We start from the raw sequence: 47,723 nt of genomic DNA on the forward strand, positions 1-47,723 counted from the left end.
GGTGCGGGTCTGCACGCGGAGCTTGGCGTCGAGGTTGGACAGCGGCTCGTCCATCAGGAAGACCTGCGGCTTGCGCACGATCGCCCGCCCCATGGCGACCCGCTGGCGCTGACCACCGGACAGTGCCTTCGGCTTGCGGTCCAGGTAGGGCTCCAGGTCCAGCAGCCTGGCCGCCTCCTCCACCCGGGCGCGGCGCTCCTCCTTGCCCATCCCGGCGATCTTCAGCGCGAAGCCCATGTTGTCCGCGACGGTCATGTGCGGGTAGAGCGCGTAGTTCTGGAACACCATCGCGATGTCCCGGTCCTTCGGCTCGACGTCGGTGACGTCCTTGTCCCCGATCCGGATCGCGCCGCCGTCGACCTCCTCCAGGCCGGCGAGCATCCGCAGCGAGGTCGACTTGCCGCACCCGGAGGGGCCGACGAGGACCAGGAACTCGCCGTCCTCGATCTGCAGCTCGAGCTGGTCGACCGCCGGCTTGTCGCTGCCGGGGTAGAGCCGGGTCGCTCGGTCATAGGTGACGGTCGCCATCGGGCGCACTCCTGGTGGTCGGGGATGCCGGGGATCCGGGCAAGGCGGACGAGGGAGAGGAGATCGGGTGCTCGGCGGGCGGGGCCGCTGAGCAGGCGGGCCGGGGGTCAGCCAAGGGAGACCGCCGTCCAGGACACCGGGGGCAGCTCGATGGTGAGGACGCCGTCCTGCAGGTGGGCGCTCTTGTTCGTCACCGGGGCGACCCGGGTCGGCTCGGCCAGGGTGTTGACCGCGTAGGGGTCGTCGTCGTTCAGGGTGTGCGTCTCCAGGACGCGCACGTCGCCGAGGCTGCGGGCGTCGACGGTCACCGTCGTCGGCCCCTCGATCGCCCGGTTGACCAGGAAGACCGCCGTGGCGCCGGTCTCCGGGTCGTGGGTGGCGACCGCGTCGACCAGGGGGACGTCGCCGTGCTCGGTCGTGCGGTACGTCTCGCTCGACAGCTCGACGCGCAGCGCGCTGCCCCGGGCCAGGCGGGAGGTCAGCGCGAAGGGGAAGAACGTCGTCTGCCGCCAGGCCGGGCCACCGGGCTCGGTCATGATCGGCGCGATGACGTTGACCAGCTGCGCCAGGCTGGCGGAGGTGACCCGGTCGGCGTGCTTGAGCAGCGAGATGAGCAGGCTGCCGACGACGACGGCGTCGGCGACGTGGTAGGCGTCCTCGAGCAGCCGCGGTGCGTAGGGCCACTGCTCGATGTCGGTGATCTGATCCTCGGCGTGGAAGCGCTCCTGGTACCAGACGTTCCACTCGTCGAAGGCGATGTTGATCGTCTTGGCGCTGCGCAGCTCCGCCTTGACGTGGTCGGCGGTGGCGACGACGGACTCGATGAAGTGGTCCATGTCGACGGCCGAGGCGAGGAAGCCGGCCAGGTCGCCGTTGCGCTCGGCGTAGTAGGCGTGGCAGGAGATGAAGTCGACGTCCTCGTACGTGTGCTCCAGCACGGTGCGCTCCCACGCCCCGAACGTGGGCATGGCGGAGTTGGAGCTGCCGCAGACCACGAGCTCGACCGACGGGTCCAGCTGGCGCATGGCCTTGGCGGCCTGGGCGGCGATCTTCCCGTAGTCCTCCGCGCTGCGGTGCCCCAGCTGCCACGGGCCGTCCATCTCGTTGCCCAGGCACCACATCTTCACGCCGAAGGGCTCCGTGGTGCCGTCGGCGATCCGCTGGTCCGACAGGGCCGACCCGGACCGGACGTTGCTGTACTCGAGGAGGTCGAGGGCCTCCAGCACACCACGGGTGCCGAGGTTGACGGCCAGCATCAGCTCGCTGCCCGCCTTGTCGTTCCAGCGGGCGAACTCGTGCAGGCCGACCTGGTTGGTCTCCAGCGAGTGCCAGGCCAGGTCCAGGCGCTTCGGCCGGTCCTCCCGCGGCCCGACGCCGTCCTCCCACCGGTAGCCGGAGACGAAGTTGCCGCCGGGGTAGCGGATGGTCGAGACCCCGAGCTCGCGGACCAGCTCCAGCACGTCGGTCCGGAAGCCCTCCTCGTCGGCCGTCGGGTGGCCGGGCTCGTAGAGGCCGTCGTAGACGCAGCGGCCCAGGTGCTCGACGAAGGAGCCGAAGACCCGTCGGTGGACGGCTCCGATCGTGAAGCGGGGGTCGAGCGTCAGCTGTGCAGTGGGCATGGGGGTTCCTCGACGTGGGGGCGGCCGGGCCGCGCGGTGGGGTGACGGGCCTGGAACAGGTCCGTCAGAGGGAGGTGGGCGGGCAGCACGAGGCCGTGTGCCGCACCGGCCGGGGCCCGGTGGCGGGCCGCCGGGGAGCTACTTGAGGCTGCCGATGGACAGGCCGCCCTGCCAGTACCTCTGCAGACCGAGGAAGGCGGCGATCAGCGGGATGATCGACACGAGGGACCCGACGACGATCAGCGTGTAGAGCGAGACGCCGCCGCCGTTGTTGGCCCCGGCGAGCCCCTGCCAGAGGTTGATCCCGACGGTGATCGGGAAGAGCTCGGAGTCCGACAGGACGGCGAGGGGCAGGAAGTAGTTGTTCCAGGTGCCCACGACCGACAGCAGCAGCACCGTCACGATCGCCGGGCGCATGAGGGGCAGCGCGACCTGGAAGAACGTCCGGAACTCCCCCGCGCCGTCCATCCGGGCCGCGTCCAGCAGCTCGTCGGGCACGCCGTCGGCGGTGTAGACCCGCATCAGGTAGACGCCGAACGGGCTGAGCATCGACGGCAGGATCACCGCCCACGGGGTGTTGGTGAGCTCGACCTCCGACAGCATCACGAACGTGGGGATGACCAGCGCGGTCATCGGCACCATCACCGCGCCGAGCAGCAGCGCGAAGGACACCCGGCGGCCCGGGAAGTCGAACTTGGCGAACGCGTACCCGGCGAGCACGGCCAGGACGGTGGCCCCGATGCCGCCACCGAAGGCGTAGAGCAGCGAGTTGCCGAGCCACCTGAGGTAGATGCCGTCGTTGTAGGTGAACAGCGTCGAGAGGTTGTCGAAGAGGGCGAAGTCCTCCCCGAACCACAGGGCACCGTTCGGCGAGTTGAACAGCCCGCCGGGGGTCTTGGTGCTGGCCACGACGAGGAACCACAGCGGCAGCACGAAGTAGAGGACGAGGAAGGCCAGGAACAGGTGCGAGCCGGTACGACGCCGACGCGGGCGTCGGGCACGGCGCTCCCGGGGGGCGTCGACCGCGTCGTCGGCGCGGACGGGGCTGGACAGGACGCTCACTTGAGGAACCCCCCACGCTTGCGGGTCAGGAAGAGGAAGACGTAGACGCCGATGAACACCACGATGCCCAGGGCGAAGGAGATGGCCGAGGCGTAGTTGAACTGGGCGAACCGGAACGCCAGGTTGAAGGCGTAGACGTTCGGGGTGATGTCGGTGGTGATCGACCCGTTGGAGATCGGCAGCAGCACCTGTGGCTCGGTGAAGAACTGCAGGGTGCCGATGACGGCGAACACCAGGATCAGGACGAGCGCCGCGCTGATCATCGGGATCTTGATCCGGGTGGCGATCTGCCAGGCCTTCGCGCCGTCCATCCGGGCGGCCTCGTAGATGGCCGGGTCGATCCCCTGCAGCGCCGCGTAGATGATGATCATGTAGTAGCCGGCCCACTGCCAGGTCACCACGTTCGTCAGCCCGTAGAACAGGTTGTCCGGGCTCAGCAGGAACGGTGCGCTCTCCCCGAACAGCTGCTCCAGCGGCCCGAAGTTCGGGCTGTACAGGAAGCCCCACAGCACTGCGCCGATGACGGCGGGGATCGCGTAGGGCACGAAGATCATGAGCCGGGAGAACTTGGCGAAGCGGCTGGTGAGCGAGTCGAGCACCAGCGCGGCGACCAGTGCGACCAGCATCTGGGCCGGGATGACCACGATGGCGAAGCGCACGACGAACCAGACGCCGGACAGGAACGCCGGGTCGGTGAAGGCCCGGCTGTAGTTGGCCAGTCCGGCGAACTCCTCGCCCGTGGCCAGGCCGTTGGTGAAGAGGCTGAGGTAGAAGGCGTACACCAGCGGGCCGACCAGGAACAGCAGGAAGACCACGGCGAACGGGGCCAGGAACAGCCAGCCGACCATCCGGTTGCCCCGCCGCTTGCGCCGGGGTGTGCCCCGCCGTCCGGTGACCGCCGTGGCGCCTGCCGGCGGAGGCACCGGCCGTTCTGCCGTGTCCAGCGTTGCCATCACCGTCTCGCTCTCGTTCGTCCTGGGGAGGTGGGGGTGTCCGGTCCCGGAGGGGGCGCTGCGCCCCCTCCGGGACCGGACGGAGTCGTCCGGCTGGGCCGACCGCCTCAGTTGAGGGTGAAGCCCTGCTGCTCGGCGTAGGCCTCCATCTCCGCCTGCAGGTCGTCCAGCGCCTCCGAGCCGGTCTTCTCACCGGCGTTGATGGCGGCGATCTCCTCGGTGAACTGCGCGTAGAACGTGGTGCCGAAGGGGCTGTAGGTCGACCCCTCGTAGGCGTTCGCCGCCGGGATGTAGACGTCCTTGTTGGCCGTCTGGCCGTCGAAGAAGTCCGACTGGTGGTCGATGAACTCCTGCGAGTTCAGCACCGACTGGTTCAGCGGGAAGATCGTCTGCGACGTCCACCCGTCGGTCAGCGACGGCTCGTCGGCGTAGAGCTCCATCGCCACCTGCGCGGCCAGCTCCGGGTCCTCCGCCTGGCTGGTCACCGCGAGGACCGAACCACCCCAGTTGACCGAGACGGGGTTGGCCGGGTCCCACTGCGGCAGCGGGGCGACGCGCCAGGTGCCCGCGTCCGCGCCCTCACCCGCGCCGGCGCCGGTCAGGTAGCCGGGCGCCCAGGCGGCGGAGATGTAGGTGGCGTAGTCGCCGTTGATCGCACCGGAGATGTACTCGGTGGTGAACTGGTCCTGGGTGCCGATGAGCCCGTCCTCGACCAGGCCGGCCCAGTAGTCCAGCACCTCCTTGCTCTCCGGGCTGTTGAGGTCGATCTCCAGCTCGGTCGGGTTCGCCGAGTCGTAGGTCCACGGCTCCGCGCCGTTCTGCTGCATCAGCGCCACGGTGGGGGCCGGGACGTTCGCCGGGAGGTCGCCCATCAGCGGCCCACCGGCCGCCTTCAGCTCCTCCGCCGCGGCCCGGTACTCGTCCCAGGTGGTGGGCGGGGTGATGCCGTACTGGTCGAAGACGTCCTGGCGGTACATCATCGCCATCGGGCCACCGTCGATCGGGATGCCGTACACCGCATCGCCGCTGGAGACGTCGCGCCAGGCACCCTCGCCGAAGTTGCCCTCGACCTCGCTGGCGCCGTGCTCGCTCAGGTCGACCAGCGCCTCCTGCAGGGCGAAGACCGGGACGGTGTCGGTCTCGAGCATGATCACGTCCGGGGCGCCGCGGCCGGCCGAGACGGCGGTCTGGAACTTGGCGTACTCGTCGGCCCCCTGGCCGGCGTTGGTGAGGCAGACCTGCACGTCGGTGTGGGTGTCGTTGAAGTTCTCCACCACCGTCTTCATGTTCGGGTACCACGCCCACACGGAGACGACCGGCGCGTCCGCGTTGGCGATCGGCACGCTGCACGACCCACCGCCGCCGCCGCTGGCGGCGGCCTCGCCGTCCCCGCCGCCGCCACAGGCGGTGAGGCTGGTCATGACGGTCCCCGCACCGAACAGTGCGGTCATGATCTTCTTGTTCACGGGAGGTCCCTCTCGGAGTGACGGCCACGGACGCCGTCGTCGGTGGCTGGAGCCGGCTGCACGTCCGGCTCCCGGTGGAGCGAGGTGCGACGAGCTGCAGTGGGCGAGGGTGTCGCCCAGCGCCGCGCGCAGGTCCACCCGGTCGCTGGGTGGTGACCGGGAGAAGGCGCCGGAGCGCCGCACACGTTGGCGACTGTGCCGTGGAGCACCTTCTACAACGTTGTGAAGAGCAATGTGGTCCATCCCACGACCGGTGTCAAGAGGGCACTTCGCAACGCGCCGACGTGGCAGGCGGGCACGCCGCCGGACCGCCCGAGCGACCGGCTCGAGCGCTCGTCCCGGGGACGGCGCCCGGACCGGACGCCCGGCGATCCAGGCCTCAGGTCGACTCGCGCTGGACGATCGAGTAGCCCACTTCCACGTGCTGCGGGGCGATGCCCCGGTCGGCGATCCGCTGCACGACCGCCTCGACGGCCCGCTCGGCGATCTCCCGGCGCCCCGGGTCGACGGTGGTGAGCGTCGGCTGGGAGAACATGCCGTCGTCGGTGTTGTCGAAGCCGATCACCGCGACGTCGTCGGGGACCCGCCGGCCGGCCGCGATCAGGGCGTGCATGGCCCCCAGGGCGAGGGTGTCGTTGAAGGCGAACACGGCGTCGAAGTCCACCCCGGAGGTGATCAGCGCCTGCGCCGCCTCGGCACCCTCCCGGCGGTGCCACAGCTCGGCGGGGCCCAGCAGTCGCTCGTCGAACGGGATGCCCGCCGCGTCGAGCGCCGCCCGGTACCCCTGCAGCCGCAGCCCGGCCGAGCCGATCACCTCGCCGGGGTGGGACCCGACGACCGCGATGCGCCGGCGACCGCGGGCGAGGAGGTGCTCGGTGGCGGCCCGTGCGGCCGCCACGTTCTGCATGGTCACGTGGTCGACGGAGGGGTGGAAGAGGCGTTCCCCGAGCAGCACCAGCGGGGTGTCGATCTCGACCAGCGCGGCGTCCTCGGCGCTGAGCCCCAGCGGGCTGAACAGCAGCCCGTCGACCATCCGGAGCCGGGCGCTGCCGAGCAGGTCGAGCTCCCGTTTGCGGTCCCGGTTGGTCTGCTCGATGAGGACGACCAGGCCCCGGCGCTCGGCCGCCCGGATCACCTCGTCGGCGAGCTCGGCGAAGTAGGGCAGCCGCAGCTCGGGGACGGCGAGGCTGATCGCGTCGCTGCGGCCCGACCGGAGGCTGCGCGCGGATAGGTTCGGCTGGTACCCCAGCTCCGCGATGGCCTCCTGCACGCGCTGCCGGGTGCTGGGGCGGACGTGCGGGTAGTCGTTCACCACGTTCGACACCGTCTTGAAGGAGACCCCCGCAAGGCGGGCCACGTCGTGCAGTGTGGCGACCACGTGCCCGTTCCTCCCGTTGCGACCAGGCCCTCCGGCGCTGACTCGGCAGACCCGGGGGGTTCCCGGCCTCGGCGCTCTGGTCCTCCGGGAGACTGCCACAGCGCGACGTCCCCGGGGACCCCGGACGTGGCGCCGCACACCCTCGGGTGACGGCGCCGAGCCCGTCCGCCGGGCGGCGGCATAGATTCGACGACCGTGACCGCCACTGCACCGCCCGTCCGGCTGACCCAGTACGCGCACGGTGGCGGCTGCGCCTGCAAGATCCCGCCCGGCGAGCTCGAGGCGGTCGTCGCCGGGCTCACCGCCACCGGCCCGACCCACCCCGCGGCCGAGCTGGTCGTCGGCCTGGACGACGGGGACGACGCCGCCGTGGTGCGGATCGCCGGCGGCCAGGGGCTGGTGCTCACCACCGACTTCTTCACCCCGGTCGTCGACGACGCGTACACCTTCGGCCGGATCGCCGCGGCCAACGCGCTCTCCGACGTCTACGCGATGGGCGGCATCCCGGTCATGGCGGTGAACCTGCTGGGCTGGCCGCGGGACGTGCTGCCGGCCGAGCTGGCCGCGGAGGTGCTGCGCGGCGGCCTCGAGGTCGCGCACGAGGCCGGCTGTCACGTCGGCGGCGGCCACTCCATCGACGACCCCGAGCCGAAGTACGGCATGGCGGTCACCGGCCTGGTCGACCTGGACCGGCTGATCCGCAACGACGCCGCCGTCGCGGGGACGGCGCTGTCGCTGACCAAGCCGCTGGGCGTGGGCGTGCTGAACAGCCGGCACAAGAACACCGGCGAGGTGTCGGCGGAGGCGGTCGCCTCGATGACCGCGCTCAACGCCGAGGCGTCGGTGGCCGCCGTCGCCGCCGGGATCAGGGCGGGCACCGACGTCACCGGCTTCGGCCTGCTCGGCCACCTCTACAAGATGGCCCGCGCCAGCGGGGTGACCGCGGTGGTCGACGCCGCCGCCGTCCCCTACCTGGCCGGGGCCCGGCAGGCGCTGGCCGACGGCTGGGTCTCCGGCGGCACCCGGCGGAACCTGGACTGGGTGCGTCCGCACGCCGACCTGTCGGCGGTCGGCGAGGACGAGGCGCTCCTGCTGGCCGACGCGCAGACCTCCGGCGGGCTGCTGCTCGGCGGCGAGGTGCCCGGCGCCCCGGTGATCGGTGAGTTCGTCGCCCAGCAGGAGTTCGCCGTCGTCGTCCGCTGAGCTCCAGGGGGCGCCCAGCGTGTCCCCGGCGACGCGCCGGGCGACCAGTCGCTCCCGCGCCGGACGACGTCCCCGACCGGCCCCGACCACTGCCATCCTCCCGGCGGGCCCGCGGCCCGCGACGAGGCGGCCCGCTGATCGACCGGCCCGTCGAGAGGGCAGGTCATGCGGACGACGACACGATCCTGGATCTGCGGCAGCACCGGGCTGGCGCTGCTCCTGCTGGGGGCCGGCCCGGCCGCGGCAGCGCCGCCCGGCCCGGACTCCGGGAGCGGGCCGCCGGACAGTGCCATCGGCTACGCCACCGCCCTGCTGTACGGCGAGAACCGGACCGGCGAGGGCGGCGCGGAGAGCCTGTTCGAGGCCTACGCACCGGCCGGCGTGCCGGCGTTCGCCCGGGGCGAGGTGTTCATCGGGGGCTACGAGTGCCTCACCGAGGGCTCGGTGCCGGCGCAGGTGACCGGATTGGCGTCCGCACGGGCCACCGGCTGGCTCCGCTACGACTGCGGCTCCGCGGAGGGCACGGTGCGGGGGTACGCCGTCGTGCACCTGGCCTGGACCGGACAGGGCGAGGTCACCGAGCACTCCTGGACCGACGAGATGGGCTGCACCGTCACCTTGCAGGTCCGCCCGGCCCGGGTCACCGGCGGCATGCTCGCCGTGGTGCCCGGCGTCGGGTCGGCGGTGCTCACCCTCAACGCGCCGGACGACGCCGACATCCGGCAGGAACGGGTCACCTGCTGAGCGGACCACCCCCGGGGGCGGGGGTGACCCACGTCGCAGCGCCGGCGGCACTCGGTTAGCGTCCGCTCATGCTCGCTGCGTTCGTCGCCACCCCCGCCCCTGAGGACCCGCTCTCCGTGCTGGAGGTCGGTGACCGGCCGGAGCCGGAAGCCCCGGAGGGCTGGACGACGGTCCAGGTGAAGGCCGTCTCGCTGAACCACCACGACCTGTTCAGCCTCCAGGGCATCGGCCTGCCGCAGGAGCGGATGCCGATGATCCTGGGCACCGACGCGGCCGGCACCGACCCGGACGGCAACGAGGTCGTGGTGCACGGCGTCGTCGCCAGCCCGGGCTGGACCGGTGACGAGACGATGGACCCGAAGCGGTCGCTGTTCTCCGAGGTGCACCAGGGGACGATGGCCGAGCGGGTCGTCGTCCCGAAGCGGAACGTCGTCCCCAAGCCGGCCGAGCTCTCCTTCGCCGAGGCGGCCTGCCTGCCCACCGCCTGGCTGACCGCCTACCGGATGCTGTTCGTCCGCTCCGGGCTGCGCCCCGGGTCCACGGTCCTCGTGCAGGGGGCCAGCGGTGGCGTGGCCACGGCGCTGATCAAGCTCGGCAGCGCAGCCGGCTACCGGGTCTGGGTCACCGGCCGCAGCGAGGAGAAGCGGGCGGCGGCGCTCGCGCTGGGGGCGGACCAGGCGTTCGAGACCGGCGCCCGGCTGCCCCAGCGGGTGGACGGCGTGATGGAGACCGTCGGCGAGGCCACCTGGAGCCACAGCATCAAGTCGCTGAAGCCCGGCGGTGTGGTGGTGACCTGCGGGGCGACCACCGGCTTCAACCCCGGCGCCGAGCTGAACCGGGTGTTCTTCACCCAGCTGTCGGTGATCGGCTCGACGATGGGCACCCGGGACGAGTTGGACGACCTGATCCAGATGTGCCGGATCACCGGGGTACGGCCGCAGATCGACGTCGAGCTGCCATTGTCGGAGGCCCGCGACGGCTTCGCACGGATGCTCGAGGGCCGCACCGCCGGGAAGATCGTCTTCACGATCTGACCGGTCAGACCCGAACGGCGAGCCGCTTCTCGATCTTGGCGGACAGGACCGGCCGGTCCTTGTCCGCGAGGAACGGCAGGATCGGCGTCAGCTCGGGCAGCCGGGCCTTCTCGGTCATCACGATCCGGAACGCCGTCTCCACGGTGATCCCGTGGTCGGGGCGGGAGACGACGTCCACGGCGTCGCCCGCGCCCAGGTCGCCGGTCTCGAGCACGCGCAGGTAGGCGCCGGTGGCACCGTGCGCCGCGAACCGCTTCACCAGGTCGGGCACGCCCCAGAACCGGGCGAAGTTGGCGCACGGGGTGCGCCAGGCGGTCACCTGGAGGAGCGCCGTCCCGACCTGCCACTGCTCACCGATGACCGCGTTGCGCAGGTCGAGCCCGGCGGTGCGCAGGTTCTCGCCGAACCGTCCGGGCGGCAGCTCCCGGTCGAGCTCGGCCTCCCACCAGTCGGCGTCGGCCTGGGCGTAGGCGTAGACCGCCTGCCCCTCCCCGCCGTGGTGCTTCCGGTTGACCTGGACGTCGCCCTCCAGCCCCAGCGGGTGGACGGCGACCCGCCCGGCGACCGGCTTCTTGTCGATGCCGGAGCGGTTCGGGCGCTTGTCGGGCAGCGGCAGCAGGTCCGCCCCGGACACGCAGACCGCCAGCAGCCGACCGCTGACCCGCCGGGTCACTTCGGCTTGGCGGCGGTCGACTCGTTGGTGGAGAGCGCGGCCACGAAGGCCTCCTGGGGGACCTCGACGCGGCCGACCATCTTCATCCGCTTCTTGCCCTCCTTCTGCTTCTCCAGCAGCTTGCGCTTGCGGCTGATGTCACCGCCGTAGCACTTGGCCAGCACGTCCTTGCGGATGGCGCGGACGGTCTCGCGGGCGATCACCCGGGCACCGACGGCGGCCTGGATCGGCACCTCGAACTGCTGGCGCGGGATGAGCTCACGGAGCTTGCCGGCCATCAGCACGCCGTAGCTGTAGGCCTTGTCGGCGTGCACGATCGCGGAGAAGGCGTCGACGGCCTCGCCCTGCAGCAGGATGTCGACCTTCACCAGCTTCGACTCCTGCTCCCCCGCCTCCGCGTAGTCAAGGGAGGCGTAGCCGCGGGTGCGCGACTTCAGTGCGTCGAAGAAGTCGAAGATGATCTCGCCGAGCGGCAGCGTGTAGCGCAGCTCGACCCGGGACTCCGACAGGTAGTCCATGCCACCGAGCTGGCCGCGACGGCCCTGGCAGAGCTCCATGATCACGCCGGTGTAGTCGCTCGGCGCGATGATCGTCGCCTTGACGATCGGCTCGTAGATCGTGCCCAGCTTGCCGCCCGGCCAGTCACTGGGGTTGGTCACCGTGATCTCGGAGCCGTCCTCCATGACCACCCGGTACACCACGTTGGGTGCGGTGGAGATCAGGCTGATGCCCGCCTCGCGTTCCAGCCGCTCGCGGACGATCTCCAGGTGCAGCAGGCCCAGGAAGCCGACCCGGAAGCCGAAGCCCAGGGCCGCCGACGTCTCCGGCTCGTAGGTCAGCGCGGCGTCGTTGAGCAGCAGCTTGTCCAGCGCCTCCCGCAGCAGCGGGTAGTCGCTGCCGTCGATCGGGTAGAGCCCGGAGTAGACCATCGGCTTCGGATCGCGGTAGCCGCCGATCGACTCGGTCGCCGGCTTGTGCTGGAGGGTGACGGTGTCACCGACGCGGGACTGGCGGACGTCCTTCACACCGGTGATGAAGTAGCCGACCTCGCCGATGCCCAGGCTCGCGACCTGCTTGGGCTCGGGTGCGATGACGCCGATCTCCAGGAGCTCGTGCGTGGCACCCGTCGACATCATCTTGATCTTGTCCCGGGCGGAGATCCGGCCGTCGACGACGCGCACGTAGGTGATGACGCCGCGGTAGATGTCGTAGACCGAGTCGAAGATCATCGCCCGGGCGGGGCCATCGGCGTCGCCGGTCGGCGGGGGGATCTCCTGCACGATCCGGTCGAGCAGCTCCGGCACGCCCTGCCCGGTCTTGCCGCTGACCCGCAGCACGTCGTCGGGGTCGCAGCCGATGATGTGCGCGATCTCCGCGGCGTACTTCTCCGGCTGCGCCGCGGGCAGGTCGATCTTGTTGAGCACCGGGATGATCGTGAGGTCGTTCTCCAGCGCCAGGTAGAGGTTGGCCAGCGTCTGGGCCTCGATGCCCTGGGCGGCGTCGACGAGCAGGACGGCGCCCTCGCAGGCGGCCAGCGAGCGGGAGACCTCGTAGGTGAAGTCGACGTGGCCCGGGGTGTCGATCATGTCGAGCACGAACTCGGTGCCGGTGTCGTCGCCGGTGCGGGGCGTCCAGGGCAGGCGGACGTTCTGCGCCTTGATGGTGATGCCGCGCTCGCGCTCGATGTCCATCCGGTCGAGGTACTGGGCGCGCATGTTGCGCCCCTCGACGAGCCCGGTGACCTCGAGCATGCGGTCGGCCAGCGTCGACTTGCCGTGGTCGATGTGGGCGATGATGCAGAAGTTCCGGATCCGGGCGGGATCGGTGGAGGCAGGAGTCGTCACAGTGCGCCCATCGTCCCACGGACTCCGCCCCGGTAGAGCGATTGCCCGGGACGACGTCGTCCGGCGCCTCCGGAGCAGCCGCCCTGCGCCTGCCCGGTTGGGTCACCGACGGCGGGCTGGTATCTTGTGAGGCCGGTCCGCGCTGCGCTTCGTTGTGCCGTGGACGCACTGTCAGAAGTACACCTCCCTGCGACACATCCGAGGCTCACGCGTGGCGAACATCAAGTCCCAGATCAAGCGGATCAAGACCAACGAGATCGCTCGTCAGCGCAACGTCGCTGTCCGGTCCGCCCTGAAGACGCAGGTGCGGCGTTTCCGCACGGCCGCCGACGCCGGGGACAAGGCAGCGGCCGAGGCCGCCCTCGCGACCGCTTCGAAGGCGCTGGACAAGGCCGCCAGCAAGGGCGTCATCCACAAGAACCAGGCTGCGAACCGCAAGTCGGCGCTGGCCAAGAAGGTCGCCAGCCTCTGAGCTGCGCGCACCGCTCCGCGACGAGCCCCCTCCCTGCCGGGAGGGGGCTCGTCGCGTCTCTGGACCCGTCTCGTCCTCCGGGTACCCAGCTCCGACCGAGCGAGCCGTCGGCGACGACGCCGGGCCGGGGTGGACGGTCGGTGAGCCCGGGACGTCAGCGCAGCGCGCGGGCCCGACCGCCGGCCGAGGCCGCGCGGATGCCCACGATCCGGCGGACCGCCCGTTCCAGCGCGTAGTCGGCGCTGGCGGCAGCGCCCTTCACGTCGGCGTTGAGCTCGGCGACCACCCCGATCGCCTGCTGCAGCCCGTCGATGCTCCAGCCCCGCGCCTGCGCCTGCGCCTTCTTCACCTTCCACGGCGGGAGCTTGAGCTGGCGGGCCAGCTCACCGATGTTGGTGGTGTTCAGCGAGGCGACCCGGGCCGCAGTGCGCACCCCGTCGGCCAGCGCGTCGGCGACCAGCACGTGGGCCACCCCGCGGTCCAGCGCCCACCGCAGCATCTCCACCGAGCCGGCCATGTCACCGACCAGAACCCGTTCGGCGACGGTGAACCCGGTGACCTCGGCCTGGCCCCGGTGGAAGCGAGCGACGGCGTCGGCGTCGATGACCCCACCGAAGTCCGACACCAGCTGGCTGGCGGCGGCCGACAGCCCGCGGAGGTCATTGCCCACCGCCTCCAGCAACGCGGTCACCGCATCCGGGGTGATCTTGCCGCCGGCGAACCGCACCTCGTTGCGCACGAAGGCGACCCGCTCCCCCGCCGAGCTGATCTTCGGGCACTCGTCGACCGCCGCTCCGGCCGCCTTGAACGCTTTCAGCAGGGCGTCGTTGCGCTTCCCGCCGTTGTGCACGACGACCAGCGTGAGCTCCGGGTCAGGCTCCTTGGTGTAGCTCACCAGCGAGTCGGCCAGCGCCGCCGCGGACTCCTGCACCCCGGTGACGACCACCAGCCGGTGTCCACCGAACAGGGAGGGCGCGAGCACGTCGGCCAGCTGGCCGACCGCCAGCCCGGCCGCGGGGAGCTCGTGCTCCTCGCTGTCGGGGTGGCGCTCGCGGACCGCCGCGCGCACGGCGGAGACCGCCCGCGCGCGCAGCAGCTCCTCCTCGCCCACCACGACCCGGAGCCGGGACGTCGGAGCCGGAGGTGCCGCTGTTGCCACGGGGCCATGCTGCCACGCGGCGCCGACGGGTCCCGTGCGCTCCCGCGCCCGGTCGCGGCGCACCCGGCGTGCCCGCCGCGGGTGGGTCGGCCGCAGCGGTGGCGCGCAGCACGTCGTCCGGCCCCCGCACCGCCACTCCCCACTCCCCCGCCCGGCCGACCACCGCGACATCGCCGTCCCGGTCGGTCCGGTGGGTGCGCATCCCGGCGTCGGCCAGCCAGTCCAGCAGCCGCCGGGTCGGGTGGCCGTAGCTGTTGTCGGCGCCCACCGAGATCAGCGCGACGGCCGCCCCGCTGGCGGCGAGGAAGCCCGGATCGGCGTCCGCGCTGCCGTGGTGGGGCACCTTGAACACCTCGGCGCCCAGGTCGAGGCCCGCCGCCACCAGGCGCGCCTCCGCCTCCGCGCCGAGGTCCCCGGTGAGCAGCACCCGGACTCCGCGCTGGGTGGCCCGGACGACGAGGCTCAGGTCGTTGGGCTCTGCCCCGGCGACGGCCTCGGCCGGATCGGGAGCCAGCACCTCGAGGTCGGCGCTGCCGACCGTGCGCCGATCGCCCGGCACGAGGACCGCGTGGCGCGCAGCCGCCCCGGCCACCGCCCGGCCCAGCTGGGGGACCCGTTCGTCGTCGGGCGCCAGCGTCCCGGTGGCCACCTCACCGACGTCCCGCCCGGCCAGCGCGCCGGCCAGCCCACCCACGTGGTCGGCGTCCAGGTGCGAGAGCAGGACCAGCGGCAGCCGCGCCACCCCGAGTCGGCGCAGGCAGCCGTCGATGAGGGCCGGGTCCGGCCCCGCGTCGACCAGCACCGCCTCGCCCGGACCGGTCGGCAGCACGAGCGCATCACCCTGGCCGACGTCGCAGGCCACCACGACCGTGTCCGCCAGCGGCCAACCCCGGCTGAGCTGGCGCAGCGGCCAGCCGATGAGCACGACCCCCACCACGGCGGCCAGCGCCAGCGGACGCAGCCGGGGCCAGCGCCACAGCGCCCCGACCACGCCGGTCAGGACGACGGCCAGCAGGACCGCGCCCCGGGCGCCGACCGGCCAGCCGGTGGCACCGTCGGGCACGGCCGCGGCGCGCTCGGCGACGACGACCAGCCAGCGCACCGGCCAACCGGCGAGCCAGGTGAGCCCGTCGGCCAGCCAGGGCGCTGCGGGCGACACCAGGGCGGCCAGCACGCCCAGCACGGTCGCCGGGGCCACCGCGGGCGCGGCCAGCAGGTTGGCCGGCAGGGACACCAGGCTGACCAGCCCGGAGAGGCCGGCGATCAGAGGTGCGGTGACCACGCCGGCGGCCGCACTGACCGCGACGGCATCGGCCAGCGGCCGGGGCGCGCGGTGCCGGCGGAGCGCCCGGGACCAGCCCGGTGACAGCAGCACGATCGCCGCCGTGGCGGAGACCGAGAGCCCGAACCCGGGATCGGTCGCCAGCCCCGGCGCGAGGAGCAGCAGCACCAGGACGGTGAACGCCAGCGCCGGGACCGCGGCACGGGCCCGGCCGGAGGCCAGCGCCAGCACCGCCACCGCGCCCATGGCCGCGGCCCGCAACACGCTGGCCCCCGGGCGGGCGAGGACGACGAACCCGGCGATCGCCAGACCCGCGGCCAGCGCCTGCCACCGCCGGTCGACGGCCCGGGCCCGCAGCGGCCACAACACCAGCGCCACCACGATCGCCACGTTGGCCCCGGAGACGGCCGTCAGGTGCGCCAGGCCCGCGACCCGGAACTCCTCCACCAGGGCGGGGTCCATGGCGCTGGTGTCGCCCACGACCAGGCCGGGGAGCAGGCCGGCGGGGCGGTCGGGCAGGGTGCGGGCAGCCGAGTCGGTCAGCCCGGCGCGCAGGGACCCGGCCGCGTCCTGCACGACACCCGGCCCACCGATCGGATCGGGCGGTGACCGCGCCGACAGCACGGCCACGACATCGTCCCCGGGCTCCGCAGGGCGCACCAGGACGTGGAGGCGCACCGACTGACCGGGGAGCAGCCCGGCCCACTCCTCTGCCGTGCCGAAGAGCAGCACCGGGTCGCCGGCCACGATCCGGCCGGCGGCCTGGGAGACGGTCCCGTCGACGAGCACCCGGGCCGGTCCGGCACCGACCACCGGCCGCGGGTCGTCGGTCAGCTCCATGACCACCTCGACGACCGATCCGCGGTCGGCGAGCGCCAGCAGGGGTGACGCCGCCCGAGCCTGGGCCCGGACCGCCGCGGTGGCCCCGGTGACGGTGACCGCGGCCAGGCAGCCGATGACGACGCCGCGGGCCGCGACCCCTCGGAGCGTGCCCACCCGCCCGGGGCCGCCGGACAGCAGCAGACCAGCGGCACCGAGGGCCGCGACCACCGCGAGGGTGAGGAGCAGCCCGGCGGGCAGCTGGGGTGCCAGCAGGGTCAGCACCCACACGGTGGCCGCGGGTGGGACGAGTCGGAGGTCGAGCCACGACCACCGCTCCGTCGAAGGCGCCCGGTGGACCGGGCGCCGGGTACCCGGCGGTGGCATGGTCAGACCCGCACCCGCTCGGCCAGGTCGGCGAAGATCGCCGGGCCGATGCCGCTGACGTCGTCCAGCCGGTCGACGCTGGTGAACGGCCCGTGTGCGGAGCGGTGGTCGACGATCCGCTGGGCGAGCACGGGGCCGATCCCCGGCAACGCGTCCAGTTCCGCGACGGTCGCGGTGTTCAGGTCCAACAGGACCCCGCCCACCGCCGCGCCGCCGGTCGGCTCCGCGCCGGCCACCGCCCCGGGCACCCCGACGGCGATCTGCTGGCCGTCGGTGACCACGGCAGCCGCGTTCACCGACGCCGGGTCGGCCTCGGGCAACAGCCCGCCGGCCGCGGCCAGCGCATCGGCCACCCGCGCCCCCGCCGGCAGCGTGACCAGGCCCGGGCTGCCGACCGACCCGACGACCGAGACCACGACCGTGCCGGTCGGTGCGCCGGGTGCCGGGACAGTCGAGGCAGGTGGCACCGGGCTGTCGGTGGCCACCGCGGCACCGCTCGAGGCAGCGGCCGGCACCTGGTCGACGACCGGCCGGGCGACCCAGGTCCAGCCGACGACGACGACCGCCGCCAGCACCGCGACTCCCCACAGCGCCCAGGCGCCCGGACGACCGGGGTCGACCCGCGCGGCACGCCCGGGTGCGCGGTGCCGGCCCAGCCCCGCGGGCAGGTGAGCGGGCTCGACGGGCTGGGTCGCCCGGTCGTCCTCGTCCTCCGGCCAGCCGCCGTCGTGGCCGGACGGTGCACCCGGCTCGTCCGCGTCGGGGACCCAGCCGCCGGGCTGCCCCTCCGCCAGCAGTGCCCGGAGCCGGGCCCGGATGACGTCGGAGTCGTCGCTGCGACGGGCAGGAGGGCGCACGGCAGGGACGCTAGGGAGCCGGCGCTGCCCCCGACGAGGGCCGCGGCCAGGTTGTGGACGGCGGGCACCGTTGTGGACGGCGGCCCCCGCGCAGTGCCGGGGCCACCGGACTGTGGCCGGGTGCCCGAGCTCCCACCCTCAGTCCTGCCCGTGCTCGGACGGGCCCGGAGGTGGCGCGTCCTGCGGCCGCTGTCCTGCCTCGGTCGCGGGCCGCGGCGTGGGGTCGACGACCACCCCGACCGCTCCCGGCCCGACGTGCGCCCCGACCGCGGCTCCCAGCTCGCTGACGTACAGCTCGGTCAGCGCCGGGAGGCGGGCGGCGAGCTGGTCGGCGAGCCGTTGCGCGCGCTCCGGGGCGGCGAGGTGGTGCACCGCCGCTGCCACCGGCGCGTCACCGGCCACGTCGGCCGCGCGCTGGACCAGCCGGTTGAGCGCGCGGGCCGAGGTGCGCACCTTCTCCAGGGCGACCACCTGGCCGTCGGTCACGTGCAGCACCGGCTTCACCGCGAGGGCACTGCCCAGCAGGGCGGCCGCGGCACCGATCCGCCCGCCGCGCCGCAGGTGCTCCAGGGTGTCGACGACGAAGAAGGTGCGGGTGGCCGCCGCGGTCTGCCGCGCCGCGTCGGCCACCTCGGCGGCCGAGGCGCCGTCCGCCGCGGCCCGGGCAGCGGCCAGCACGGCGAACCCGGTGCCCATCGCGGCCGACCGGGAGTCCAGCACGGTCACCAGGTGCTCACCGACCTGCGTCGCGGCCACCCGGGCGGCGTCCAAGGTGCCCGACAGCTCCCCGGACAGGTGCACCGACACCAGCCGGTCGGCACCGCCGTCCAGCAGCCGCCGGTAGACGGCCACGAAGTCCCCCGGCGTCGGGCGGGACGTGCTGACGTGGCCGCCCCGTACGGCGAGCGAGCGGGCGACCTCGCCGGAGGTGACGTCGCTGCCCTCCCGGCCGGACCGCCCGGCGAGCACCACGTAGAGCGGCACGACCTCGATGCCGAAGTGCGCGACGACGTCGGCCGGCAGGTAGGCCGTCGAGTCGGTGACCACGGCGACGGACATGGCGCGAGGCTAGCCGCGTGGTGCGCGGCGCCGCGGGAGTGGCTGGTCAGCCCGCGTCGGCGTCGGTCGCCGGTGCGCCCTCCTCGGGGCTGGCTCCCGCCCGCGGCGCGTCGGGGGCGTCGGTGGCCGAGGGCTCGGGGAAGGGACCACGGTCACCGGTCGCCCGCACGCCACCCTCCACGCCCTCCGGCGTCGACAGGTTGTGCCGCATCAGCCGCCACCCCGAGGCCTGGAAGGACAGCTCGCTCCAGTGGCAGTTGCCCAGCGGCCCGAAGACCCGCTTGTGCTCCGCCCCCAGCCCCAGCAGCGCCTCGATCAACCGGCCGGCCGTCCCGCCGTGGGTCACCAGCACGGCCGTGGCCGCCGGCGGCAGGTCTGCCACGGCAGCCAGTGCCCGCGCGGCGACGTCGGCCTGCGCCTCCCCGCCACGCTCCGGCACCGGTCGGCCGGCCATCCAGTCGGCGTACTGCCCCGGGTGCCGGTCGGCCACCTCGTGCCGGGTCAGGCCCTCCCAGCTGCCCAGCCCGTGCTCACGCAGCCGCTCGTCGACGAGCAGTTGCACGCCCAGCAGCGGGGCCAGCGCCCCAGCCGTGTCGACCGCGCGCTGCAGGTCGCTGGAGACCAGCAGCACCTCCTGGCCCTCCAGCAGGGCGGCGAGGTGAGGCGCGGTGCGGGCGGCCTGGGCCCGCCCCTCGGCGTCCAGGGGCGGGTCGAGCTGACCTTGGAAGCGCCCGGCGGCGTTCCACTCGGTACGGCCGTGTCGCCACACGAGCAGGCGGGGCACCGCCGGGGCGTCGACGCCCCCGGTCACCGGCCGGACTCGCCCGGGACGTCCTCGCCGGCGCCGTCCTCGTCGCCGGCGGCAGCGTCCTCTGCCGGCGTGGGGGCCGCAGGGACCGCGCCGTCGGTGAACGGGATCATCGGGCAGTCCTTCCAGAGCCGCTCGAGGGCGTAGTAGGCGCGCTCCTCGGCGTGCTGGACGTGCACGACGACGTCGACGAAGTCCAGCAGCACCCACCGCCCCTCGGCCACGCCCTCGCGGCGGACCGGCTTCACACCGTGCTCGCGCAGGCGCTCCTCCACCCCGTCGACGATCGACTGGACCTGACGTTCGTTGGGCGCCGAGGTCAGGACGAACGCGTCGGTGATCGCCAGGCGGTCACTGACGTCGACGATCGAGACGTCGGTGGCGAGCTTGTCGGCGGCGGCCTGCGCTGCGATGAGCGCGGTCTCGCGTGCCTCGTCCGAGGCGGTCATCGGGGGATCTCCTGCAGGTCGGGGGACGGATCGTCCCCGTGGGTGGGGGTGTCGCTCAGGTCGGGTGGGGTGGCCGCGGTCTCGCGGTGGTCGATGGCCGCGGGCTCCCGGTGGTCCATGGTCGCGGACTCCCGGTGGTCGAGGGCCAGGAGCCGCTCGGCCGGGAAGCCACTGACCCGCGGCGCGGTGTCGGCCAGCAGCTCGTCGGCCCCGGCGGTGCCGGGGTGGTACAGCCCGCGCTTCTCGATGTACTGCACCACACCGTCGGGCACCAGGTACCAGACGGGCCGCCCCCGGCGCACCCGGTCGCGGCAGTCGGTGGAGCTGATCGCCAACGCCGGCACCTCGACCAGGCTGACCGCGCCGCGCGGGAGGTCGGCGTCGGCCAGCTGGTACCCGGGCCGGGTGACGCCCACGAAGTGCGCCAGCTGGAAGAGCTTGTCCGTCTCCCGCCAGCCCACGATCTGGGCGAGCGCGTCGGCGCCGGTGATGAAGAACAACTCGGCGTCGGGGTGGAGGCGGTGCAGATCGCTGAGGGTGTCGATGGTGTACGTCGGCCCGCCCCGGTCGACGTCGACCCGGCTGACGGAGAACCGCGGGTTGGAGGCGGTCGCGATGACGGTCATCAGGTAGCGGTCCTCGGCAGGGCTCACGCCCCGGTCGGACTTCTGCCAGGGCTGACCGGTCGGCACAAAGACGACCTCGTCGAGCCCGAACAGCCCGGCGACCTCGCTGGCGGCCACCAGGTGCCCGTGGTGGATGGGGTCGAACGTCCCGCCCATCACCCCGAGTCGACGTCCTGCCACCGATCGAGCCTAGCCCGGCCCCGCCGGGGCCGGTCGTCCGACCACCGGCTCCGGCGACCGGCGGGAAGGGCACGACGGCCGGGTGCCGCCGGTGTGCGCCGGTCGGCGACCGGCTCCCCCGTGCCGCCGCTCGCCACCGAGGTGGCACCGCGTGATCGCAGCACCCCGTGCTCCGGCCCCGTCGTCCACCCTGCCGTCGTGCCCGATCGGACGATGCCGTCTGGTTTCCGGGTCTGCAGGGAGGGACTCCGATGGGAACGATTCCGTCGGCGTGTCGTCATGTTCGGGGACGCACCAGGGGCGGCCGGGGCCGGCTCAGAGGGTGGTGACGAAGTCCGCCAGCTGCGCCGCGGTGCGGACCTCCACCATCGGGACGACGTCGGCGTACCGGTCCGCGGCCGAGTCGCCGCTCCCCCACAGCCGGCGTGGCTCCGGGTTGAGCCAGTGGGCCGACCGTGATCGCCGCACCAGGTCGGCCAGCGTCGGCAGGCCCGGGTGCCGGTAGTTGGTGCGACCGTCGCCGAGCACCAGCAGCGACGTCTTCGGGCCGACCGCCGCCGGCCACCTCTCGGCGAAGACCTCCAGCGCGTTGCCGTAGTCGCTGTGCCCGTCGAAGCTGACCACGTCGGCCTCCCGGCCGATCCGGGCGATCGCGTCGACCACGTCGGCCCCGGGGGTGAAGAACCGGGTCACCTCGTCGGTCGAGTCGACGAAGGCGAAGGCCCGCACGCCGCTGAAGTGCTCGCGCAGCGCCTGGGTGAGCATCAGGGTGAAGTGGCTGAAGCCGGCCACCGAGCCACTGACGTCGCAGAGCACCACCAGCTCGGGCTTGTGCACCGCCCGCGGCCGGTGGTGCGTGACCAGCGGCATCCCGCCGGTGGCCAGCGAGGCGCGCACCGTGCGGCGGAAGTCCAGCCGCCCGGCCCTGCCCAGCCGCCGGCGGGCCGACAGCCGCACGGCCAGCCGCCGGGCCAGCGGCGCCACGGTGCGGCGCAGCTCGGCGAGGTCGGCCTGCTGGGCGCGGAGGAAGTCGACCTGGTCGGCCATCGGGCGGACGGCGTTGCGGGCGACCTTGTCCCGTCCCTTCTCCGCGGCGGTGCGGCGCCGCACCTCGGCCTCCACCGCCGTCCGGAACGCCGCGATCCGCTCCTTCGCCGTCGACCGGGCCACCTGCTCGGCCAGCCCGCCGGCCTCACCGCCGGCGAGCATCCCGGCCAGCAGCTGCGCCACCAGCGTGTCCGGCGACAGTGCGCGCAGCACCCGGTAGCTGAAGAACGACTGCCCCGAGGGGGTGGGCGCCCCGGCGCCGAGCTGGTCGACCGCCAGCCGGGCGAACCGGCGCAACGCCTCCTCGTCCCCCTCCAGCAGCAGCCGCAGCAGCTCCGCGCGCAGCGCAGCGGCCAGGGCGCCGGGGTCCCCCACCGGCAGGGGTCCATCGGTGCCGGGCTCGCCGTCCTCGCCGCCGTCCCCGGCTCCGTCGTCGCCCGCGACGGGCACCGGCCGGTCGGTCAGCGGCCACCAGAGGTCGAACAGCACGTCGAAGGCCTCGCGCTGGGCGGCCCGGCGGAGCAGCACCGCGGCCAGGCCGTGCCGCAGCTGCTCCCGGTCGAGCAGGTCGACGACGGTGAGCACCTGGGCGGCGTCCACGGCCTGGCTGATCCCGACCGGCACGCCGGCCTCCCGCACCGCGCGGACGAAGCCGCCGAGGTGCCCGACGAGATCACCCGGCTCGACGGCGGCTCCCGGCGGCATCAGTTCAGCCGGAGCTCGGCGGCGGCCCGGGCCTGGTCACTGGCGTGCTTGAGCACCACGCCCAGCGTCGAGCGCATCGCCGACTCGTCCAGGGTGTCCAGGCCGAGGGCCAGCAGCGTCTGCGCCCAGTCCAGCGTCTCGGAGATCGACGGCGCCTTCTTCAGCTCCAGCGCCCGCAGGGCCCGGACCGTGCGCACCAGCTGGTCGGCCAGCCCCGGAGCGAGGTCGGGCACCCGGGACAGCACGATCTCCCGCTCCCGCTCGGCGCTCGGGTAGTCCAGCGCCAGGTACAGGCAGCGCCGCTTGAGCGCCTCGGACAGCTCGCGGGTGGCGTTGGAGGTGAGCACCACGAGCGGCCGGCGGGTGGCGGTGATCGTGCCCAACTCGGGGATGGTGACCTGGAAGTCGCTGAGCACCTCCAGCAGGAGGCCCTCCACCTCGACGTCGGCCTTGTCGGTCTCGTCGATGAGGAGCACGGTCGGCTCGGTGCGCCGGATGGCGGTCAGCAGCGGCCGGGCGAGCAGGAACTCCTCACCGAAGACGTCGTCGTGCACGGTGTCCCAGTCGGCACCGCCGGTGCCCGCCGCGGAGATCCGGAGCAGCTGCTTCTTGTAGTTCCACTCGTACAGCGCCCGCGCCTCGTCCAGGCCCTCGTAGCACTGCAGCCGGATGAGCTCCGAGCCCGTCGCGGCGGCCATCGCCTTGGCCAGCTCGGTCTTGCCCACCCCGGCCGGGCCCTCCACCAGCAGCGGCTTGCCCAGCCGGTCGGCCAGGAAGACGGTCGTGGCGATCTGGGCGTCGGGCAGGTACCCGGCGGCCGACAACCGCGTCGTCACGTCCGCCACGTCGGCGAACTGGGCGGCGTGCGTGGGCGTGCGGGACATGCGGCTCCCTCGTTGGGGCGGCGGGGCGGGTGGGCGCTCGTGCGGGTGCGTACCGGGGTCAGCGGGTGTGGCCGTTGCCCGTGACGACGTAGGTGGTGGAGGTGAGCTCCGGCAGCCCGAGCGGGCCACGGGCGTGCAGCTTCTGGGTGGAGATGCCGATCTCGGCGCCGAACCCGAACTCGCCACCGTCGGTGAACCGGGTGGAGGCGTTGACCAGCACCGCGGCCGCGTCGACCCCGGCGGTGAACTCGGCGATCGCCCGGGCGGAGTCGGCCACGATCGCCTCGCTGTGCCCGCTCCCCCACCGGCTGATGTGGTCCAGCGCGCCGGGCAGGTCGTCGACCACCCGGACGGCCATGTCCAGCGACAGGTACTCGGTGGCCCAGTCCTCGTCGGTGGCGGGGACGACGCCCTCGTGGGCCTGGGCCGCGGCCTCGTCGCCGTGCAGGGTGACCCCGGCGTCGGTCAGGGCGGCCAGCAGGCGGGGCAGGAAGGCGACGTCCCGGTGCACCAGCAGGGTCTCCGCGGAGTTGCACACGCTGACCCGGGAGGTCTTGGCGTTCAGCACGATCGCCTCGGCCATCGCCGGGTCGGCGGAGGCGTCGACGTAGACGTGGCAGTTGCCCACGCCGGTCTCGATCACCGGCACGGTCGCCTCCCGCACCACCCGGTTGATCAGCGAGGCCCCACCGCGCGGGATGACGACGTCGACCAGACCGCGGGCGTTCAGCAGCTCCCCGACCGACGCCCGGTCCGCCGGCAGCAGCGCGATCGAACCGGCGGGCAGCCCGGCCTTCTCGGCGGCCTCGGTGAGGACGGCGACCAGCGCGGTGTTGGTGCGGTGCGCGGAGCCGGACCCGCGCAGCAGCGCGGCGTTCCCGCTCTTCAGGCAGAGCCCGGCGGCGTCGACGGTCACGTTGGGCCGGGCCTCGTAGACGATCCCGACCACGCCGAGCGGCACCCGCACCTGGCGCAACTGCAGCCCGTTGGCCAGCGTGGACCCGCGGACGACGTCGCCGACCGGGTCGGGCAGCGAGACAAGCTCCCGCAGCGCGTCGGCCACCGCGGCCAGCCGGGCCGGGTCCAGCCGCAGCCGGTCCAGCACCGAGGCCGGCGTGCCGTCCGCCGCAGCGGCCTCGACGTCGGCGGCGTTGGCGGCGAGCACCTCGTCGGCCCGCTCCAGCAGCGCCTGCGCCATCGCGGCCAGCGCGGCGTCCTTGGTCTCGGTGGGCAGGGTGCGCAGCACGCGGGCGGCCTCACGGGCGCGGACCGCGGCGGCCCCGATCAGCGGGAAGTCGGCGTCGGACACGCGTCGAGGTTACGCGCGGGCCCCGTGCCGGGTCCCGCCGCGAGCCTGCGGGCGGTGGGGTCCTCCCTCAGCTGCGCAGGGCGCGGAGCACCTGGTTGCGGGCCTCGCCGGTCAGCCGGTCGACGAAGAGCTTCCCGTCGAGGTGGTCGACCTCGTGCTGCAGGCACCGGGCGAGCAGCCCGCTGCCCTCGATCCGCAGCGGCTCACCGTGCACGTCGAACCCCTCGGCGACGCAGTGCATCGCCCGCACGGTGGGGGCGTGGAGCCCCGGGATCGACAGGCAGCCCTCGTCGTCGTCCTGGGTCTCCTCGCTGCGCTCGGCGATCACCGGGTTCACCATGTGCCCGATGACGCCGTCGACGTTGTAGGAGAAAACCCGCAGGCCCACCCCGATCTGGGTCGCCGCCACACCGGCCCGGCCGGGGTGGTCGACGGTCTCCTCCAGGTCGCGGACGAGCGCGGCGAGGTCCTTGTCGAAGGCGCGGATCGGGTCGGCCGGGGTGCGCAGCACCGGGTCACCGATCTCGCGGATGGATCGAACAGTCACGGGGGCAGTCTCTCAGCCGGGAGTGCGGCGCCCGACGAGGACCATCTCGTCGCGGTGGACGACCTCGCGGCGGTACTCGGGGTCCAGGTCCCCGGTCTTGCGCCCCAACAGCGCCGGCAGCTCGCGGGCGTCGTAGGCGACCAGGCCGCGGGCGACCACCTCGCCGTCCGGACCGACCAGCTCCACCGGGTCGTCGGCGAGGAACTCCCCGGTCACGCCGGTGATGCCCGCGGCCAGCAGTGAGGCGTGCCGTTCCCGGACGGCACGGACCGCGCCCTCGTCGAGCAGCACCCGGCCGCGGGGGCGGCTGGCGTAGCGGAGCCAGAACTGCCGGGCCGAGGGACGCCGCCCGGTGGGGGCGAACAGCGTGCCCACCCGCTCACCGGCCAGTGCGTCCGCCGCCTGTGCGGTGGAGGTGACCACGACGGGCACCCCCGCGGCCGAGGCGATGAACGCAGCCTCCACCTTGGTGGCCATCCCGCCGGTGCCGACGCCGTTGCGGCTGGCCGAGCCCAGCGTCACCGCCGCCAGGTCCGCCGGGCTGCGCACGGTGTCGACCAGCGCGGCCGGGCCGGTGCGCGGGTCGCCGTCGTAGACGCCGTCCACGTCGGAGAGCAGCAGCAGGGCGTCGGCCATGGCGACGTGGGCGACCAGCGCGGCGAGCCGGTCGTTGTCGCCGAACCGGATCTCCTCGGTGGCGACCGTGTCGTTCTCGTTGACGATCGGCAGCACGCCGAGCGCGAGCAGCCGCTCGATCGTCTGCTGCGCGTTGCGGTAGTGGCTGCGCCGGGTCAGGTCGTCGGCGGTGAGCAGCACCTGGCCGACGGTCACGTCGTGGGCGGCGAAGGCGTCGGCGTAGGTCTGCACCAGCCGCAGCTGCCCGACGCTCGCAGCCGCCTGGGCGGTGGCCAGGTCGCGGGGGCGGCCGGCCAGCCCCAGCGGCGCCAGCCCCGCGGCGATCGCCCCGGAGGAGACGAGCACGACCTGCCGGCCGGCGGCCCGCAGCGCCCCGAGGACGTCGACCAGCGCCCGCAGGCGGGTCTCGTCCAGCCCGCCGGGCAGCGTGGTCAGCGACGAGGAGCCGACCTTGACCACCACCCGCTGCGCGGCGGCGATCTCCGCGCGGGCGGTCACCGGTCGGTGTCGTCGAGGAGGTCGGCGTCGATCCAGCCGTCGCCCTCGGTGACTTCGTACGGGAGCCGGCGGGCCTTCTTGGCCAGCAGTCGCTCCTCGGCCGACAGCCGGGCGTTGTCCTCCAGCCGGGTGTCGGTACCGCGGCCGCCGAGGCCCGCGGTCTCCTCGATGGTGAGCGTGCCGGCCGGCAGGGTGGGCTCCCAGTCGAACGTGACGTCGCCGACGGTGATCGCGTCACCGGGGACGGCGCCGGCCTTGGCCAGCCCCTCCTCGACACCGAGGCGGTTGAGCCGGTCGGCCAGGTAGCCCACGGCCTCGTCGTTGCTGAAGTCGGTCTGCCGGACCCAGCGCTCGGGGCGCACCCCGAGCACGACCCACCCGTCGGTGCGGGGATCGCGCTCGACGGTGAAGCCGCCGTCGTCGACGGCGCGCGGCGTGATGGTGATCGGGGCCGGTGGGAGGTCCGGCAGCGAGGCGCGGTGCTCGCGGACGGCGGCGGCGAGCGCGTAGCCCAGCTCGGTCACCCCTTCCCCGGTGGCCGCGCTGATCGGGAAGACCTGCAGGCCGCGCTCCTCCAGCGAGGCGCGCACGAGGTCGACGAGCTCGCGGCCGTCCGGGACGTCGATCTTGTTCAGCACGGCGATCCGCAGCCGGCCGACCAGGTCGAGGTCCTCGCCGCCGTACTCGCGCAGCTCGTGCTCGAGTGCCTCGATGTCGGTCTCCGGGTCGCGGCCGGGCTCCATCGTCGCCATGTCGACCACGTGCACCAGGACGGCGCAGCGCTCGACGTGCCGGAGGAACTCCAGGCCCAGGCCCTTGCCCACGGAGGCGCCGGGGATCAGGCCGGGGACGTCGGCCATCGTGTAGGTCGTGTCGCCGGAACGGATCACGCCCAGCTGCGGCACCAGCGTGGTGAAGGGGTAGTCGGCGATCTTGGGGCGGGCTGCCGACATCGAGGCGACGAGGGAGGACTTCCCGGCCGACGGGTACCCGACCAGACCGACGTCGGCGATGCTCTTCAGCTCGAGGACGGCGTCCACGGCCTCGCCGGGCTCACCGAGCAGCGCGAACCCGGGGGCCTTGCGGCGGGCGTTGGCCAGGGCCGCGTTGCCCAGGCCCCCCTTGCCGCCACGTGCCAGGACGAGCCGGGCACCGGCGCCGACCAGGTCGGCGACGACCTGACCGTCGACGCTCACGACGGTGCCGGAGGGCACGCCGAGCACGAGGTCGGCCCCGCGTCCGCCGTTGCGGTAGTCGCCGGCTGCCTGCTTGCCGTTGCCGGCCTTCTGGTGCGGGCGGTGGTGGAAGTCCAGCAGGGTGTGCACGCTGGGGTCGACCTGCAGGACGACGTCGCCGCCGTCACCGCCGTCGCCCCCGTCGGGACCGCCCAGCGGCTTGAACTTCTCGCGGTGCACGGAGCTGACCCCGTTGGCACCCTTGCCTGCCGAGACGTGGACCGTCACGCGGTCGACGAAAGCGGCCATGATCGCCGCCTCTCTGCGTTACGGCCGAACTGTCCGGAAAGGGGAACGGGTGGCGGCGCCGATTCTCGGCGCCGCCACCCGGTCAGAGCTGGTCGTGCTGGGTGGTGCTGGGTGGTGCTCAGACCGAGGCGGTCTCACGGGCGGCAACCGGCGCGCCGACAGCCGTGATGGCGACCTCGCGGCGGCCGCGGCGGAACCCGAAGGTCACCGAGCCGGGCACGAGCGCGAACAGGGTGTCGTCCTTGCCGCGGCCGACGCCGAGACCCGGGTGGAAGTGGGTGCCGCGCTGGCGGACGATGATCTCGCCGGCCTTGACGACCTGACCACCGAAGCGCTTGACGCCCAGGCGCTGGGCGTTGGAGTCGCGACCGTTACGGGACGACGATGCGCCCTTCTTGTGTGCCATGTCGTCAGCCCTTCGTGATGTCGCGGACCACGACGCTGGTCAGGGGCTGACGGTGCCCCTGGCGCTTGTGGTAGCCCGTCTTGTTCTTGAACTTGTGGATGTGGATCTTCGGGCCCTTGCCGTGCTCGACGATCTCGCCGGTCACGGTGACGCCGGCGAGCGTCTGAGCGTCGGCGGTGACGGTGTCGCCGTCGACCAGCAGGATGGCCGGAAGGGTGACGGTGTCACCGGCCTCTCCGCTGAGGCGGTTGATGGTGAACGTGTCACCGACACCCACCTTGTGCTGCGCTCCACCGGCCTTGACGACTGCGTACACCACTGACTCCTCGATCGGTTCCATGTGTCCAGCACTGTGTCCTGCGCGCACGACCGCCACGAGGGTCGAGTGCTGGACGTGCTGCTCGCGCCCCCCAGGCGGCACCGGAGTGCGCGGCCCGTGGTGGAGCAACCCGTCCAGCGTACCCGAGGCGGCGTGCCCGGGTCGAACCGCGTAGGAGCGGTTCGACCCGGCCCCCGGGCGAGGCGGCGCCCTGCCCGGGGTCCTCGGTCAGGCGGGCGGGCCTGCGGGCCGCGAGGCGGCCCTGCGGCGCCGCGGCCGGACCACCGGCACGTCCTGGTCGGCCACGGGCTCGGCGACCGGTTCGGGCGCCACGGCGACGGTCGACTCCGACCGCTCCGCAGCCGCAGCCGGGACGTCCGGGGCGGACGTCGGCGCCGCCACCGCAGCGGCGAGGACGGTGTCCGGCGTCGACTCCTCGGCGGGCGTCGGCTCCTCGGCGACCACCTGCACGGCCGTCTCGCCGGCGGGCAGCGGCTCCTCGTCGGCGGGTGCCCCGTCAGCGGGTGCCTCGGCGGTGGGCGCCTCGGCGACCGCAGCGTCCTCGGCCCCACGGGCCTCGGCCGACCCACGGCCGCGGCGGCCCCGGTTGCGACGGCCACGGCCCTCACCGGCCGGCTCGGTCGTCGGCTCGGCGACCTGCTCCCCCGCGGCCTGCTCACCCGCAGCGGGCTCGTCGAAGGACGCCCCGCCCTGCAGCGCCATGGCGTCTGCGACGTCCCAGCCCGCGGCCGGGTCCTCGCGACGGGACGTCGCGGAGCCCTCGTCCGCCGTGTCCAGGGCCGTCTGGTCCGCTGCCGGGCCCTGGTCGACCTCAGGGGCCGGCGAACCGGCGTCCACGGGACCGCGCTCGGTGGCGTTGCCGCCCCGGGAGCCACGGTCCCGGCCACCCCGGCTGCGACGCCCGCGACCGCCGCCGGTCTCGGCGGCGTCGCCGCCCGGCACGTCGGCCACGTCGCCCGCCGGGGCGGCCTCCACCGTCGCCGGGGCGGCCTCCACCGTCACCGGCGTGGTCTCCTCGGCGACGGGGGTCGGGACGTCGGCGTCCTTGGGCCGGTCGTCCCGGCCCTTGTCCCGGCCCTTGTCGGAGCCGGCACCGCTGCCCGAGCCGCTGCCCGAGCCGGACCCGTTCCCCGAGTCGCCCCGGTTGCGACCGCCGCCACCGTTGCCGGCTGCGCCGTTGCCGCCGGCGCCGTTGCCGCCGCCGTTGCCGCTGGACCGCTTCTTCTCGTCCACCGGGTCGACCTGCACCAGCACACCCCGACCGCGGCAGTGGTCACACGGCTCGGAGAAGACCTCCAGCAGGCCCTGACCCACGCGCTTGCGGGTCATCTGCACCAGGCCCAGCGAGGTCACCTCGGCGACCTGGTGCTTGGTGCGGTCGCGGCCGAGGCACTCGGTGAGCCGCCGCAGCACGAGGTCGCGGTTGCTCTCCAGGACCATGTCGATGAAGTCGATGACGATGATCCCGCCGATGTCGCGCAGCCGGAGCTGGCGGACGATCTCCTCGGCGGCCTCGATGTTGTTCCGGGTGACGGTCTGCTCGAGGTTGCCGCCGGAGCCGACGAACTTGCCGGTGTTCACGTCGACGACCGTCATCGCCTCGGTTCGGTCGATGACCAGCGAGCCACCCGAGGGCAGCCACACCTTGCGGTCCAGCGCCTTCATCAGCTGCTCGTCGATCCGCAGGTCGCGGAAGACGTCGCCGGTGCCGGTGTAGCGCTGCAGCCGCTCGGACAGCTCCGGGGAGACGTGTGCGACGTAGGCCTCGACGGTGTCCCAGGCGTCGTCGCCCTGGACGACCAGCCGCTTGAAGTCCTCGTTGAAGACGTCGCGGATGACCCGGATCGCCAGGTCCGGCTCGCCGTAGAGCAGCGTCGGCGCGTTGCTGGTCGAGGAGGCCTTGGTCTGGATGACCTCCCACTGCGCCTGCAGCCGGGCCACGTCGCGGGTGAGCTCCTCCTCCGAGGCGCCCTCCGCGGCCGTGCGGATGATGACGCCGGCGTCCTCGGGGACGATCTTCTTCAGGATGTCCTTGAGCCGCTGGCGCTCCTTGTCCGGCAGCTTGCGGCTGATGCCGGTCATCGAGCCACCGGGCACGTAGACCAGGAAGCGGCCGGGCAGGTTGACCTGCTGGGTCAGCCGGGCGCCCTTGTGGCCGATCGGGTCCTTGGTCACCTGGACCAGGACCTTGTCGCCGGACTTGAGCGCGGTCTCGATCGAGCGGGACTTCCCGGACAGGCCGGCGGCGTCCCAGTTGACCTCACCGGCGTACAGGACGGCGTTGCGGCCCTTGCCGATGTCGACGAAGGCGGCCTCCATGCTGGGCAGCACGTTCTGCACGCGGCCCAGGTAGACGTTGCCCGCGAACGAGGTGGCCTGTGCCTGGGTGACGTAGTGCTCCACCAGGACGTCGTCCTCCAGGACGGCGATCTGGGTGCGCTCCCCCTGCTGGCGGATGACCATCGCCCGGTCCACGGCCTCACGCCGGGCCAGGAACTCCGACTCGCTCAGGATCGGCGCGCGGCGACGGCCACCGTCGCGGCCCTCCCGGCGGCGCTGGCGCTTGGCCTCGAGCCGGGTGGAGCCGGCCACGCCGCGGACGTCGTCGTCGCTGGAGGTGCGGCCGTTGCGGCCGGCCCGCTCGGGACGGTCGTCGGCGTCCTCGGTGCTGTCCTCGCTGCTGCCGTTCTCGCCGCTGCTGCCGCGGCGACGACGCCGGCGGCGACGGCGGGTGCTCGAACCCGAGCCACCCTCGGCGGCGTCGTCGTCCTCGCCCTCGTCGTCCTGGCCCTCGGGCTCGGTGCTGTCGTCGGACTCCTCGGCGCCGGCCGGGGTGTCGGTGTCCTCGTCGTCGCGGTCGCCGTCGGTGCCGTCCTCGCCGGTGCGGCCACGGCCGCGGCCCCGACGGCCCCGGCGCCGACGGCGGCTGCCCGAGGAGCCGCCGTCCTCGCCGTCACGGTCGTCGGAGTCCTCGAGGTCCGGCTCGTCGGTCTCGGTGGTCTCGGTGGTCTCGGTGGTCTCGGCCTCGACCGGCTCGCTCTCGGCCGCGCTGCGGCGACGACTGCGGGAACGCCGCGGCGGTGCCTGCTCCTCGTCGCGCTCGTCGGTGGCCGGGCGGTCGTCGGTCCGGCCGGCGTCCGCGTCGGTCGACTCGGTCGGCGACTCGGCCTGGGGACGGCGGCTGCGGCGGCGCGGTGCCGCGACCTCGGGCTCGGGGGCCACGAAGCTGACGAAGGCGGGGGCCACCGGCGAGAGCTGCGGTGCCGGGGGCTCGACCGAGTCGGGGTCGGCGGTCACGGCCGGCCGGGTGGCCCGGCGGCGGGGCCGGGCGGTGACGGTGGTGGGCTCGGGCGAGCTGAACTGTGCCCCGAAGCTGGGGAGCTCGTGCTCGGGCTGGGGGGTGACCGCCTCGGCCACCGGGACCTCGACCTGCTCCTCGGAGAGGTCGTCGGCCGACGGCTCGGTGTCCGGCTCCGCGGGCGACCCGTCATCCGTGGCCGGCTCCGCGGCGAGGCCGCCGAGCAGATCGGCGCTGGACGCCGATCCGTCCGCGGCGCTGGTGTCGGTGCTGTTCTCGTTGTCGTTGTGGTCGGCCACGAAGGGCTCGCCTCCTGTGCGTCCCCGGGCGCCGATCGTCTCCGACTGGCGGCCGCGCAGGAACGTGGGTTGGGCGGATCGGGCGGCCGCTGGGAGCGGCGGTTCTGCCCGGCCCGCGAAGTCTGGTCCGCGCCCCGGCCGGTGCGGCTGGGGCCCGGTGGTGCAGCGTGCTGAACACGGGTGGTGCGGTGGTCCGAAAGATCAGGTGGTGCCGAGTTCAGGTGGTGCAGCGCCACGGCTGGCAGACGTGTCGCAGGCGACGCCGGGCGCATCCGGGTCCGACCGGGTCAGACCTGAGCCGGCTCCCCCTGGCAGCGGGAACTGGCCACGCGGTCGGGCCCGAGCGGATCGGCGACGTCACCGCTGTCGTCGAGCCGGCCCTGCGCCTCACGCACGGCCCGGGCGGGCAACGGCGGGTGCAGGTCGGCGACGGCAGCCAGAGCGGCCATCACGTCATCCGGTCGCACGGTCGGCGTGAGCTGCCGTACGACCACGAGCAGTATGGCACAACCTGCCTCAACAGCGACCGCGGCGGAGACGACGGCCTCCCGCGCGTCGACGTCCTTGGTGCCGTTCTTGGTCCGCTTCGCGACCAGCACCACCTCCTGGGCGAGGAAGGCCTGCACCGCCGCGGAGAGCTCGTCGGCGTCCACCCCGGGCAGGTCGATCCGCCACCGGGTGGCGTCCAGCCGGTCGGCCAGGGACCCGCTGCCCTCGACGGCCTCGACGCACTCCAGGACGTCGATGCCCGGGGGCAGTGAGGCGTCCAGTGCAGCCCGCACCTGCTCCGGGTCGCGCCGCGCGGACAGCCCGATCTCGAAGTACTCCGCCTCCGAGGCCGCACCGGTCGGCGCCGCCCCCATGTAGGAGATCTTCGGGTGCGGGCTGAAGCCGGCGGAGAACGCCATCGGCACCTGCGCGCGGCGCAGCGCCCGCTCCAGGGCGCGGGCCAGGTCGCGGTGCGAGGCGAAGCGCAGCGGACCGCGCTTGGTGTAGCGCAGCCGCAGCTTCTGCACGGTGGGCGGCGGCGGTGGGCCGTCCGGGGTGCGGGCCACTACCGGCCGACGGGGGTCAGGGGCAGCAGGCTGCGCCCGGTGGGCCCGATCTGGATGTCGGTGCCCATGGTCGGGCAGACGCCACAGTCGTAGCAGCCGGTCCAGCGGCAGTCGCCGACCTCGTCCTCGGAGATCGCGTCCTGCCAGTCGTCCCAGAGCCACTCCTTGTCCAGCCCGGAGTCCAGGTGGTCCCAGGGCAGCACCTCGTGCTCGGTGCGCTCCCGGGTGGTGTACCAGTCCAGGTCGACCCCGAACGCGGCCAGCTCCTCGGCCGCGGCGGTGACCCAGCGCTGGTAGGAGAAGTGCTCGCTCCAGCCGTCGAAGTGCCCACCGTCGCGCCAGACCCGCTCGATGACCCGGCCGACCCGGCGGTCGCCGCGGGACAGCAGCCCCTCGATGACGCCGGGCTTGCCGTCGTGGTAGCGCAGGCCGATCGAGCGGCCGATCCGGCGGTCGGCGTTGATCGCCTCGCGCAGGATCTTGAGCCGGTGGTCGATCGTCTCGGCGCTGGCCTGGGCGGCCCACTGGAAGGGCGTGTGCGGCTTGGGCACGAAGCCACCGATGGAGACGGTGCAGCGGATGTCCTTGCTGCCACTGGCCTCCCGGCCGGCGCGGATCACCTCGACCGCCAGCTCGGCGATCTCCAGCACGTCCTCGTCGGTCTCGGTGGGCAGGCCGCACATGAAGTACAGCTTCACCTGGCGCCAGCCGTTGGCGTAGGCCGTGGTGACCGTGCGGACCAGGTCCTCCTTGGACACGGTCTTGTTGATCACCCGGCGGATCCGCTCGCTGCCGCCCTCGGGGGCGAAGGTCAGCCCGGAGCGGCGGCCGTTGCGGGAGAGCTCGTTGGCCAGGGTGACGTTGAAGGCGTCGACCCGGGTGCTGGGCAGGCTCAGGCCGGTGTTGGTGCCCTCGTACCGGTCGGCGAGCTCCTTGGCCAGCTGGCCGATCTCGGAGTGGTCGGCGCTGCTCAGCGAGAGCAGCCCGACCTCCTCGTAGCCGGTGGCCTTGAGGCCGGCGTCGACCATCGAGCCGATGCCGGTGATCGTGCGCTCGCGGACCGGGCGGGTGATCATCCCGGCCTGACAGAACCGGCAGCCCCGGGTGCAGCCGCGGAAGATCTCCACGCTCATCCGCTCGTGCACGCTCTCGGCCAGCGGGACCAGCGGCTGCTTGGGGTAGGGCCACTCGTCGAGGTCCATCACGGTGCGCTTGGCGACCTTGGCCGGGACGTCGTCCCGGGTGCGCCGCACCTCGGCGATCGTGCCGTCGGCGGCGTAGCTGACCCCGTAGAAGCGGGGCACGTAGACCCCGTCGACGCGGGCGAGCCGGGCCAGCAGCTCGACCCGTCCTCCGGGGCGGCCCTGCTCCTTCCAGGCGGCGACGACGTCGGTCATGTCGCCGACGACCTGCTCGCCGTCGCCGAGCACCGCGCAGTCGACGAAGTCGCTGACCGGCTCGGGGTTGAAGGCGGCGTGACCACCGGCGACGACCACCGGGTGGCTCTCGTCGCGGTCGACCGCGTGCAGCGGGACACCGGCGAGGTCGAGCGCCTCGAGCAGGTTGGTGTACCCCAGCTCGGTGGCGAAGCTGACGCCGAGCAGGTCGAACTCCCGCACCGGGCGGTGGGCGTCGACGGTGAACTGGCCGACCCCGTGTTCGCGCATGAGCCCGGCCAGGTCCGGCCAGACGGCGTAGGTGCGCTCGGCCAGGGCGTCGGGGCGCTCGTTGAGCACCTCGTAGAGGATCATGAGGCCCTGGTTGGGCAGCCCGACCTCGTAGGCGTCGGGGTACATCAGCGCCCAGTGGACGGCGACGTCGTCCCACGGCTTCACCTGGGCGTTGAGCTCGCCACCGACGTACTGGATCGGCTTCTGCACCTGGGCGAGGAGTGGCTCGAGGCGGGGGTATAGCGATTCCACAGTCATGACCCGCCCAGGGTAGCCGCTGCCCCAGGGGCCGAAGTCCCGACTTCGGCCCTCAGACCCCCTCGCCGGGGCCCACCGCGAGCTCGCGAGTGGTGGGGGGCGAGGGGGTCCTCCCTCAGAGAGCCGGGAAGAACAGCGCGATCTCGCGCGCGGCCGACTCGGGCGAGTCGGAGCCGTGCACGATGTTGGCCTGCACCTCGAGGGCGAAGTCGCCGCGGATCGTGCCGGGGGCGGCCTTCACCGGGTCGGTGGCGCCGGCCAGCGCGCGGAATGCCTCGATGGCCCGGGGCCCCTCGACCACGAGGGCCAGCAGCGGCCCCCCGGTGATGAACTCGACCAGCGAGCCGAAGAACGGCCGCTCGCGGTGCTCTCCGTAGTGCTCCTCGGCGACCTCGGTGGTCAGGGTGCGCAGCTCGGCGGCGACCAGGCGCAGGCCCTTGGCCTCCAGGCGGGCGATGACCTGGCCGACCAGGCCGCGGGCAACGCCGTCGGGCTTGACCAGGACCAGCGAACGCTCAGCAGTGGGTGCAGACACGCCCGGGAGCGTACGGGACGTCGACTGTCAATCCAGGTTGACAGCTCACGGCTGTCAATCTAGGTTGACGACATGGCCTCCCCCACCGACGTCACCACCGCCGCCGCGGCCGACGACCCGGACACCGGGCTCCGTGCCATCCGCGCGCTGCGCGACCTCGCCGACCGCCTCGAGGTGCTCCAGGTCGGCAACGCCCGGGCGCGCGGCTGGTCCTGGCAGCAGATCGCCGACGCCCTGGGCGTCAGCAAGCAGGCCGTCCACAAGAAGCACGCCACCTCGAGAAGGGACCGTTGACGTGTTCGAGCGCTTCACCCGAGAGGCCCGTCAGGTGGTCGTCATGGCACAGGCACAGGCTCGCTGGCTGCACGCCGACCAGGTCGAGCCGGTGCACCTCCTGCTGGCCCTGACGGCCGACCCCGGTCGAGGGGGCCAGGCGCTGCGGGCGACCGGCGCCGACCTGGGGTCCGTCGAGGCGGCCCTGGCACGCTCGAACGGCGCGCTGGACGCCGACGCACTGGCCGCCATCGGCATAGACCTGGACCAGGTGCGGGCTGCTGCCGAGTCCGCCTTCGGCCCGGGCGCGCTGGACCGCGGTGGCCCGGAACCGTCCGGTCACCTGCCGTTCGCCGATGGGAGCAAGCGCGCCCTGGAGGAGTCGCTGCGCCACGTCCTGCGGTCGAAGCTGCGCCGCCGGGCCCGGGTCATCGACAGCGGTGCCCTGCTGGCCGGGTTGCTCACCGTCGGCGACCCGGTGGTGCGGCGGGTGCTCCAGCAGCTGGGCACCGACGCCGACCGGCTGCGCGGTCAGCTCGGGGACGCCTCGGCGGCGTAGCGCCGTCAGCCGGCGGGCGGCGCCGGGGGTGCCGCCGGCGGCGGTCCGAAGGGCGAGCCGAGCAGCTCCTTGCGGACCTGCAGCAGGTACAGCCAGATCGCCACGAAGATGCCGCCGACCAGCCACATCGCCCCGCTGAGCAGCCCGGTGAGCACCAGCGGCACCTGCAGTGCCGTGCCGATGAGCAGACCCTGCGGACGGCGCTGCAGCCCGCTGGCCAGGACGAGCAGCACGGCCAGCACGAGCAGGACGGTCAGCCGGGTGCCGGTGAGCCCTTCTCCGGTCTGGGCGATGCCCCGCGGCACGAAGAGGACGGCGATCCCCTCCAGCAGCAGGATCGCCGCCGCAGCTCCACCGAGGGCCTTGCCGGCGCGGACCGGGTCGGGTGCCGTCATGACCGCTTGCCGCGGAGCAGGCTGCGGGCCTCCCCCGCGGTGACCACGCTGCCGGTGACCAGCACGCCGGACCCACCGAGCGCGTCGTCGGGACCGGCCTCGGCCAGCTCCATCGCCGACTCCAGCGCGTCGGTGAGCAGCGGGTGCACGCTGACCCGGTCGGCCCCGAACACGTCGACCGCCAGCGCCCCCAGCTCGTCGGCCGGGACCGCCCGCGGAGAGCTGTTCTGGGTGACCACCAGCTCGGCGCACAGCGGCTCCAGCTCGGCCAGCATGCCGCTGACGTCCTTGCCCTGGACGCAGCCGACGACGCCGACCAGCCGGGTGAAGTCGAAGGACTCCCGGACCGCCTCGACCGTGGCCCGCATCCCGGCCGGGTTGTGCGCCGCGTCGACGAGCACCGCCGGGGAGGTGCGCACCCGCTCCAGCCGGCCGGGCGAGCGCACCGCGGCGAAGGACTCCCGGACGACGTCCTGGGCGACCGGGCCGGTGGCCGACCCCGCACCCAGGAACGCCTCCACGGCAGCGAGCGCCACGGCCGCGTTCTGCGCCTGGTGCGCGCCGAACAGCGGCAGGAAGACCTCGTCGTACTCCCCGCCCAGCCCCTGCAGCCGCACCTGCTGGCCGCCGACGGCGACCCGGCGCTCCAGCACGCCGAACTCGGTGCCCTCGCGGGCCACGGTCGCGTCGACCTCGATCGCCCGCCGGACCAAGGCCTCCAGCGCGCCGGCCGGCTGGTGGGCGAGCACCGCGACGACGCCGCCGTCCGGGCGCCCGTCGGGCAGCACGCCGTCCCCGGAGGTCGGCTTGATGATCCCGGCCTTCTCGGCGGCGATCGTGGCGACGTCGGGCCCCAGGTACTCGGCGTGGTCCAGAGAGACGGGCGTGACGACGGCGACCCGGGCGTCGGCGACGGTGGTCGCGTCCCACGTGCCGCCCATGCCGACCTCGATGACGGCGACGTCGACCGGCGCCTCGGCGAAGGCGGCGTAGGCCATCGCCACCATCACCTCGAAGAAGGACATCGGGACGTCACTGCCCGCGTCGACCATCTGCACGTAGGGCTCGATGTCGTCGTAGACCTCGACGAAGCGCTCGGCCGGCAGTGGCTCGCCGTCGAGCACGATCCGCTCGCGCATCGACTCCAGGTGCGGGCTGGTGAAGCGGCCGACGCGCAGGCCGAAGCCGCGCAGCAGCTCGTCGACCATCCGCGCCGTCGTCGTCTTGCCGTTGGTGCCGGTGACCTGGACGACGGGCATCGCACGGTGCGGTGAGCCCAGCAGGTCGACCAGGGCGGAGATGCGGGTCAGCGACGGCTCGAGCCGGTTCTCCGGCCACCGCGCCAGGAGCGCCTGCTCGACCCGGGCCAGGTCACGGGAAAGGGAGGTGCTCATCGCTCCTAGGATGCCAGTCATGGTTGCCGACACCCGATCCCTGGACAGCACTCCCCCGGGGAGCACCGGCGGCGTACCCGAAAAGCCCTCGATCGACGGGCTGGAGGAGAAGTGGGTGGCCCGTTGGGCCGAGGGCGACACGTACGCCTTCGACCGGGACGCCGCGCTCTCCGCCCCCCGCTCGCAGACCTACGCGATCGACACCCCGCCGCCCACAGCCAGCGGGTCGCTGCACGTGGGCCACGTGTTCAGCTACACCCACACCGACATCGTCGCCCGCTACCACCGGATGCGCGGCAAGCACGTCTTCTACCCGATGGGCTGGGACGACAACGGCCTGCCCACCGAGCGGCGGGTGCAGAACTACTACGGCGTGCGCTGCGACCCCTCGCTCCCCTACGACGAGGACTTCACGCCGCCGGAGAAGCCGGGCAAGGACCAGCTGCCGATCTCCCGGCGCAACTTCGTCGAGCTGTGCGAGCGGCTCACCGCCGTCGACGAGGACGCCTTCGAGGAGCTGTGGCGCCGGGTCGGCCTGTCGGTCGACTGGTCGAACGTGTACCGGACGATCTCGGAGTCCTCGCGCGCCACCGCGCAGAAGATGTTCCTGCACAACCTGGCCCGCGGTGAGGCCTACGCCCAGGAGGCGCCGACCCTCTGGGACGTCACCTTCCGCACCGCGGTCGCCCAGGCCGAGCTGGAGGACCGGGAGCGCCCGGGCGCCTACCACCGGATCGGCTTCGCCGGCCCCGAAGGCCCGGTGTTCATCGAGACCACCCGCCCCGAGCTGCTGCCGGCCTGCGTCGCCCTGGTCGCCCACCCCGACGACGAGCGCTACCAGCCGCTGTTCGGGAAGACCGTCACGACGCCGCTGTTCGGCGTCGAGGTGCCGGTCGTGGCGCACCGGCTGGCCGAGCCGGACAAGGGCTCGGGCATCGCGATGATCTGCACCTTCGGCGACCTGAACGACGTCACCTGGTGGCGGGAGCTGCAGCTGCCGACCCGCGCCGTCATCGGCTGGGACGGCCGGTTCATCGCCGACCCGCCGGCCGACGTCCCCGCCGACGTGTACGCCGAGCTGGCCGGCAAGACCTCCTTCAGCGCGCAGCAGCGGATCGTCGAACTGCTCCGTGAGTCCGGCGACCTGGTCGGCGACCCGAAGCCGATCACCCACCCGGTGAAGTTCTTCGAGAAGGGCGAGCGCCCGCTGGAGATCGTCACCACGCGGCAGTGGTACATCCGCAACGGCGGGCGGGACGGCGACCTGCGCGACGCGCTGCTGGCTCGCGGCCGGGAGATCCAGTGGGTGCCCGAGCACATGCGGCACCGCTATGACAACTGGGTCGAGGGGCTCAACGGCGACTGGCTGATCAGCCGGCAGCGCTTCTTCGGTGTGCCGTTCCCGGTCTGGTACCGGTTGGACCCCGAGGGCGAGCCCGACTACTCCGCGCCGATCCTGGCGCCGGAGTCGGCGCTGCCGGTCGACCCGTCCTCCGACGTCCCGGAGAGGTTCACCGCCGACCAGCGGGGCGTGCCGGGCGGGTTCATGGCCGACCCCGACGTCATGGACACCTGGGCCACCTCATCGCTGTCGCCGCAGGTCGCCTCGGGCTGGGAGACCGACCCGGAGCTGTTCGCGCACGTCTTCCCGATGGACCAGCGGCCCCAGGCGCACGACATCATCCGCACCTGGCTGTTCTCCACCGTCGTCCGGGCGCACTTCGAGCACGGCACGGTGCCGTGGACGCACGCGACCATCTCCGGCTTCGTGGTCGACCCCGACCGCAAGAAGATGTCGAAGTCCAAGGGCAACGCGACCACCCCGATCGACGTGCTGGAGCGCTACGGCACCGACGCGGTGCGCTGGCGTGCCGCGGGCGCCCGGCCGGGTGCGGACTCGCCCTTCGACGAGGCGCAGATGAAGGTCGGCCGCCGGCTGGCCATGAAGGTGCTCAACATCGGGAAGTTCGTGCTGGGGCTGGGCGCCTCTCCCGATCTGACGGCCGAGGCGGTCACCGAGCCGATCGACCGCGGGCTGCTCGCCTCGTTGGCCCAGGTGGTCGACGAGGCGACCGCGGCGATGGAGGCCTACAACTACACCCGGGCGCTCGAGGTCACCGAGTCGTTCTTCTGGTCCTTCTGCGACGACTACGTGGAGCTGGTGAAGACCCGCGCCTACGGCTCTGGCCCCGCGGCTGCTTCCGCGCAGGCCACGCTGGCGCTGGCACTGTCGGTGCAGTTGCGACTGCTCGCCCCGGTGCTGCCGTTCGTCACCGAGGAGGTCTGGTCCTGGTGGCAGACCGGCTCGGTGCACCGGGCGCTGTGGCCGACCGCGACCGAGCTGCCGACCGGTGGCGACCCGGCGGTAGTGACGGCCGCGGCCGAGGTCCTGTCGCTCGTCCGCAAGGCGAAGTCCGACGCGAAGACCTCGATGCGCACCGACGTGGCGACGACGACGGTGACCGTGCCCGAGGCGCGGGTGGCCGCGGTCGAGGCCGCCCGGGGTGACCTGGTCGACGCCGGCCGGATCGCGGAACTGACCGTCGTCGCCGGCGACGGCCCCCTCCGCGTCGACGTCGTCCTCGCCGAGGCCCCCGAGGCCTGACGCCGCCCGGCTGCTGCCCGACCTCCGGGTGGCAGCTGGCGGCGCCTGCCGGTGATGTGCACTGACGGCAGGTACTGCGGCCGGGGTGCGCCGCGGCCGCACATCGTCACCTTCCACAGCTGCCGCGGTGGTCCACAGATGCAGAGCGACAGCACCTCGGCTGCTGCCGGTGACCGAGTGTGGCGCGCATGGCTCACGACATCGCTGCCCTCCTCGGTCGGGACGGCGTCACGCGCGTCGTCGACCTGGCCGGCCGCGTGGACCGACACACCGTCGGGACCTGGGTCAGAGCCGGCCGCTTGGAACGCCCGCACCCGGGGGGTGGTCGTCCTCCCCGAACGCGCGGGTGAGTGGCGGGTCCGCGCGCTGGCCGCCGTCCTGGCCACGGACGGGGTGCTCAGCCACACCAGCGCACTGACCGTCTGGGGCGTGGCGCCCGCACTCCCCCAGGTGCACGTGTCCATCCGAGCCGGTCGCCGGGCTCCGGTGTTGCAGGCGGTCACCACCCACCGTGTCCAGCGGCTGGACCGGGCGGCCTGGGGGCCCTACCCGGTGACCTCGGTGCGCCGTGCTGTGGTCGACACTTGGGGGTCGGCGCACGGTCGGCCCACCGAGCCGCGGCTGGTCGAGCTGGCGCGGGCAGCTGTCATCGAGACACTCCGCGACGGGCGAGCCAGAGCCCAGGACCTCCGGTCGGAGGCCGACGTGCGTCCCGCGCTCCCCGGCCGTCGCACCCTGATCCGGTTGATCGCCGCTGTCGAGGACGGCAGTCAGAGCGAGTTGGAGCTGTGGGGAGTGCAGCACGTCCTGCGCGGGCCCGGGATGCCCGAGTTCGTCCAGCAGCACCCCGTCCGGCTCCGCTCCGGCACGGTGCGGTTGGACGCCGCCGTCCTGCGCCTGAAGGTGGCCGTCGAGCTGGACGGCGCCGCCTTCCACGGAAGCGCCGAGGCCCGAGAGCGGGACACCCGACGGGACGTCGCGCTGGCGGCGTGCGGGTGGGTCGTCCTCCGGTTCAGCTACCGCCGGCTGACGACCGACCCGGCGGGGTGCCGTCGGGAGATCCTGGCCGTCTGCGCGGCGCGGGAGGCCCTGCTCCAGGCCCGGTGATGTGCAGCTATGGCGGGTTCCTGGGCCAGAACGCGCCTGCAGTGCACATCACCCCGACCACCCTGGGCTGGGGACGCCGACGGCCCGCTCCCCTGGTGGGGAACGGGCCGTCAGGTGGGTGTTGGGACTACGCGGACTTCTCGCGGGGGGCGCGGGCGGGCTTGCGGGGCACGAGGGTGGGGCTCACGTGCTCCAGCACGACCTCGCGGGTGATGACGACGGTGGCGACGTCCTCGCGGCTGGGGATGTCGTACATCACCGACTGGAGCACCTCCTCCAGGATCGCCCGCAGCCCACGGGCACCGGTGCCCCGCAGGATGGCCTGGTCGGCGATCGACTCGAGCGCGTCGTCGGTGAACTCCAGCTCCACCCCGTCGAGCTCGAACAGCCGGCGGTACTGGCGCACCAGGGCGTTCTTCGGCTCGGTGAGGATGTTCATCAGCGCCGTGCGGTCGAGCTTTTGCACCGTGGTGATCACCGGCAGGCGGCCGATGAACTCGGGGATCATGCCGAACTTCAGCAGGTCCTCGGGCATGACCTGGGCGATGGCGTTGGCCTTCTCCACCTCGGCCTTGCCGCGCACCTCGGCACCGAAGCCGATGCCCTGCTTGCCGGTACGGGCCTCGATGACCTCCTCGAGCCCGGCGAAGGCGCCACCGACGATGAACAGCACGTTGGTGGTGTCGATCTGGATGAACTCCTGGTGCGGGTGCTTGCGCCCGCCCTGCGGAGGCACCGACGCGGTCGTGCCCTCGAGGATCTTGAGCAGCGCCTGCTGCACGCCCTCGCCGGAGACGTCCCGGGTGATCGACGGGTTCTCGCTCTTGCGGGCGATCTTGTCGACCTCGTCGATGTAGATGATCCCGGTCTCGGCGCGCTTGACGTCGTAGTCGGCCGCCTGGATCAGCTTCAGCAAGATGTTCTCGACGTCCTCGCCGACGTAACCGGCCTCGGTCAGCGCCGTGGCGTCGGCGATCGCGAAGGGCACGTTGAGCATCCGGGCCAGCGTCTGCGCCAGGTGCGTCTTGCCGCAGCCGGTCGGGCCCATCAGCAGGATGTTGGACTTGGCGAGCTCGACGCCCTCGTCACGGCCCCGGTCGGTGCCGCCGGCCTGCACCCGCTTGTAGTGGTTGTAGACGGCGACGGCGAGCGTGCGCTTGGCCTGGTCCTGGCCGATGACGTACTGCTCGAGGAAGTCGTGGATCTCCTTGGGCTTGGGCAGCTCGTCGAACTTGAGGTCCGACGACTCCGAGAGCTCTTCCTCGATGATCTCGTTGCAGAGGTCGATGCACTCGTCGCAGATGTACACCCCAGGGCCAGCGATGAGCTTCTTGACCTGCTTCTGGCTCTTCCCGCAGAACGAGCACTTGAGCAGGTCGCCGCTCTCACCGATACGTGCCACCTGGCTGACCTCCACCTCGAATGGGACGACGCTGCTGCGGTCCCGTTGGTTCGTGCTGTGTCATGCCCTCGTCGACGCCCTTCCCGCTGGCGTCCGGTGCCCCTGCGGTCGTGGACCGGGGATCGGGCGTTCGCCGAACCTACCCGGCTGATCCGACGTTCCCGGGCAGGAACTCACCCGGGTCGCCCGGCCCGTAACACCCGTCCCGGCCCTCCCCCGCGACCCGGCTGAGCCGTCCGGAGGACACCGGGACGCCGGATGGGAGAACGGTACGGGCCGAGAGCGCGACACGCGCACCCTCGGCCCGTCCCATCACTGCGTCAGGCCGGCAGGGCGTTGAGCTTGCGGCTCTGGATGACCTGGTCGACGATCCCGTACTCCATGGCCTCCTGGGCCGTGAGGATCTTGTCCCGGTCGATGTCCTTGCGGACCTGCTCCTGCGACTGCCCGGTGTGCCGGGCCAGGATGCTCTCCATCTGCACCCGCACCCGCTCGATCTCCCGCGCGTGGATCTCCAGGTCGGTGACCTGACCGCCGGCCTCGCCGGAGGGCTGGTGGATCAGCACCCGGGAGTACGGCAGCGCCAGTCGCTTGCCCTTCGTCCCGGCAGCCAGCAGGACGGCGGCCGCGGAGGCGGCCTGGCCCATGCAGACGGTCTGGATGTCGGGGCGGACGAACATCATCGTGTCGTAGATGGCCGTCAGCGCGGTGAACGAGCCACCGGGGCTGTTGATGTACATCGTGATGTCACGGTCGGGGTCGTTGGACTCCAGCGTGATCAGCTGGGCCATGACGTCGTTGGCCGAGGCGTCGTCGACCTGCACCCCGAGGAAGATGATGCGCTCCTCGAAGAGCTTGTTGTACGGGTTCGACTCCTTCATGCCGTAGCTCGTGCGCTCCACGAAGGAGGGCAGGATGTACCGGCTGGAGGGCATCTCGAAGCTGCTGCTCATGGTCACTTCTCCGGTCCGTCGGTGACCGGGTTGTCGGTCGAGGTCATGGACTCTGCGCGGGTCACCACGTGGTCGACGAAGCCGTATTCGAGGGCCTCCTGCGCGGTGAACCAGCGGTCGCGGTCGGAGTCCTTCTCGATCTGCTCGACCGTCTGCCCGGTGAACTGCGCCTGCAGCTCGTTGAGCTGGTGCTTGGTGCTCCGGAAGAGCTCGGCCTGGATGGCGATGTCGGAGGCGGTGCCGCCGACGCCGGCCGAGGGCTGGTGCATCAGGATCCGCGTGTGGGGCAGCGAGTAGCGCTTGCCCCTGGTCCCGGCGGTGAGCAGGAACTGGCCCATCGAGGCGGCGAGGCCCATCGCGTAGGTGGCGACGTCGCAGTCGATGAACTGCATCGTGTCGAAGATCGCCATGCCGGCGGTGACGGAGCCGCCGGGCGAGTTGATGTAGAGGTGGATGTCGCGCTTGGGGTCCTCTGCGGACAACAGCAGCATCTGCGCGGCCAGCTGGTTGGCGATGACGTCGTCGACCTGGCTGCCGAGGAAGATGATCCGCTCACGCAGCAGGCGCTCGTAGACCGAGTCGTTGAGGTTCATCATCGAGCCGCCGGCGCGCATCAGCGGCGCGCTGGCGGTGATCAGGTCTGAGTTGCTCACGGGTGCGGTGACCTCCGTAGGACTGCGGTGCAGTCGGTCTCGTGGAACGGGTTGGCCGGTGGTCGGGGGCGACCGACGACGCTGCGGACGACCCTCGGTGCCGGTCGTCAGTGCGGCCTCGTGTGGTCGTCCTTCAGGCTTGCCTGAGTGTCACGTCGACCCTAACGCGCACCCCCGACCGGTTCCTCCCGGCGCGGGCCGGTGTTCGCCGTGGGCGCAGCGACACCGGCGCCGACCTGCGAGGCGCCGACCCGGACGGCACGCCGGAACGACAGCGCCGCCCGTACCCAACGGGGTACGGGCGGCGCAGGGTGTCGCGGTGGGTCAGGCCTTGCCGGCCGTCTCCTCGGTGTCGGTCTCCTCGACCGCGTCGGACTCGACGACCTCGGCCTCGGCGGCCTCAGCAGCGTCGTCCTCGGCGTCGGCCGAGTCGGCGGCGACGGTGCGCGGACGCAGCGCCTCCAGGTCGACGACGTTGCCCGACTCGTCGGTGATCGTCGTCTCCTCCAGCAGCTGGGCCAGCGCCTTGGTGCGCCGCACGTCGGCGACGAACTCGGCGATGTTGTTGCCCTGCTGGAGCTGCTGGGCGTACTGCTCGGGGCTGACCCGGTTGCGCTGGGCCTGGGCCATGATCTGCGCGGAGAGGTCCTCGTTGTCGACGGTGACCTCGCGGGCGTCGGCGATGGAGTCGAGCACGAACTGCGTCTTGACCGCCTTCTCGACGTTCTCGCGCATCTCGGCGTCGTAGGCCTCGCGGCTCTCGACCTCGGCCATCGAGAAGTAGGCGTCCCAGTCCATGCCGGCCTGCTGGAGCTCGCGCTCCATGGCCTGGCTGCGCCAGCTGAGCTCCTGCTCGACCAGCTTCTCCGGCACCGGGACCTCGATGGTCTCCAGCAGGTGCTCGACCAGCTTGTCGCGGGCCTGCCCGCCCTGCTGCAGCACCTTGGTGCGGGCCAGCCGGGTGCGGACGTCCTCGCGCAGCTCGGCCAGGGTGTCGAACTCGCTGGCGATCGAGGCGAACTCGTCGTCCAGCTCCGGCAGCTCCTTGGCCTTGACCGACCGGACGGTGACGGTCACGTCGGCCATCTCACCGGCCTGGTCGCCGGCGAGGAGGGCCGTGGAGAAGGTGGCGCTCTCGTCGGCGGACAGCCCGCGCACGGCCTCGTCCAGGCCCTGCATCAGGTTGCCCGAGCCGACCTCGTAGGACATGCCGGTGGTGCTGCCGTCCTCGAGGACCTCGCCGTTGAGCGTGGCCTCCAGGTCGATGGAGACGAAGTCGCCGTCCTCGGCCGCGCGCTCGACACCGGAGAGGGTGGAGAAGCGCTCGCGCATGACGGTGATCTGCTGGTCGATCTCCTCGTCGGTGACCTCGACGTCGTCGACGGTCACCGCCAGGGAGTCCAGCGGGGGCAGCTCGAGGGTGGGGGCGACGTCGACCTCGGCGGTGAAGGCGAGGGCCTCGCCGTCGTCGAGGCGGGTGACCTCGACGTCGGGCTGGCTGATGACGCGGACCTGGTTCTCCCGGATCGCCTCGGAGTAGACCTCCGGGACGGCGTGCTGGACGACCTGCTCGAGCACGACCGGGCGGCCGATGCGCTGGTCGAGGACCCGGTTGGGGACCTTGCCGGGGCGGAAGCCGGGAACGCGCACCTGCTTGCCCAGCTCCTTGTAGACCTCACCGAAGGCGTGGTCCAGGTCGCTCCACGGCACCTCGATCGCGAGCCGGACCCGGGTCGGGCCCAGGTTCTCGATGGTGCTCTTCACAGCGGCGTGCTCCTCAGGTACGACGGGGGTGGGCGCGGCCTCCGTGGGGACGGCGGCCGATCGTGCCCGCGAGTCTTCCAGACCTCGCGGCGGTGTCGGGGTGACAGGATTTGAACCTGCGGCCCCCTGCTCCCAAAGCAGGTGCGCTACCAAGCTGCGCTACACCCCGTGGCCACCGGCAAGTCTAGGCCGACGGCCTGCGGACGGCGCCGCGCGGGCACGGGTTAGGCTGCCGCGGTACGCATGCGGGTGTAGCTCAATGGTAGAGCCCCAGCCTTCCAAGCTGACTGTGCGGGTTCGATTCCCGTCACCCGCTCCACTGCGATGTCGCGGGACACCGTTCACAGGTGTCCCGCGACTCCGCTTCCCGTTGAGGCGGTTGCGGTGCCGCTATGACTCTCGTCCTTCCGGCCGAGGAGCCTCCATCAGACCCGGCACGAGACAACGAGTACTGATCAAGAGTTTGTCCGGCTGTCGGGCTGCAGCGCCGCCGCCAGCCGGGCGAGGGCCTCGGTGAAGTCAGGTTGTTGGAGGTGGCCGAATCCCAGCCGGAAGACCCGGTCATCCTCGCCGAACCACGAGCCAGGGGCGACTCGGGCGTCGTTCTGAGCGAGCCGGGCGTAGAAGCCGGGCACGGCGCCGTCGGGCACGAGGTCGCGAGGCAGTCGCAGGCAGCACAGCGCTCCTCCGTCAGGGCGGACGAACTCCAGGGGCTGATCGCCCAGCCACTGCTCGAGCTCGGCAAGTGCACGCTGCAGCAGTGCCGCCCGTGGAGCGAGCACCTCGCTGCGTCGGCGCAGCAGTTGGACGGCGAGGAACTCATCGGGCGCGGAGCAGGCGATCGTGGTGAGGAACTTGGCGTTCCGCAGCCGCTCGTACAGGTGGGCGTCCGTCGTCGTCAGCCAGCCCAGCCGCAGGCCCGGTGCGCCGTGCGCCGTGCGCCTTGGACAGCGACCCGCACGTCACCACGCGGGGCGACAGGGCGGCGGTGTCGATGCCGACTGAAGACTGACCCCCTGGCGCCGGTTGAACTTTGACCCCCCGG

General features: G+C 73.1%; 41 protein-coding genes, 2 tRNA genes and 1 pseudogene. 9 read left to right on the forward strand and 35 right to left on the reverse strand.

Translation table 11 applies throughout. The annotated features are described in order from the left end of the window. The 6 genes from IN07_RS26400 to IN07_RS14270 form a co-directional block, all read right to left on the reverse strand. Window positions 1-528: ABC transporter ATP-binding protein (locus tag IN07_RS26400; RefSeq protein ID WP_231558380.1), on the reverse strand; the 528-nt coding region annotated here is incomplete at its 3' end. A gap of 107 nt (window positions 529-635) precedes the next feature. Beyond that, the gene (gene arfA, locus IN07_RS14250) at window positions 636-2,147 is read right to left on the reverse strand and encodes an arabinosylfuranosidase ArfA (protein WP_036336662.1); all 1,512 of its coding nucleotides are present in this window, start codon (window positions 2,145-2,147) and stop codon (window positions 636-638) included. 138 nt (window positions 2,148-2,285) lie between these two features. Then, window positions 2,286-3,209, reverse strand: a complete 924-nt coding sequence (locus IN07_RS14255) for a carbohydrate ABC transporter permease (protein ID WP_063124219.1) — start codon at window positions 3,207-3,209, stop codon at window positions 2,286-2,288. Continuing rightward, the gene (locus IN07_RS14260; protein ID WP_052091279.1) at window positions 3,206-4,132 is read right to left on the reverse strand and encodes a carbohydrate ABC transporter permease; all 927 of its coding nucleotides are present in this window, start codon (window positions 4,130-4,132) and stop codon (window positions 3,206-3,208) included. The genes IN07_RS14255 and IN07_RS14260 overlap by 4 nt, the downstream gene beginning before the upstream one ends. 137 nt (window positions 4,133-4,269) lie before the next feature. Further along, window positions 4,270-5,628 (reverse strand): extracellular solute-binding protein, encoded by a 1,359-nt coding sequence (locus IN07_RS14265; protein WP_197058486.1) that lies wholly within the window; start codon window positions 5,626-5,628, stop codon window positions 4,270-4,272. 379 nt (window positions 5,629-6,007) lie between these two features. Continuing rightward, window positions 6,008-6,985, reverse strand: coding sequence for a LacI family DNA-binding transcriptional regulator (locus IN07_RS14270; protein WP_197058487.1), 978 nt, complete (start codon window positions 6,983-6,985; stop codon window positions 6,008-6,010). Between the two features lie 216 nt (window positions 6,986-7,201). Between IN07_RS14270 and selD the strand changes: the two genes are divergently transcribed. From selD to IN07_RS14285, 3 genes are all read left to right on the forward strand, one after another. Next, complete coding sequence (gene selD, locus IN07_RS14275) at window positions 7,202-8,209, forward strand: selenide, water dikinase SelD (protein WP_036336668.1); 1,008 nt, start codon at window positions 7,202-7,204, stop codon at window positions 8,207-8,209. Between the two features lie 165 nt (window positions 8,210-8,374). Further along, complete coding sequence (locus IN07_RS14280; RefSeq protein WP_036336670.1) at window positions 8,375-8,953, forward strand: hypothetical protein; 579 nt, start codon at window positions 8,375-8,377, stop codon at window positions 8,951-8,953. Window positions 8,954-9,021: 68 nt separating this feature from the next. Continuing rightward, window positions 9,022-9,987, forward strand: coding sequence for a zinc-binding dehydrogenase (locus IN07_RS14285; protein WP_036336672.1), 966 nt, complete (start codon window positions 9,022-9,024; stop codon window positions 9,985-9,987). Between the two features lie 4 nt (window positions 9,988-9,991). On the opposite strand, the gene IN07_RS14290 is transcribed toward IN07_RS14285, so the two are convergent. After that, window positions 9,992-10,660 (reverse strand): MOSC domain-containing protein, encoded by a 669-nt coding sequence (locus IN07_RS14290; RefSeq protein ID WP_036336674.1) that lies wholly within the window; start codon window positions 10,658-10,660, stop codon window positions 9,992-9,994. Further along, window positions 10,657-12,504 (reverse strand): translation elongation factor 4, encoded by a 1,848-nt coding sequence (gene lepA / locus IN07_RS14295; protein ID WP_036336676.1) that lies wholly within the window; start codon window positions 12,502-12,504, stop codon window positions 10,657-10,659. Before lepA ends, IN07_RS14290 begins: the two co-directional genes overlap by 4 nt. Before the next feature lie 211 nt (window positions 12,505-12,715). Here lepA and rpsT point away from each other — a divergent pair, with 211 nt between their 5' ends. Further along, complete coding sequence (gene rpsT, locus IN07_RS14300; RefSeq protein WP_036336679.1) at window positions 12,716-12,976, forward strand: 30S ribosomal protein S20; 261 nt, start codon at window positions 12,716-12,718, stop codon at window positions 12,974-12,976. Between the two features lie 154 nt (window positions 12,977-13,130). Here the strand turns inward: rpsT and holA are convergent, their stop codons facing one another. The 19 genes and pseudogenes from holA to ndk all read right to left on the reverse strand — a co-directional run bounded on the left by holA (window position 13,131) and on the right by ndk (window position 35,573). Continuing rightward, window positions 13,131-14,135 (reverse strand): DNA polymerase III subunit delta, encoded by a 1,005-nt coding sequence (gene holA, locus IN07_RS25830; RefSeq protein ID WP_036336681.1) that lies wholly within the window; start codon window positions 14,133-14,135, stop codon window positions 13,131-13,133. Between the two features lie 331 nt (window positions 14,136-14,466). Then, window positions 14,467-16,623 (reverse strand): annotated as a pseudogene (locus IN07_RS24755) (ComEC/Rec2 family competence protein); the annotation flags it as partial. Window positions 16,624-16,625: 2 nt separating this feature from the next. Then, window positions 16,626-17,480 carry a ComEA family DNA-binding protein gene (locus tag IN07_RS14315; RefSeq protein WP_036336683.1) on the reverse strand — a complete coding sequence of 285 codons (855 nt, stop codon included), beginning with the start codon at window positions 17,478-17,480 and terminating at the stop codon, window positions 16,626-16,628. 138 nt (window positions 17,481-17,618) lie between these two features. Continuing rightward, window positions 17,619-18,539, reverse strand: a complete 921-nt coding sequence (locus IN07_RS14320) for a DegV family protein (protein ID WP_052091280.1) — start codon at window positions 18,537-18,539, stop codon at window positions 17,619-17,621. Window positions 18,540-18,585: 46 nt separating this feature from the next. Next, window positions 18,586-19,350, reverse strand: coding sequence for a histidine phosphatase family protein (locus IN07_RS14325; protein ID WP_036336685.1), 765 nt, complete (start codon window positions 19,348-19,350; stop codon window positions 18,586-18,588). Further along, entirely contained in the window at window positions 19,347-19,796 is a 450-nt protein-coding gene (gene rsfS, locus IN07_RS14330) for a ribosome silencing factor (RefSeq protein ID WP_036336687.1), read from the reverse strand. Before rsfS ends, IN07_RS14325 begins: the two co-directional genes overlap by 4 nt. Then, on the reverse strand, window positions 19,793-20,602 hold the full coding sequence (gene nadD / locus IN07_RS14335) for a nicotinate-nucleotide adenylyltransferase (RefSeq protein WP_231558382.1): 810 nt from the start codon (window positions 20,600-20,602) through the stop codon (window positions 19,793-19,795). The genes rsfS and nadD overlap by 4 nt, the downstream gene beginning before the upstream one ends. A 315-nt stretch (window positions 20,603-20,917) precedes the next feature. Next, window positions 20,918-22,354 (reverse strand): vWA domain-containing protein, encoded by a 1,437-nt coding sequence (locus tag IN07_RS14340; RefSeq protein ID WP_036336691.1) that lies wholly within the window; start codon window positions 22,352-22,354, stop codon window positions 20,918-20,920. After that, window positions 22,354-23,238, reverse strand: a complete 885-nt coding sequence (locus IN07_RS14345; RefSeq protein ID WP_036336692.1) for an AAA family ATPase — start codon at window positions 23,236-23,238, stop codon at window positions 22,354-22,356. The genes IN07_RS14340 and IN07_RS14345 overlap by 1 nt, the downstream gene beginning before the upstream one ends. Before the next feature lie 58 nt (window positions 23,239-23,296). Then, window positions 23,297-24,547 (reverse strand): glutamate-5-semialdehyde dehydrogenase, encoded by a 1,251-nt coding sequence (locus IN07_RS14350; RefSeq protein WP_081975416.1) that lies wholly within the window; start codon window positions 24,545-24,547, stop codon window positions 23,297-23,299. Between the two features lie 67 nt (window positions 24,548-24,614). Next, window positions 24,615-25,094, reverse strand: coding sequence for a peptide deformylase (gene def / locus IN07_RS14355; protein ID WP_036336693.1), 480 nt, complete (start codon window positions 25,092-25,094; stop codon window positions 24,615-24,617). A gap of 12 nt (window positions 25,095-25,106) precedes the next feature. Then, window positions 25,107-26,228, reverse strand: coding sequence for a glutamate 5-kinase (proB, locus tag IN07_RS14360; protein WP_036336694.1), 1,122 nt, complete (start codon window positions 26,226-26,228; stop codon window positions 25,107-25,109). Continuing rightward, a complete protein-coding gene (gene obgE / locus IN07_RS14365) occupies window positions 26,225-27,712 on the reverse strand; it encodes a GTPase ObgE (protein WP_156119200.1) in 1,488 nt (495 codons plus the stop codon). The genes proB and obgE overlap by 4 nt, the downstream gene beginning before the upstream one ends. Before the next feature lie 118 nt (window positions 27,713-27,830). After that, on the reverse strand, window positions 27,831-28,118 hold the full coding sequence (gene rpmA, locus IN07_RS14370; RefSeq protein WP_036336698.1) for a 50S ribosomal protein L27: 288 nt from the start codon (window positions 28,116-28,118) through the stop codon (window positions 27,831-27,833). A 4-nt stretch (window positions 28,119-28,122) separates the two neighbouring features. Continuing rightward, on the reverse strand, window positions 28,123-28,458 hold the full coding sequence (gene rplU, locus IN07_RS14375) for a 50S ribosomal protein L21 (RefSeq protein ID WP_442928864.1): 336 nt from the start codon (window positions 28,456-28,458) through the stop codon (window positions 28,123-28,125). A 207-nt stretch (window positions 28,459-28,665) separates the two neighbouring features. After that, window positions 28,666-32,055, reverse strand: a complete 3,390-nt coding sequence (locus tag IN07_RS14380; protein ID WP_052091281.1) for a ribonuclease E/G — start codon at window positions 32,053-32,055, stop codon at window positions 28,666-28,668. Window positions 32,056-32,342: 287 nt separating this feature from the next. Next, window positions 32,343-33,110 (reverse strand): TIGR03936 family radical SAM-associated protein, encoded by a 768-nt coding sequence (locus tag IN07_RS14385; RefSeq protein ID WP_036336700.1) that lies wholly within the window; start codon window positions 33,108-33,110, stop codon window positions 32,343-32,345. Then, window positions 33,110-35,038, reverse strand: a complete 1,929-nt coding sequence (locus tag IN07_RS14390) for a TIGR03960 family B12-binding radical SAM protein (protein WP_036336702.1) — start codon at window positions 35,036-35,038, stop codon at window positions 33,110-33,112. Before IN07_RS14390 ends, IN07_RS14385 begins: the two co-directional genes overlap by 1 nt. Window positions 35,039-35,153: 115 nt before the next feature. Then, on the reverse strand, window positions 35,154-35,573 hold the full coding sequence (gene ndk / locus IN07_RS14395; protein ID WP_036336704.1) for a nucleoside-diphosphate kinase: 420 nt from the start codon (window positions 35,571-35,573) through the stop codon (window positions 35,154-35,156). Window positions 35,574-35,645: 72 nt separating this feature from the next. Between ndk and IN07_RS14400 the strand changes: the two genes are divergently transcribed. After that, window positions 35,646-35,867, forward strand: a complete 222-nt coding sequence (locus IN07_RS14400) for a helix-turn-helix domain-containing protein (protein ID WP_036336706.1) — start codon at window positions 35,646-35,648, stop codon at window positions 35,865-35,867. A gap of 43 nt (window positions 35,868-35,910) precedes the next feature. Beyond that, window positions 35,911-36,405 carry a Clp protease N-terminal domain-containing protein gene (locus tag IN07_RS14405; RefSeq protein ID WP_156119201.1) on the forward strand — a complete coding sequence of 165 codons (495 nt, stop codon included), beginning with the start codon at window positions 35,911-35,913 and terminating at the stop codon, window positions 36,403-36,405. Between the two features lie 5 nt (window positions 36,406-36,410). On the opposite strand, the gene IN07_RS14410 is transcribed toward IN07_RS14405, so the two are convergent. Together IN07_RS14410 and IN07_RS14415 are read right to left on the reverse strand one after the other, a co-directional pair. Next, window positions 36,411-36,800, reverse strand: coding sequence for a DUF4233 domain-containing protein (locus tag IN07_RS14410; protein ID WP_036336709.1), 390 nt, complete (start codon window positions 36,798-36,800; stop codon window positions 36,411-36,413). Further along, the gene (locus tag IN07_RS14415; RefSeq protein ID WP_036336711.1) at window positions 36,797-38,194 is read right to left on the reverse strand and encodes a bifunctional folylpolyglutamate synthase/dihydrofolate synthase; all 1,398 of its coding nucleotides are present in this window, start codon (window positions 38,192-38,194) and stop codon (window positions 36,797-36,799) included. The genes IN07_RS14410 and IN07_RS14415 overlap by 4 nt, the downstream gene beginning before the upstream one ends. A 19-nt stretch (window positions 38,195-38,213) precedes the next feature. Here IN07_RS14415 and valS point away from each other — a divergent pair, with 19 nt between their 5' ends. Both valS and IN07_RS14425 read left to right on the forward strand, forming a co-directional pair. Then, window positions 38,214-40,799: a valine--tRNA ligase gene (gene valS / locus IN07_RS14420; RefSeq protein WP_036336712.1), complete on the forward strand. Its 2,586-nt coding sequence runs from the start codon at window positions 38,214-38,216 to the stop codon at window positions 40,797-40,799. A 321-nt stretch (window positions 40,800-41,120) separates the two neighbouring features. Beyond that, window positions 41,121-41,906 carry a DUF559 domain-containing protein gene (locus IN07_RS14425; protein ID WP_052091282.1) on the forward strand — a complete coding sequence of 262 codons (786 nt, stop codon included), beginning with the start codon at window positions 41,121-41,123 and terminating at the stop codon, window positions 41,904-41,906. 127 nt (window positions 41,907-42,033) lie between these two features. Here IN07_RS14425 and clpX read toward each other — a convergent pair whose 3' ends face one another. From clpX to IN07_RS14450, 5 genes are all read right to left on the reverse strand, one after another. Next, the gene (gene clpX / locus IN07_RS14430; protein ID WP_036336736.1) at window positions 42,034-43,308 is read right to left on the reverse strand and encodes an ATP-dependent Clp protease ATP-binding subunit ClpX; all 1,275 of its coding nucleotides are present in this window, start codon (window positions 43,306-43,308) and stop codon (window positions 42,034-42,036) included. A 320-nt stretch (window positions 43,309-43,628) separates the two neighbouring features. Then, window positions 43,629-44,261, reverse strand: coding sequence for an ATP-dependent Clp protease proteolytic subunit (locus IN07_RS14435; protein WP_036336713.1), 633 nt, complete (start codon window positions 44,259-44,261; stop codon window positions 43,629-43,631). A 2-nt stretch (window positions 44,262-44,263) separates the two neighbouring features. Continuing rightward, a complete protein-coding gene (locus tag IN07_RS14440) occupies window positions 44,264-44,914 on the reverse strand; it encodes an ATP-dependent Clp protease proteolytic subunit (RefSeq protein ID WP_036336715.1) in 651 nt (216 codons plus the stop codon). A 324-nt stretch (window positions 44,915-45,238) separates the two neighbouring features. Beyond that, window positions 45,239-46,678 carry a trigger factor gene (gene tig, locus IN07_RS14445; RefSeq protein ID WP_036336718.1) on the reverse strand — a complete coding sequence of 480 codons (1,440 nt, stop codon included), beginning with the start codon at window positions 46,676-46,678 and terminating at the stop codon, window positions 45,239-45,241. 95 nt (window positions 46,679-46,773) lie between these two features. Next, window positions 46,774-46,847: transfer RNA gene (locus tag IN07_RS14450), tRNA-Pro, on the reverse strand. 76 nt (window positions 46,848-46,923) lie between these two features. Between IN07_RS14450 and IN07_RS14455 the strand changes: the two genes are divergently transcribed. After that, window positions 46,924-46,997 (forward strand) — tRNA-Gly (locus IN07_RS14455). A gap of 136 nt (window positions 46,998-47,133) precedes the next feature. Here the strand turns inward: IN07_RS14455 and IN07_RS25835 are convergent. Further along, a complete protein-coding gene (locus tag IN07_RS25835) occupies window positions 47,134-47,460 on the reverse strand; it encodes a hypothetical protein (RefSeq protein ID WP_052091283.1) in 327 nt (108 codons plus the stop codon). Window positions 47,461-47,723: the final 263 nt, after the last annotated feature.

Source organism: Modestobacter caceresii (assembly GCF_000761485.1).
In the GTDB taxonomy this organism is placed as follows: Bacteria; Actinomycetota; Actinomycetes; order Mycobacteriales; family Geodermatophilaceae; genus Modestobacter; species Modestobacter caceresii.

Coding starts and splice junctions, on each gene's coding strand:
- arfA (WP_036336662.1), bottom strand. CDS start 2,147: ATGCCCACTGCACAGCTGACGCTCGACCCCCGCTTCACGATCGGAGCC.
- IN07_RS14280 (WP_036336670.1), top strand. CDS start 8,375: ATGCGGACGACGACACGATCCTGGATCTGCGGCAGCACCGGGCTGGCG.
- IN07_RS14285 (WP_036336672.1), top strand. CDS start 9,022: ATGCTCGCTGCGTTCGTCGCCACCCCCGCCCCTGAGGACCCGCTCTCC.
- IN07_RS14320 (WP_052091280.1), bottom strand. CDS start 18,539: ATGTCCGTCGCCGTGGTCACCGACTCGACGGCCTACCTGCCGGCCGAC.
- rsfS (WP_036336687.1), bottom strand. CDS start 19,796: ATGACCGCCTCGGACGAGGCACGCGAGACCGCGCTCATCGCAGCGCAG.
- IN07_RS14340 (WP_036336691.1), bottom strand. CDS start 22,354: ATGCCGCCGGGAGCCGCCGTCGAGCCGGGTGATCTCGTCGGGCACCTC.
- IN07_RS14345 (WP_036336692.1), bottom strand. CDS start 23,238: ATGTCCCGCACGCCCACGCACGCCGCCCAGTTCGCCGACGTGGCGGAC.
- obgE (WP_156119200.1), bottom strand. CDS start 27,712: ATGGCCGCTTTCGTCGACCGCGTGACGGTCCACGTCTCGGCAGGCAAG.
- rpmA (WP_036336698.1), bottom strand. CDS start 28,118: ATGGCACACAAGAAGGGCGCATCGTCGTCCCGTAACGGTCGCGACTCC.
- rplU (WP_442928864.1), bottom strand. CDS start 28,458: ATGGAACCGATCGAGGAGTCAGTGGTGTACGCAGTCGTCAAGGCCGGT.
- IN07_RS14390 (WP_036336702.1), bottom strand. CDS start 35,038: ATGACTGTGGAATCGCTATACCCCCGCCTCGAGCCACTCCTCGCCCAG.
- IN07_RS14400 (WP_036336706.1), top strand. CDS start 35,646: ATGGCCTCCCCCACCGACGTCACCACCGCCGCCGCGGCCGACGACCCG.
- IN07_RS14405 (WP_156119201.1), top strand. CDS start 35,911: ATGGCACAGGCACAGGCTCGCTGGCTGCACGCCGACCAGGTCGAGCCG.
- IN07_RS14410 (WP_036336709.1), bottom strand. CDS start 36,800: ATGACGGCACCCGACCCGGTCCGCGCCGGCAAGGCCCTCGGTGGAGCT.
- IN07_RS14415 (WP_036336711.1), bottom strand. CDS start 38,194: ATGAGCACCTCCCTTTCCCGTGACCTGGCCCGGGTCGAGCAGGCGCTC.
- valS (WP_036336712.1), top strand. CDS start 38,214: ATGGTTGCCGACACCCGATCCCTGGACAGCACTCCCCCGGGGAGCACC.
- IN07_RS14435 (WP_036336713.1), bottom strand. CDS start 44,261: ATGAGCAGCAGCTTCGAGATGCCCTCCAGCCGGTACATCCTGCCCTCC.